Raw genomic sequence first — 57,671 nt, 5'->3', positions numbered from 1 at the left:
CTGCAGTCGCGGTGACCGGTGACCACACCCAAACCCCCGCACCGACAGTTATGACCGTGAGGAACCCCCACGCGAGGCCGCGTCGCGGCGACCGCGTCGCCAGGCGCGTCCCTCCGGCGTTCGCCGCAGATCGTTAGGACCGACAGATGCGGACCCGCGCCGGCAGGTTTCAGCGGTACGAGCCGCTGCACGCCGCCGTGTCGCCCCGGTCGCGGCGGGCCGTCCAGACGATGGAACCACCCGCGCCGGTCGACCCCGCTCCCCCGGCCCCGAGTCGCGGTCGACGGCTGCTGTCCTGGATCGCCACCGCGGCGCTGAGTCGGGCGGTCAGCGCTCTCGTACCACTCGTCCTGCTGCCCGTGACCCTGTCGTATCTGGGCACCGACCTGTACGGGCTCTGGGCCGCGGTGCTCGCCGTCACCGGGATGGTCGCCTTCGCGGACCTGGGCGTCGGTCTCGGGCTGATGACCAGACTCGCGCCGTGCCGGGTGGACGGCGACTCGGACACCGCCCGGCGGTACGTCTCCAGCGCCTACGCCGCGGTCTGCGGGGTGGCGCTCCCGACGTGCGGCCTGCTGTGGCTTGTCGGTGGGTTCGTCCCGTGGCCGCTGCTGTTCAACGCGACGGGGACGGCGGCGCGCGACGCCCACCTCGTCGCCCTGGTGTGCCTGACCGCGTTCCTGCTCAATATTCCGTTGTCGCTCGTCGCCCGCGTGCAGTACGCGTATCAACAGGTGGCGGCCAGCAATGTCTGGCAGGCGACGTCGAGCGCGCTCTCGTTACCCCTCGCGCTCGGCGCGGTGTACGCGAAGCTGCCCCCGATCGCGGTCATCGCCAGCATCGCCATCGGCCCGTTGCTCGTGAACATCGTCAACACGGTGTGGACATTCGGCTGGCGGCTGCCGCACCTGGCGCCCCGGCCGAGATTCGTCGACGGTCGAGGGGTCCGGGAACTGTTCGGCCTGGGCGGCCTCTTCTTCCTGGTCACGCTGATCATGGTCCTGGCGGACAACGCCGACCCCTTGCTCGTCGCGCACGTGCTGGGCCTCGCCAGCGTCACCGCGTACGCGGTGCCGGCCAGACTGTTCAACCAGCTCGGCGCGCTGGTGACGCTCGTCAACCAGCCGCTGTGGCCGCTGCACGGTGAGGCGCTGGCACGTGGTGACCTGGCCTGGATACGCCGCACCGTTCGTCGGATGACGATCGTGTCGACACTCATCGCCGTGCTGCCGTCGATCTTGCTGGTGGCGTACGGCGAGCAGTTCTTCGCGGCCTGGTTGCCGATCTCGATAGGAAACCGGTCACTCCTGCTGGGCCTCGCCTGCTGGTGGGTCGTGCTGGCCGCGATCTCACCACGGTTCATGGTGCAGAACGCGGCCGGAATCGTCCGCCCGCAACTGTGGGGATACCTCCTCTACCTACCACTGTCCATTGTCGGAAAACTGCTCGGCCTGCACTGGTGGGGGGTGGCCGCGACACCGTTCGTCGCCGTCGTCGTCTACAGCGCGACGGTCGTCCCAGCGGCCCTCTACGGCTACCGGCGGGCACTGCGAATACGGACCACATGAGAGAGGCGGATAGCAGATGATGTTCGACGAGGAATTTCCGCGGGTGCTGGTGGTGAGCCACACGCCCTTCAGCCGGGTCAGCGGGACGGCCCTGACCCTGTCGAACCTCTTCTCCGGCTGGCCCAGGGACCGTCTCGCGCAGGTGCACACCGGCAACATCACCCCGTCGACGGACGTGTGCGAGCACTTCTTCCACTTCCCGCCGCGAGACCACTACCTGCCCATCCAGTACTACGCCATGCGGATGTCGGGATGGAACGGCCGTACGCCGCTGCAACAGAGCCGACCGATCGCCGCCGTACACGCCGCGGCGGAGACCCGTCCCACCATGGCCAAGATCTACGCGCAACTGCGGGCCGGCGCCGATCTCAGCCCGATCCGGGTTCCCCCGGCGCTCGTCGAGTGGATGCGCGACTTCCGGCCCGACGTCGTCTACTCGATGCTCGGCAGCGTGCGGCTGACGAGGATCACGGCGCTCGCCGCGCGCACCTGCGGCGTTCCGGTGGTGCCGCACTTCACCGACGACTGGCCGGCGACCCTGTACGACAACGGCGAGCTCTTCGGTCGGGCCGACCGGTCCGTCCAGGAGACGATCGCGAGACTTCTGCGCCTGGCCCCGCTCGGCATGGTCATCAGTCAGCCGATGGCCGAGGAGTACACGCGGCGTTACCACATCCCGTTCAGCGCGTTCGCGAACTGCGTCGACGAGACCTTCTTCGCCCCACTCCGCGACGCGGGGCGGCAGCAGGGGACGACGGAGTTGGTCTACGTCGGCGCCCTGCACCTCAACCGCTGGGAGTCGCTGCGCGACATCGGCGCCGCACTGGACAGCCTGGCCGAGGCGGGCCTGCCCGTCCGGCTGACCATCCACGCACCGGAGAACGACCTCAGCCGGTACGCGCGGCACTTCGCCCCCCTGCCGCGGGTGCGGCTCGGGCCGTCGCTGGCCAGCGACGAGGTGCCCGCCGCCCTGCGCGACGCGGACATCCTCGTCCATATCGAGTCCTTCGACGAGGAGATCCGCCGCTACACCCGCTACTCGGTCTCGACGAAGATCCCCCAGTACCTCGCCTCGGGCCGTCCGATCCTCGGCTACGGGCCCGCCGAGGTGGCGTCCCTGCACCACATCCAGGAGGCCGACGCGGGCGTGATCGTCGGTACCGACGACACCGCGGCGCTGGTCCGTGGCCTGACCGACCTCTGCCGGGACGCGGCCCTGCGGGAGCGGCTCGCCCGCAACGGGGCTGCCTTCGCCCGGCAGGAGCACGCCAAGGAGAGCGTGGCCGCGCGGTTCGCCGCCACGCTCGGCGCGGCGGCACGCAGCGGGTCCGCCACCGCCGACGCCGCCCGTGGGCAACTGACCTGGAAGTGAGTGGAGGTGCTGCGATGAGACGTACCGGATGGGTCGCCTGTGTGGGTCCGTTCCTCTTCCCGTGGGGTGAGGCGGGGTCCCGGCGGGTCTACGGCCTGGTGGCGTCGTTGGCCGCCGCCGGCTACGACGTGGTGGTCGCCAGCGGCGGACCGGAACCACGCACCGTCACGCCGTTGCCGGGCGTCGACGGGCCGGGCTCGATCTCCCACCTCGGCCTGGCGGAGCGGCCGTCGCCGGAGGCCGGGCCGCTCGGCAGCTCCGTCCAGACGCTCGTGCGCTGGGGTCAGCGGACGGTCCGGTGGCTCGACGCCCAGCCGACCAGGCCCTCGCACGTCCTGGTGCACGGCGGTCAGGCCCAGTACATGTTCCACCTGCAACGCTGGTGTCGTCGGCACCGGGTGCCGCTGATCGTCGACGTCGTCGACTGGTTCAACGGACGCCACGTGCGGGGCGGCTACCTCGGCCCGCTGCACGCCAGCATGAAGCTGGCCCTGCGCCACTACTACCCACGGTGCGACGGCATCATCGCGATCAGCTCCCACCTGGAGGCCCACTACCGCCGCGCCGGCAAGCCCCTCCTGCGGGTGCCACCCACCCTCGACGTCAAGGGCCTGACGCTGGACGCCCGGCAGAGCGCGGGCGACTCGCCGCTGCTCACGCTCGCCTACGCGGGGAATCCGCACGGAAACAGGAAGGATCTCCTGGGCACCGTCATCGAGGCGGTGGGCAACGTCCAGCGCGACGGCGCGAGCGTCGAGTTGCGCGTCTACGGCCCGACGCTCGACGAGGTGCGCGGCCTCTTCGACGCCCGGCCGTTGCCCGACGGTGTGCGGTGCCTGGGTCGCCTGCCGCAGGCCGAGGTGTCCAACGCCCTACAGGGCGCGGATTTCACAGTCCTGGTCCGCAGGCCGGAGCGGGCGGCGGAGGCGGGCTTCTCGACGAAGTTCTGCGAGAGCCTCGCCAGCGGCACACCGGTGATCGCCAACCTCACCAGCGACATGGGCAGATACCTGCGCCCCAACCTGGAGGGCCTGGTCTGCCGGGACCACACGGTGGCCGAGGTCACCGAGGCGTTCCGCGCGGCGACGCGGCTGAGTTCCGCGCAGCGCAGCGTCATGCGCCAGGCCGCGCGCAGCCAGGCGCTCGAATCGTTCGACTACCGGGCGTACGCGGAACCGCTCGGCAGGTTCTTCCGGCAGTGGGGCTGACGGCGGGCCGGTGCGGGTCGGGCGGCCTATCTGCCGGCGGTCCGCGCGACGGGGGTCGGCCCGGCGGCGGGCTGCCGGCGTTCGCTGAAGAGCGACTGCATGAGGTGCAGCGCCAGTAGCGTGGCCATCCCGACTATCGATTCCGGCGCCATCCCGAGCTGGTTGTTCGCCGGCACGTAGATGATGAGAATGCAGAGCTGCGCGAAGATCAACGTCGGGACCACCCGTCGGGAGGACACCGCCGCGCGCCACGAGCCGGCGAAGAGCCACCCGACCAGGCCCATGAACAACGCCGCGCCCGGGAAGGTCAGGTCCGAGGCGAGCCAGGGATAGATGGTGGCCCAGTACATACGCGCCGGCCACCCCTTCTCGTGTTCGGTCCGGTCGGGGTAGGACGGGTGCTCGGTCAGGTCCACGTCGAGGGTCTGGTCGGCGAAGATCGCCGCGGACGGCGCGCTACCGAGACCATGGGACCACTCGAAGGGCACCTGGAGGTTGTAGGACAACCCGAGGTAGCCGTGCGTCGGATAGCCGATCATGGCAGCGATGCCCTCGGCCATCGGCTTACCCACGACACGTTGCACGGTGGGATTCACGTGCACCACGTCACCCGTGGTGCCGAACTCGGCCGCCCGGGTCGCATGATTGTGGATCATGTAGGTGGCCAGGAGCACGAACGCCCCGACGACCAGCAGGAGCGCCCGACGCCGCCGGGAGTAGACCCGCGGCCGGTGCCGGACCGACGCCCACGCGACCAACATCCCCGCCGCGAGCATGATGACGACGTCGCCGAGACCCTTCATCGTGCCGATGAAGAGGTAGAACGCGATGTGCGTCGCCGTGGCGACCACGCCGGCGAGTCTCAGCCAGCCGGAGAGACTGCGCCAGTGCACCACCAGCAGCGGTACGAGGGCCACGCTGAGGACGCCGAGCGGGAACAGGGCCGTCATCCACGGGCTCGTGCTGCCCAGCCCCTGCTGGTAGACGTCGAACTTGTTCACGTAGCCGGCGGCGGGCGCCTGGATGTTGGCCCACACACTGCCGGGACCGGTGGCACCGAACTGGGTCAGCCGCGTCAGGTTCACCACGACGTAGTAGACGGCGCTGGCCAGGACCAGTTGACGCACCAGCCGGATGCGGGCGACGGAGTGGCTGGCGGTGGCCACCGAGGGCGGACGGCGCGACATCTGCGCCACGTACCCACCGGCGAACAGAGCCGTCGCCACGAGCACGAAGGCGCAGAGCTGGTCGGGGTTTCCGACGTCGCGGGCCAGCCTCGTCAACCAGAACGCCCCGAACGTGCCGAGCATCCACACCAGCGCCAGCACCAGTGGCAGCCAGGTGGTCGTTCGACCTGCCGGTGCCGCGCGGTTCGTCACCGGCGGGTGTACGCGGCGCCCGGGTCGCGGCGCGGCGCCCGGCATCTGGAGGTCGCCGACCGGCGAGCGGTGCCGGCCGTGGCTGATCCGGTCGACGGCGGTCACCGGAGACCACTCCGTGCCGGACGGCCGGCCCTGGGCGGTCGCGAGTCGACCCGGACAGGATTCCGAGATTGCACTCGCCGACCCTCCACACTGTCGAGCGCCCGTCGACCGACGCGGTACGGCTGTCGTGCCCCGGCACGTTCCGGCGCTCCGCCACGTCGTGGGTCGATCGACTGACTGTCAGTAGTCACTGAACGAGCCAACGACCGGGTAGTCACACCGGTGATGGGCCCGGTCACGGGGAGACGGCTCCGCCGAGAAGGGGCACGCCGGCGCGGGCACCGACCGGTCCCGGCGGACGGGCCGGGTCAGCCGCCACCCGACGGCTGGCGGCCTGGACCGGCAGCATCGACAGCAGGGCGAGTGCCAGCCACGACCCCCGCTCGAACTCCCACACTCCGGTCAGCCAGAGCGGGAAGCCGCCCACCAGGAAGAGCCCAGCGACCCGGAGTCCGACCGGGCACCGGGCCGCCCGTCGGGCGAGCACCACCCCGAACAGGGCCGCGACGCCCAGCAGCCCGACCAGGCCCAGGTCCACGGCGATGGCGAGGACGGCGTTGTGCGGGCGGATGCCCAACGGGTTCCAGAGTTCGAAGGTTCCCGCGCCGCCGCCCACCCACAGAACGTCCCACCAGTAGGCGGACGCGTACCGCCACAACTCGATACGACTCAGCACGTCGCCGGTCGCCCTCGATCCGATGAGGTCGTCGGCCCACACCAGGGCGCTCTGCCCCAGGCCGAGCGGCACCGTCAGCAGCAGCGTCGGCACCACGGCGGCGGCCGTCACCCACATCGTGCGAGGGCCGAGTTCGCTGAGCAGCGCGTACACCACCACGAGCAGCAGGGCGACCAGGGCACCCTTGGTCCGGTTGAGGAAGACACCGGACGCCAGCACCGGCAACGCGGCGGTCAGTCCGATGGTGACGAGTCGCCGTTGACCGCGGATTCTCAACAGGCCCAGCGCCAGGACGAACGCGGTGACGCTCGAGTAGGCCGTGAAGTTGATGTTGGTGCCCTCGATGCCGAAGCGCACCGCCATGTCCATCGCGCTGGCCTGCCCGCCGACCCCGCGCGCCTCGATCACCAGACGCCACACGGCCATCGCGCACCCGAGGATGTACGCGCCCCCGACGGCAAGCAGGTGCCTCGGCGTCGTGGCGACGTGGCGGACCGCGACGAAGAGCAGACAGGCCGAGGTGTACGCGAGGGCCACACTGTGCGTCTGCGCCACGTCACTGGACCAGAGGGCGGTCAGCTGCGCCCAGCTCGCGACCGCGACCGCCAGCACGTCGGGCAGTCGAGGGCGGGGAAGACGGCAGCTGAGCAGGATCGCCGCGACGGATGCCTGTAGGACGATCAACCAGGCGTTCGCCGACGACGCCTGGAAGGCCGCGACACACAGCAGCCCGACGGCGAGCGTCGTCGCCCTCGTCCGCCAGCCGCCCCTGCTGGCCCCGGCCGCGCCGGCCGTGGCCCCACCGGTGGGGGCGAATCCGACACCGGCCCGAGCCGGCACCGGGGTACGAGATCCGGGCCGCACCCGGGTTTGCGATGTCACGTCCACTCCCCTTCGTCCGTGAGCGGCACCGGTGGCGTCGTCACTGAAGCGGCACCGGCGACGTTGGACACCCGACAGACCGACGACCCGCACCGACCGGCGCGCGTCAACCACATGACCGGAAAACATTCCCACGAACGCGCCAAATGCCCGATTTGATGGCAGTTGCAGCTTGCTATAGACGTCGTCCCGCTCGGGACCAAACGACGGAATCTCCGTGCCAACGTCCAAGGGGAAGGTCAAGGTGAAACCCGATCTCCGCGCGATCGCCGTGGACACGCGCGCTCTGGGCCTGTCGGCGCCACTGCGCGCGGCGTACGAGGCATCCAAGCGCAGCGGATTCCACGCCGTCCTGTTCCACGGGCGGGCGCACCGGCACCACCCGGCCGCGTTGGTGCCGCTGACCAGCGTGCTGCCGATCGGCGACGGTGCGCGGCAGCGTTGCCTGGACGACGCCGGCCACGTGCTCAACGACGGGCTCCGGGTCTTCGGCGCCCGGGTGGCGACGGGCGTGTCCGCACCGTGGGGCACCGACCCGCTGACCGGGCGGCAGTGGCCGGCGGGCGACCCGTGGTGGCGCATCGACATCCGCTCCGAGGCTCGGCTGTCGGACGTGAAGCACACCTGGGAGGCGGCACGCCACCGGGACCTGGTCGTCCTGGCCCGCGCGGCCCGCCTCGACCCGGCCGGCCCGTGGCAGGAGGGCCTCGACGAGCTACTCCGGGCCTGGTGTGCGCAGTCCCCGCCGGAGCGGGGCGTCAACTGGTATTCCAGCCTGGAACTGGCGCTGCGGGCGATCGCCTGGAACCAGATCCTCGCGTTGGTCGGTGACCGACTGCCCCGCGACGTCGGGACCGGCATGGAGCGACTGCTGCTGTCCAGCGCCCGGCACCTGATGGTCGAGCTGCCCTACACGTTGAGCAGCATGCGCAACAACCACCTGCTCGGCGACGCACTCGGGCTGCTGCTGCTCGCCCGGATGTTTCCCACCGCCCGGCGCGCGCGCTGGTGGGCGCGTACCGGCGAGCGGATGTTCGCGGCCCAGCAACGCCGACACTTCGGGCCCGACGGTCGCATGATCGAGGACTCGCTGTCCTACCACCGTTTCGTCCTCGAGATGCTCGTCGTGCGGGTGCTGCTCGGCGGTGCGCCGTCGCGCGTCCACCGGGACCTGCACGCCGCCAGCCTGCACCTGGCCCGGCTCGGCGTGTTCGACGGCGACGTCCCGCAGTACGGCGACTGGGACGAGGGGCGGGTGCTCGCGTCCTCCGGCGACCCGCTCGACGTGGCCGGCTCCGCCGCGCTCGGGCTCGCGTTGTGCGGCGAACGGCTACCGGCGCGGTGGTACGCCGACTTCGACGAACTGGCGTGGTACGCGCCCGCGCCCGGCCCCGAGGCCACGTCCGAGGAGTTCGTCACGCGGATGCGCACCCGGTCGACCGCGACGACCTCGGGCGGTATCGCGCTTGTCGAGCGAGGGCCGTGGCGCGTGTGGTTCAAGGTGGACGGCGGTCCCTCGCACGGCCACGCCGACCTGACCTCGGTCTGGGTCAAACACGGCGACCGGTGGGTGATCGCCGACCCGGGCACCGGCACCTACAACGGCCCGCTGGAGGTCCGCAACGGGTTGCGCACCTCGGCCGCCCATCCCGTGCGCCGCCCGGACGGGCAGGACCAGCTCCTCCCGCACCGGGCGTTCCGCTGGCTCAACTCCGGCCATGGCCACCTCGGGGCACCGCTCGTCCTGCCGGATCGCACGATCGTCTTCGGGTGGCACGACGCGTACGCGCGCGGCGAGCACCCGGTGCGCGTCGGCCGCGCGGTGGTGGTGGCCGAGCGGTACGTGGCGATCGTCGAGTTCGCCGACCCGCCGGTGGCCGCCCGGTCCTGGTCGCTCACCGTTCCGCTGCACCCCGACGTCGTCGTGGAGGACGACACCCTCATCGCTGGCGGGACCAAGCTGGACCTCGTCGGACTGGCCGGTCACGAGGCGGTGCGCGGGCGGTCGGCGCCCTTCGCGGGCTGGCACAGCCGGACGTACGGACGCTGGGAGCCGGCGACGTGGATCACGGCCGAGAGCCGGGCCGACACCACCGTGTGGGGGCTCGGCGCGATACCCGGGCCGCCGCCGGAGCCGGACGCGCTCGACGGTCTCCGGTTCCGGGTGACCTGGAACGACACCGGCGCCCTACTCACCGTCACCGACCTCACCGCAGGGAAAACCCACCACGTGCGAGCACCGCGATGACACCACGCAGAGTCCTCGTCCTCAACCACTTCGCCGTCCCCCCGGGTCATCCCGGCGGCACCCGGCACATCGAGTTGTTCAGCCGGCTGCCCGGCTGGACGCACGTGATCATCGCGGGCCGCCGAAACATGATCACCGGCCGGCCGCAGCGGTCACAGCCGGGGTTCCACCTGGTCGCGGTGACCCCGTACCGGGGCAACGGTCTGGGCCGGGTGGTCAACTGGGCCAGCTACGCGGTGACGGCCACGGTGGCCGGCCTGCGGCAACCCCGACCCGACGTGGTCTACGCCTCCTCGCCGCACCTCCTGGCCGGCCTCTCCGGCTGCGTCGTGGCGACACTGCGGCGTACGCCGTTCGTCCTGGAGGTCCGGGACCTGTGGCCGCGGGTGCTCGTCGAGATGGGAACGTTGTCGGAGACGTCGGTGGCCTACCGGGCGTTGGCGCGCCTCGAACGGTTCCTGTACGAGCGCGCCGACCGCGTGGTGATCATGGCGCCCGGCGTACGGGCGGCGATCGAGGGCACCGGCGTGGCGCCGGAGAAGATCGCCTTCATCCCGAACGCGGCGGACCCGGAGGACTTCGTACCCAGTACGGGCCGAGCGGAGCTGCGGCGCCGGTACGGGTTCACCCGCCGGACCGCCGTCTACGCGGGCGCACACGGCCCGGCCAACGGGCTCGACCTGCTGCTGGCCGCCGCCGAGGCGGTACCCGAGATCGACGTCGTGCTGGTGGGTGCCGGTGTGGAGAAGTCGCGCCTTCGGGCGTTGGCGCTCGGCAGGCCCAACGTCCGTTTCCTCGACCCGGTGCCGAAGTCGGAGATCCCCGACCTCCTGCACGCCGCGGACGTCGGCGTGCACGTGCTCGCCGACGTCGAGTTGTTCCGTGCCGGGGTCAGCCCCAACAAGGTGTTCGACTACATGGCCGCCGGGTTGCCGATCGTCACCAACAGCCCGGGGACCGTCGGTGACCTCGTGCTGGGTGCGGATTCCGGGTACGTGACGCCGCCGGGCCACCTCGCCCACGGTCTCGCCCAGATCACGCAGGCGAGCCCGGACGAGTTGACCAAGATGGGCGCGGCCGGTCGGAGTTGGATCCGGGCGAACCAGTCGCGTACCGCGATGGCCCACGCGCTCGGGCGGCTGCTCGCGCCGCTTGTCGACGACGCCCCGCGCTGACCCGGCACGCCTGCCGGCGCGGCGCGCGGACCCGGCGGGCGCGGTGCGCGGACCCGGCGGGCGCGGCGCGCGGACGCCGGCCGCCGGGGGCGGCGGGTCACGGGGTGGAGCCGGCCCGCACGCTCTCCAGGTCGGTCTGGGTGGGCAGCCGCGACGGGTGTTCCTGGATGCCCGTCAGGGCGGCGATCGCGGACAGCGCGGCCCTCGTCGTGCCGAAGGACGCGTCGAGGTCCCGCTCGTCGGGCACGTTCCCGCTGATCACCGCGCGGGTGCGGGCGAGCAGCTCCTGGTGCCCCTTGCCGCCGGGCACCCGCTTCACCTCCCGGCCGTCGATCTCCAGCCGCCGGAAGTCGTCGATCACCACGGTGTGCCCGCGACCGAGGACCTCCAGGCGCTCCTTCGGTGTGTGCCGGTGCCCCCGGGTGGAGTACGTGATCGTCGCCGTGGACCCGTCCGGGTATCCGAGCAGGACACTCACGTCCTCCTCCAGGCCCGGTTCGCCGCGACCGCTGCCGTACGCGTGCACGACCCGCGGCTGCTCGCCCACCAGCCACGACGCCAGGTCCATGAAGTGGCAGACCTCGCCCCGGATGCGGCCACCCTGGCGTCGGTCGTGGTACCAGTGCGCGGCGGGCAACTGCCCGGCGTTGATCCGGTAGGCGACGGTTATCGGCCCGGACCCGGCGGCCAGGGCCCTCTTCGCGTGCACGACCATCGGCGCGTGCCGGCGGTTGAACCCGACGAACAGGTGACCGGAGTTGCGGTCGTAGGCGGCTCTGACGTCGTCGAGTTCGTCCTGGGTCAGCGCGAGTGGCTTCTCCACGAAGACGTGTTTGCCGGCGTCGAGCGCCTGCACCACCAGACGGGCGTGCGAGTCGTGGCGGCTGAGGACGAACACCACGTCGACGTCGTCGCGGACCAGCAGATCCTCGGCCGTCGGTGCCACGACGGCGATGCCGTTGCGCTCGGCCACGTGCCGCGCGGACAGGCCCCGGGCCGACGTGATGGCGACGAGGTCGTCTGCCCAACCCGCCGCCTTGAGCGCGGGCAGGAACGTCGCCCTGGCGTAGATGCCGGCCCCGATCAGGCCGGCCCGCGGCGACGTCGAGGTCCGGCGCGGGCGGATCGTGATGGTCTGCCGGGACGGCTGCGCGGGGGCCGCGTAACTGAGCTGCACCGCGAGCGAGCGCGGGTCCGAGGCCAGCACCTCGTAGGCCGCCGTCGCGCGCTCGATCTCGAAGACGTGCGTCACCAGGTCGTCGACCGCGACGCGGCCACCGGCCACCAGGTCGAGATAGGACTCAATGTTGCGCCGTGCCGTCCAGCGCACGTGGCCGATCGGATAGTCGATGCCCCACTCCTCGTAGGACCGGTCGTGCCGGCCGGGCCCGTAGCTGCGCGCGAACCGGAGATCCAGTTCGCGCTCGTAGAAGCGTCGACGGTCGAGGTCCAGGCCGACGTCACCGACCACGACCAGTCGGGCCCGGTCACGGGCGATCTCGGTGCTGCGGGAGACCGGCTCCGACGAGGGCGTCGCCGCCGTGATCAGGACGGCGTCGACGCCTCGGCCACGGGTCAGTTCCATGATCTGGTCGGTGGTCGTCGCACCCGCCTCGACCAGGCCCACCGCACCGCACTCGCCGGCCAACTGAGCGGTCCAGTCGCGCAGGTCGATGCCGATGACGCGGAGCCCCGAGGCGAGCGCCAGTCGTACCGTCAGTTGCCCGACCAGGCCGAGACCCACGACCGCGACCGAACCGCCGAGCCCCACCTCGGCCTGCCGCAGGCCCTGCATGGCGATCGCCGCCACCGCGCCGAAGGCGGCAGCCTCGTCGGACACCGACTCCGGCACGGGTACGGCGAGCAGACCCGGCACCGACTGGTACTCGGCGTGCCCCACCGAGGCGGTGGCCACCCGCATCCCGGGTCGGATGCCCTCGGTGGCGGCACCGGCGGTGACGACGACACCCGCGGCGCTGTAGCCGAGCGGCATGTCCTCGTCGAGCCGGCTGCGCACCGCGGCGAGCGTGGAGCGGACTCCCCCGGTGCGTGCCCGGTTGACGACCTGGCGGACCAGATCCGGCCGGGCCCGTGCCTTGCGCAGCAGGCTCGCCGATGCCAGCTCGCGCACGGCGCGCTCGGTGCCCGCGGAGAGCAGGGACCTGCGCGTGGCGACGAGCACCTCGGTGGGACCGGGCTCTGGCTGGGGAACCTCGACAACTCGCAACTGTCCGCCGGACACCGATTGGACGATCTGCTTCACGCGGGTCTGCCTGCCTTCGGGAGGTAAGAACATCGTCGACGGCAGGCCGCCGCGCAGGCAACACACACCGTGACTCATCCGTCATTCGGCATTCTATGCCGATTAGATGCTCTAAACTGGATAACTTGTACTATTGGCGCGCCGTCGCTGATTCGTCCCGAAATCACGAGGAGATCCATGCCAGCCGACGCCGTTCTACACGTCGCGGGTGCCCGTCCCAACTTTCCCAAGGCAGCGCCGGTGATCCGCGCCCTGGAGCGGCACGGCGTGCCGCAGCGCCTCGTCCACACCGGACAGCACTACGACGAGCGGATGTCCGAGGTCTTCTTCCGGCAACTGGGCCTCCCCGAGCCGGACATCAACCTCGGGGTGGGTTCGGGCAGCCACGCACGTCAGACCGCGAGTGTCATGACCGGCCTGGAAGAGCTGATGATCGCCGACCGCCCGGCGCTCACCGTCGTCTACGGTGACGTCAACTCCGCACTCGCCGCGGCCCTCGTCGCGTCGAAGCTGGGCATCCCGGTCGCGCACGTGGAGGCCGGCCTGCGCAGCTTCGACAGGTCCATGCCCGAGGAGATCAACCGCATCGTCGTCGACCACGTGTCCGACCTGCTCTTCGCCACCAGCCCCGACGCCGTGTCGCACCTGGAGACCGAGGGCGTCGCGGCCGGGAAGATCCATCTGGTCGGCAACCCGATGATCGACACCCTGTTGGCCAATCTCGACCGCTTCGACGTCGCCGGCATCCGTGCGGCGCTCGCGCTCCCCGACCGCTACGTGGTGGCGACGCTGCACCGACCGGGCAACGTCGACGACGCGGCAGACGCGGTCGACCTGGTGAAGGCGATGCACGCGGTCGCCGACCAGCTCCCGGTCATCCTGCCGCTGCACCCACGCGGCCGGCGTCACCTCGAAAACGCGGGCCTGCTCTCGCATCGCGCGCTGCGCGTCGTCGCCCCGCTGGGCTACCTCGAGTTCGTCAGTCTGGTCCGGGGGGCGGCAGTCGTCGTCACCGACTCCGGCGGGGTGCAGGAGGAGACGACGATGCTCGGCGTGCCCTGCCTGACGCTGCGACCCAACACCGAGCGCCCGATCACGATCACACACGGCACCAACCGCCTCGTCACCCGGTCGACGCTCGCCGAGACCGTGGCGAGCACGGTGGCGGCGCAACGACTCGCCATCTGGCCCACACCGCCGATGTGGGACGGCGCGGCGGGTGCGCGCATCGCGGACGTCATCTCGACGACGCTCCGGTAGCCAGTACCACTCGATCACTGGCGGCACCCGCACCAACACGGTCAGCCACCTCGCGCCCATCGAACTATTGACATCGATTACGCCACACCGAAGGCTCGCGCCTACAGGTCCTTCACCCAAGGAGGCGCGATGAGACCGAGACGACTGGCGATCGCCAGCGTGGTCACCCTGCTCGGCGCACTGGCACTGACCCCACCCGCCAGCGCGCGGCCGTCGTCCGACCCGAACGCCCAGGACGGCCTGGAGGTGTACGTCGGCACTGTCGACGCGAAACAGCGGGATCAACTGCGCGCGGCGGGGGTCGACCTCGGCCACGACGCGAAACCGGACTCGGCCGGCCGCACGAGTGTCGAGACCGTGCTCAGCCGCCGGCAGGCCAAGCGGCTGACCGACAGGGGCGTTCCCCTGTCGGTGAAGAGGGTTCGCGGCAAGGACGCGTCCCAGGCGCTGCGGGAGCAGGCCGCGGCCGGCTGGACGGCCTTCCGCCCGTACGGCGAGCCGGGCGGCCTCCGCGACGAGCTGAACGCCACCGCCGCCCGGTTCCCCAGGCTGGCCAAGGTGGAGACGCTCGGTCGCAGCCAGCAGGGCCAGCCGATCCTCGCCGTCAAGGTCACCAAGAACGCGCGGACCGTCGCGGACGGCAAGCGACCGGCGGTGCTCTACGCCGGTGCGCAGCACGCCCGCGAGTGGATCACGCCGGAGATGACCCGCCGGCTGATGCACCACGTGCTCGACAGCTACGGCACCGACCGGGAGATCACCCGCCTGCTGGACACCACCGAGCTGTGGTTCCTGCCGGTCGCCAACCCCGACGGCTACGACCACACCTTCACGCCCGGCAACCGCCTGTGGCGCAAGAACCTGCGGGACAACAACGGCGACGGGCAGATCACCTCGGTCGACGGCGTCGACCTCAACCGCAACTTCAGCTACAAGTGGGGGTACGACAACGAGGGCTCGTCGCCGGAGCCGAACAGCGAGACCTACCGGGGCCCGAGCCCCAACTCGGAGCCGGAGACCAAGGCCCTGGACCGGCTGTTCAAGCGGGTCGGGTTCGAGTTCTTCGTCAACTACCACTCGGCGGCCCAGTTGCTGCTCTACGGCGTCGGCTGGCAGGTGAGCACGCCGACCCCGGACGACGTGATCTACGAGGCGATGGCCGGCGACGACGCGCACCCGGCGGTGCCCGGCTACGACCCGGACATCTCCGCCGAGCTGTACACCACGAACGGTGACACCGACAGCCACGCCACCGTCAAGTACGGCACGTTGGGCTTCACCCCGGAGATGTCCACGTGCGAGGCCGCGTCGGCGGTCGACCCGGACGACCAGTGGCGCCCGGAAGACTGCGTCAGCGAGTTCATCTTCCCCGACGACGAGGCCCTCATCGCCGGTGAGGTCGACAAGAACCTGCCGTTCGCGTTGGCCGTGGCCCGGTCCGCGGCGGACCCGGACGACCCGGTGTCGGTGGTCGGCCGGAGCACCCCGGACTTCGTGGTGGACACGTTCGACACCTCGTACGGGCGTACCCAGCAGGTCGCCTCGATCACCCGGCGGGCGCTGAAGAACGTCCGGATGCACTACACGGTCAACGGCGGACGGCCGAAGACCGTCGCGGTCCGCGAGTGGCGCGGCGGCGAGCGGTACGGCGACACGCACGACGACTACTACGCCGAGCTGCGCGGCACGGTCACCGGCGCAAAACCGGGTGACCGGGTGGAGGTCTGGTTCACCGGGAACAAGCCCCGGGCCGGAGTGGTCGCCAGTACCCACTTCACCTACCGGGTGCACGGCGACATCGGCGGGGACGTGCTGGTCCTCGCGATGGAGGACGTCACCGGCCTCAGCCCGACGCAGACCGGCACCACCGCGAAGTACGCCGACGAGGTCGCGGCGTCGCTGGGCGCCGCCGGGCGCAGCAGCGACGTGTACGACTTCGACACGATGGGACGCAAGGCGCCACACCCGCTGGGCGTGCTGTCGCACTACAGGACCGTGGTCTGGGAAACCGGTGACGACGTCATCCTGCGGGCTCCCGGCCAGGTGCCCGGCACCACGGCCAAGGCGGCGCTGGACACCGAGCTGGCCGTCCGCGACTACCTCAACGAGGGCGGCAAGCTGCTGATCAGCGGCCAGTACGCGCTGTACGCGCAGGGCGCCAACGGCTCGTACGTCTATCACCCGGACGCGCCGCCCGAGTGCACCGACGCCGAGTCGGACGCTTGCCTGCCGTTGTTGAACGACTTCCAGCAGTACTGGCTGGGCGCGTACACCTACGTCAGCGACGGCGGCACCGCCCCGGAGGGGGGACCGTACCCGGTCGCCGGCACCGACGGGGCGTTCGCCGGCTTCAGCGGGCAGCTCAACGCGCCCGGTTCGGCGCAGAACCAGGAGCACGGCGCGTCGTTCCTCACCACGTCGGGCTTCCTGCCGCCGGACGAGTTCCCCCAGTTCGCCAGCTCCGCGCCGGTGGGCTGGACCCGTCCGACCGGCGCGCCGTTCGATCCGCGTACCGGTGAGTGGTATCTGCACAGCGGGCAGAGCGACGAGTCGTACAAGCGGCTCACCCGGACGGTGGACCTGACCGGGGCGAGCAGTGGTGAGTTGCGCTTCTTCACCTCGTACGACATCGAGCAGGACTGGGACTTCCTCTTCGTCGAGGCCCACGAGGTGGGCAGCGACAACTGGACGACCCTGCCGGACGCCAACGGCAAGACCAGCACGGCCACCGGGGAGAGCTGCCTCGGCAACTGGGACGAGCTGCACCCGTTCGTCGCCCACTATCAGGGTGCGGACTGCTCGCCCACCGGGACCACCGGCAACTGGAACGCGGCGTCCGGTGCCTCCGGCGGCTGGAAGGAGTGGGTGGCGGACCTGTCCGGTTACGCCGGTAAGCAGGTCGAGGTGTCGATCACGTACGCCTCGGACTGGGCCACGCAGGGTCTCGGCGTCTTCCTGGACGACGCCCGGGTGCTTGTCGGCGGGGCGACCGTGGCGGAGACCTCGTTCGAGTCGGCCGACCTGGGCGGCTGGACGGTGGCCGGGCCACCCGCCGGATCCGGTGGCAACGCCACCGACTGGTCGCGCAGCCAGCGGGCGTTCGAGGAGGGCTCGGTGGTGGTCACCGGCGACACGGTCTACCTGGGCTTCGGGCTGGAGGGTCTGCCCTCGGCGGCCCGCGATGACCTGGTCGCCCGCTCGCTGGGACACCTCACCGGTCGACCCCGACCCTGACGGCGGCGAGGTGCGCCGGTCGGTCTCCGGACCGCCGGCGCACCTTCGGTGTACGCCGGGTGCGGCCACCGCGAATGTGGTGAGCTGTACGAGTGTCGGGGCTGGGACTTGTGCTGCACCCCACCCGGGATGTCACCGAGGTGGTCGGAATCATCGAACGGTGGGCCACTCGTCATCGCAAGACGCTGATGGTCCGCGCGGAGGACCAGCACCGCGTACCGGGATGTGTCGAGCCGGTCCCGGCCGACGAGTTGGTCACCCGCTCCAACGCGTTGATCAGCATCGGTGGTGACGGCACCATGCTGGGCGCGCTGCGCTCCGCCGTCGCGGACCCGAAGCCGGTGCTCGGCGTACACCTGGGTCGTCTGGGTTTCCTCGTCGAGATCGAGCCGCCGGAGCTGCCCGACGCGCTGAGCCGGCTGCTGTCGAAGGACTTCACCGTCGAGTCGCACGCCTGCCTCGCGTGCGACGTGTGCGGTGACGACGTCGTGGCGTTCAACGACATCGCGTTGGTCCGCCAGCCCGGTTCGGGTTTCGTCAGCGTCACCCTCGGCATCGACGGCCAGCAGTACGGCTACTACCGCAGCGACGCCGTGGTGGTCAGCACCCCGATCGGCTCGACGGCGTACAGCTACGCGGCCGGGGGTCCACTGATCTCCCCCGCCGCGGACTCGGTGGTGATCACGCCGTCGGCCCCGATGGCCGGCATCTCCCGGTCGGTGGTGCTCTCCCCGGACGAGAAGATCCGGTTGGAACTCCGGCCCGACTCGTCGCCGGTCGTGGTGGAGATGGACGGGCTGGTGTTCCGTGACGCGGCCACGGAGGGGGCCGTGGACATCACGTACCGCCGCAACGCCGGCCTGGTGGTCCGCTTCGACCCGCTGCGTTACCAGGAACGCAACCAGTTGAAGATGACACTGCTCGACCTGCCGTTCCTGCCGGAGCAGCTCCGCGAGCTACTCCCCGAAGAACTACGAAGAAGAGCCCAACAACAAATCCCCCCACCCTGCTAACCCCCACCCACCCCACCCCCACCCACCCCACCCCACCCCACCCCCGCAGGCGTTGATCATGAGGTTGACGGGACGATTGGAGATCAACGAGCCCGTCAACCTCATGATCACCGCGAGCAGGGGGGGTGGGGGTGGGGGTGGGGGTTAGGGCTGGGTTAGGGCTTGGTCTACCAGGTTTTTGGCTTCTTCTTGGATCTGCTTGAGGTGGTCGGGGCCCTGGAAGGACTCGGCGTAGATCTTGTAGACGTCCTCCGTGCCGGAGGGCCTCGCGGCGAACCAACCGGACTTCGTGCTCACCTTCAGGCCGCCGATCGGGGCGTTGTTGCCCGGCGCGGTGGTCAGCGTCGCGGTGATCGGCTCACCGGCCAGCTCGGTGGCGGTCACCTGCTCCGGGGAGAGCTTGGCGAGCACGGCCTTCTGCTCCCGGGTGGCCGGGGCGTCGATCCGGGCGTACGCGGGCGCGCCGAACCTCTCGGCCAGCTCGGCCCAGTGCTCGCTCGGGCTACGCCCGGTGGTGGCGAGGATCTCGGCGGCAAGCAGGCAGAGCAGCAGCCCGTCCTTGTCGGTCGTCCAGGTGGAGCCGTCCCGGCGCAGGAAAGACGCCCCGGCGCTCTCCTCACCGCCGAAGCCGACCGCGCCGTCCAGCAGGCCGGGCACGAACCACTTGAAGCCGACCGGCACCTCCAGCAGCGGCCGACCCAGGTCGGCGGCGACCCGATCGATCATCGACGAGGAGACGAGCGTCTTGCCCACCGCGGCGTCCGGCCCCCACTGGGTACGCGTCCGGAACAGGTGCCCGATCGCCACCGCCAGGTAGTGGTTGGGGTTCATCAGGCCGGCGTCCGGGGTGACGATGCCGTGCCGGTCGGCGTCCGCGTCGTTGCCGGTGGAGATCTGGAAGTCGGCGCGGGCGGCGATCAGCGACGCCATCGCGTTGGGCGAGGAGCAGTCCATCCGGATCTTGCCGTCGCCGTCGAGGGTCATGAACCGCCAGGTCGGGTCGACGTTCGGGTTGACCACGGTCAGGTCCAGTCGGTGCCGTTCGGCGATCTCCCCCCAGTACGCCACGCTCGCACCGCCAAGCGGGTCCGCGCCGATCCGGATCCCGGCGTCGCGGATGGCGTCGATGTCGATCGCCGCGGGCAGGTCGTCGACGTAGTGCGCGAGGAAGTCGTACTCCCCGGTGGTGTCCGCGGCCCGGGCCCGCGCGTAGGTGATCCGGCGGACCTCCTTGAGCCCGGCGGTGAGGATCGCGTTGGCGCGGTCCTGGATCCACCGGGTGACGTCGGTGTCGGCCGGCCCGCCGTTGGTGGGGTTGTACTTGAAGCCGCCGTCGTCCGGGGGGTTGTGCGACGGGGTGATGACGATGCCGTCGGCGAGCCCGCTGGTCCGCCCCCGGTTGTGGGTGAGGATCGCGTGCGACAGCGCCGGGGTCGGGGTGTAGCCGTCGCGGCTGTCGACGAGCACGGTGACGCCGTTGGCGGCGAGCACCTCCAGGGCGTCCACGGCGGCCGGGGCGGACAGCGCGTGGGTGTCCCGGGCGAGGAACAGCGGCCCGTCCAGGCCCTGCTCGCGTCGGTAGTCGCAGAGCGCCTGGGTGACCGCCAGGATGTGATCGGAGTTGAACGCGTTGCGCAGGCTGGAGCCGCGGTGGCCGGAGGTGCCGAAGGAGACCTGCTGGGCCGGGTCCGCTGGGTCCGGATGCTCGGCGTAGTAGGCGGTCACCAGGCGCGGCACGTCGACCAGGTCGGCGGGCTCGGCGGGCTGGCCGGCACGGGGGTGGGTCACTGCGGGAACCTCCTCGGGGAGTGCGGCTCGGTCACGGTACGACCTTCTGGCCCTTGCCGATCACGACGATGCCATTGTCGGAAACGGTGTAGCGCTGCCGGTCCTTCTCCAGGTCGACGCCGATCTCGACGCCCTCCGGGACGAACACGTTCTTGTCCAGGATGGCCCGCCGGACCACCGCGTGCCGGCCGATCTCCACACCCTCCATCAGCACCGAGCCCTCGACGTGCGCCCAGGAGTGCACCCGCACCTTCGGCGAGACGATCGAGTTCTCGACGAGTGAGCCGGAGATGACCACGCCCGGGGAGACCATCGAGCCGACCGCGCGGCCGACCCGCTCACCCCACTGGTGGACGAACTTCGCCGGCGGCCACGGCAGTTGCTCGGTGTAGATCGGCCAGTCGAAGTTGTACATGTTGAAGACGGGGTGCACGTTGATCAGATCCATGTGCGCGTCGTAGAACGAGTCGAGCGTTCCGACGTCGCGCCAGTAGCCGCGGTCCCGGTCGGTGCTGCCCGGCACCTCGTTGTCGCGGAAGTCGTAGACGTTCGCCTCGCCCCGCTCGACGAGCATCGGGATGATGCTGCCGCCCATGTCGTGCTTGCTGGTCTTGTCCTCCGCGTCGCGCTCGACCGCCTCGCAGAGCGCCCGGGTGGTGAAGACGTAGTTGCCCATCGAGGCGTAGATCTCGTCCGGCGCGTCCGCCAGACCGACCGCGTCGGTCGGCTTCTCCCGGAACGCGCGGATCCGCTTGCCGTCCTCGCCGACCTCGATGACGCCGAACTGGTCGGCCATCGACAGCGGCTGGCGGATGCCGGCGACGGTGACCGCGGCGCCGGAGGCGATGTGGTCCTCCACCATCTGCCGCGGGTCCATCCGGTAGATGTGGTCGGCGCCGAAGACGATCACGTAGTCGGGCTGCTCGTCGTGGATCAGGTTGAAGCTCTGGTAGATGGCGTCGGCCGAGCCGGCGAACCACCACGGCCCACGACGCTGCTGCGCGGGCACCGGGGTGACGTAGTTGCCGAGCAGCGTGGACATCCGCCAGGTCTTGGTGATGTGTCGGTCGAGGGAGTGGGACTTGTACTGGGTCAGCACGACGATCTTGAGATAGCCGGCGTTGGCCAGGTTGGAGAGGACGAAGTCGACCATGCGGTACATCCCGCCGAACGGGACGGCCGGCTTGGCCCGGTCCGTGGTGAGTGGCATCAGGCGCTTGCCCTCCCCACCCGCCAGGACGATCGCGAGCACCTTGGCAGCCATGCCCCGACGCTATCCACCCGCGTCGCACTTCACCACTCGTACGGGGACTCTTCTGCATTAGGGTGCGGGGTCATGACGGAACCCACCCCGCTGCGCGTCGATCTGCTCACCCGCGAGTACCCGCCGGAGGTCTACGGCGGCGCCGGGGTGCACGTCGAGTACCTGGCCCGGGAGTTGCGCCGCCGCGCCGACGTCCGGGTGCACTGCTTCGGCCTGCCGCGCACCGAGCCGGGCGTCACCGCGTACCCCGAACCGCCCGGCCTGACCGGCGCGAACGCCGCGCTGCGCACGATGGGTGTGGACCTGGAGATGGCCGCCGGCACGGCCGGCGCCGACGTGGTGCACAGCCACACCTGGTACGCGAACCTGGCCGGGCACACCGCGAAGCTGCTGCACGGGGTGCCGCACGTGGTGACCGCGCACAGCCTGGAGCCGCTGCGGCCGTGGAAGGCCGAGCAGCTCGGCGGCGGGTACGCGCTCTCCTCCTGGATCGAGCGCACCGCGATGGAGGCCGCCGACGCGGTGATCGCGGTCAGTGGCGGGATGCGCAACGACGTGCTCACCGCCTACCCGCAGATCGACCCGTCGAAGGTCCGGGTGGTCTACAACGGCATCGACACCGTGCAGTACGCCCCGGACTCCGGCACCGACGTGCTGGACCGGCTGGGCATCGACCCGTCCCGCCCCAGCGTGGTCTACGTGGGCAGGATCACCCGGCAGAAGGGGCTGCCCTATTTGTTGCGGGCCGGGCGGGAACTGCCGGCCGACACCCAGCTCGTGCTCCTCGCCGGAGCGCCGGACACTCCGGAGATCGCCGCCGAGGTGGCGGAGTTGGTCGCCGAGTTGCGGGCCAGTCGCTCCGGCGTGGTCTGGGTCGCCGAGATGCTGCCCAAGCCCGAGGTGATCCAGGTGCTCACCCACGCCACAGTCTTCGCCTGCCCGTCGATCTACGAGCCGATGGGCATCGTCAACCTGGAGGCGATGGCCTGCGAGACAGCGGTGGTGGCGACCGCGACCGGCGGCATTCCCGAGGTGGTGGCCGACGACGAGACGGGCCTGCTGGTGCCGATCCAGCAGGTCACCGACGGGTCCGGGACGCCGTTGCAGCCGGAGAAGTTCGTCGCCGACCTGGCGGCGGCGCTCAACACGCTGCTCGCCGACCCGGCGCGCACCGAGCGGTTCGGCCTGGCCGGCCGCCAGCGCGCGGTGCGGCACTTCTCCTGGGACGCCATCGCCGGTCAGACGCTGGACGTCTACCGCTCCGTGGGCGCGGCCTGACGGAGCCGGACGTCAGATCGCCGTACCCGGCGGCGACTTGAGCAACGACGTCGCCTCAGCAGCATGACCACCACGCCCGTTCCGTAGCGCGCTGGCCGCGATGCGGATGAGGTCGATGTTGACGCCGGCGGCACCGCTCGGGTCGTGCACCTTCAGCTTCACGTCGAGGCTCACCGCCGTCCCACCCCAACCCTGCGCCTCGATGTTGAGGTGAGCCACCTTCTGCGACGCGAGATGTGGCAGGTACCCGAGCGGGGCGACCTCGACGCTGTCCGCCTCCGAGAGGGCGTTGAGCTTGGACCGCTTCTTGGTGTCGGGGTTCTCGACCAGGTTGCGGAAGTCCTCGGTGCCGCCCAGATTGACCTGGTAGGAGCTGACCAGCGTCAGGCCCCGCTCCCTCAACAGCCGCAGCAGCGCGTTGTGCAACACCGAGGTGCCGAACTGGCTCGCCAGGTCGTCGCCGAGCAACGGCAGACCGGCAGCCTCGAAGCTGTCCAGCAGCCGGGGATCGCGGGCGACCGGGTCGGCGGTGGTGTTGATGAAGGCGACACCCGCGGTGCGAGCTGCCGCGGCGTACGCCTGGGCGGTTCCCGGCCGGCCACTCGGCGCCGAGTAGAGCAGCACCTCCGCCCCTGCCAGCGCCGCGGCCACCCGCTGCACCTCGCCCGCATCGACGAGGCCCTTCGTGACCGGCACACCCGCTCTGGGCAGGTCGCAGTCCAGCCGGGGGTAGTTGTTGGGCGCCAGGAAGATCGCCTCGGTCAGGTCCCGACCGATCTTCTCCTCGGAGGTGGCGAAGGCCGCCACGATGTCGATGTCCCCCACCCCGAACCCGTCGATCATCGGCCTGCGGATTCCGACCAGGCTGCCGCTCTGGCGGTAGAGAGCAAGCCCCTGCACCAGCGCCGACGTGTTGTTACCGACACCGACGACCGCGACCCTCACCCGTTCGATCATGGCCGGAGGCTACGTCACCTCCGCTGCGTGATCTGCCCCGGCGGGACCACCGGACCCGGTGCCGGCCGCGCGGCGTAGCCGTCCGACACCGCGTCGACGGCCAGCGAATCTGAACGGCGGCGACCTCGCCCAGGTCGTCGTCACCGCCGCAACCACCACCACCGGCGGGAGTTGGGCAGCCGACCGAGCGTCAGCCAGGACGGTCGCCGCGCAGGCGGTCCCGGCAGAAGTCCCGGAAGGATCGTGGCGTACGACCGGTCACGTCTACGACGGTCGAGGTCGTCCGGTCCTCCGCGCCCGCCGCGATCGCCGTGTCCAGGCTGGCGAGGAAGCGGGCGTAGTCCGGCGGCATGCCGTTCGCGCTGTGGCGGGCGGCCAGTTCCGCCGCGTCGATCGGACGGTGCCGGACCGTACGACCACCGACCTCGGTGAGGACGGCGGCGACAGTGTCGTAGCTCAGCGCCTCCGGTCCGGTGATGACGTGGTCGGTGTTGTGCGGCGTCGGGTCCGTGAGGGCCCGCACCGCCACCTCGGCGATGTCGGCCGGGTCGACGAAACCGACCCGTGCGGTGCCGGTGGCGCTGACGATCTCGCCATGCTCGCGGGCGCTCACGGCGTACGGCTGCTCACCCACGAAGTTCTCCATGAACCAGGACGGCCGCAGTACCGCCCATTCCTCGAACAGCTCACCCAGCCGTGCGTGCACCAGGCCAAGTCCGTGCGCGGCGGGAGGGACGGCCGAGGAGCTGAGCAGAACCACCCGGCGGACACCGGCGCTGCGTGCCCGCTCAAGGAAGGGCAGCATGACCGGTGCCGGATCGACCTCGCCGGTCGGAGGGATGGCGTAGATCGCACGCACGCCAGCCAGCGCGTCCGGGTGGGTGGTCGGGTCGCGCCAGTCGAAGCGGACTCCGGCGGTGGAGGGGCGTCGGCTGGCGATCCGGGTGGGGTGACCGCGTTCGGCAAGCGTGGCGGCGACGATACGGCCGGTGGTCCCGGTGCCACCGATGACCAGGATCATGAGCGCACCAGGCCGCCACCGAGCAGTTCCTGCGCGGCGATCGGATCCCAGAAGTCGCGATAGTGCACGAGCTGCCCGGCCCTGATGGTCAGGACGGCGATGTAGCGCAGCTCGTACGGCCGGCCCGTGGCGACGACGAGACCGGAGGCGACGAACTCGACGACGATGACCTCGGGATCCCTGGTCTCGTGCACGGTCCGGTCGCGGATTTCGCGGACGTCGAGCAGGGCCGGGTAGTTGATCAGGTACTCGTGCAGCTCGGCGCGTCCGGCTACCCGGCGCGGCTGGCCGGGCGGCGCGAACGGGAGTTCCAGCACCGCGTCCTCGGCGAACAGCGCGATGAATCCGGCCATGTCCTTGGCGAGCAGCAGCTCCATGCCTCGGTGGAACACCGCGGTGGGGTCGTCCGACATGATCGTCCTTTCGTCGTCCGGGACGGTCGCGATAAGATTCGGACCGCCGGTCCGCTTAACTATACGGACCGCCAGTCCGTTTGGCGAGAGGGGTGTCCGGTGCGGGCCGACGCGCTACGCAACAGGGAGTCGGTGCTGGCCGCCGCCGGGCGTCTCTTCGACGCCGCAACCGACCCCGATCAGGTGTCGATGGACGACGTCGCCACCGCCGCCGGCGTCGGCAAGGGCACCCTGTTCCGGCGCTTCGGCGACCGCATCGGGCTCATCCGCGCCCTCTACGAGCAACGGGGACTGCGGTTGCGGGATGCGCTCGCGTTGTCACCCACCCGACCGGCGGCGGAGCAGGCCGTCGAACTGCTGCGGGCCATGCTGCGCTTCAAGCTCGACAACCGGGTGCTCACGCTGGCGCTGGAGAGCGCCGGGGGCGGCAGCCCGTACCGCAATGAGGCGTACGACCACTGGCACGCCCTGCTCGCCGGCCTCGTCGCGGAAGCACGCGGCCCGCAGACGGCGGATTATCTGGCCCACGCCCTGCTCGCCGCCGTCCGCAGCGACCTGGTCGAGCACCTGCGCGACTGGCCCGAAGCGCGGTGGCAGGAGGGACTGAACGCACTGGTCGGGTCCGTGTTCAGGGACGACGGCAACCGCGCTGACTGATTCCCCCGCACCGGCCCGCCACCGTCGGCCAGGGAGACCGGGCGTCCGGCAGACACTCGCCCACCTGTGCCATCGCGGAACTCGGCGAGCAGCACCGAACCAGCGCCTCCACTCGGGTTTCAGGAAACCGCCGCATCCTGGTCGCCTCGACACCGCGCCTTCAAGGAAGCCGTGTGGATCGTCGCGACTGGGCGGGGCGGGGCACCTGGGGTGCTTGGCCGCGCGCGAACTGATCTCGCGCAGTAGGTTGGCGGGGTGACTGGACGGTTCCCGATCGAAGACGTCTCCCCCGTCGTCTCGTGCGGGCGGTACCCGGCCAAGGCGGTGGTCGACGAGCCGGTTCCGGTGTCGGCCCGCGCCTACCGGGAGGGGCACGACGCGCTGGGCTGCACCGTGGTCTGGCAGGGTCCGGACGGCGTCACCAGGCCGTTCACCCGGATGCGCCCCGGCGAGCCCGGCCAGGACCGCTGGCACGCCACCATCGCACCGGACGCGGTGGGCGAGTGGACCTTCGCCGTCGAGGCGTTTCAGGACCCGTACCTGACCTGGCAGAACGCGGTGACCAAGAAGATCGCCGCCGGGCAGGGGCCGGAGGATCTGGCCAACGACCTGGCCGAGGGCGTCCGGGTGCTGACCGCCGCCCGGGGCCTCGTCCCGACCGCCGACCGGCCCCGGGTCGCCACGGCGCTCACCGCGCTCGTCGACACCGACCTGCCGCTGCCGCAGCGGGTCGAGGAGGCGCTGGCCCTGGCCGACCTGCTCTGGGAGCACCCGGTGCGGGAGCTGGTCACGGCCGGTGACACGTACTCGATCTGGGTGGACCGCAAGCGGGCCCTCTACTCGGCCTGGTACGAGTTCTTCCCGCGCTCGGAGGGGGCCGCGGGAGGCCGATCCGGCACCTTCGCCACCGCCACGGAACGGCTGCCGGGCGTCGCGGCGATGGGCTTCGACGTGCTCTACCTGCCGCCGATCCACCCGATCGGCCGGATCAACCGCAAGGGCCGCAACAACGCGCTCACCGCCGGGCCGACAGACGTGGGCTCGCCGTGGGCGATCGGCGCCGCCGAGGGCGGCCACGACACCATCCACCCCGATCTGGGTACGCCGGCGGACTTCCGGGCCTTCATCCAGGCGGCTGCCGCGCAGGGCCTGGAGGTGGCGATGGACCTGGCGTTGCAGTGCGCGCCGGACCACCCCTGGGTGACCGAGCACCCGGAGTGGTTCACCACCCGGGCCGACGGCAGCATCGCGTACGCGGAGAACCCGCCGAAGAAGTACCAGGACATCTACCCGGTCAACTTCGACAACGACCCGGAGGGCATCCGGGCCGAGGTGCTGCGGGTGGTGCTGCACTGGGTGGGCGAGGGCATCCGGATCTTCCGGGTGGACAACCCGCACACCAAGCCGTTCGACTTCTGGCACTGGCTGATCGCCGAGGTGAAGTCCGTCGACCCAGACGTGCTGTTCCTGGCCGAGGCGTTCACCCGGCCGGCCATCATGCACGGGCTCGGCAAGATCGGCTTCACGCAGTCGTACACCTATTTCACCTGGCGCACGACGGCGGCGCAGATGCGGGAGTACTGCGAGGAGTTGGTTGCCTCGGCCGATCACATGCGGCCGAACTTCTGGCCGAACACACCGGACATCCTGCACGAGTCGTTGCAGCACGGCGGCCCGCCGATGTTCAAGATCCGGGCGGTGCTGGCCGCGCTGCTCTCCCCGTCCTGGGGCCTGTACGCGGGCTACGAGCTGTTCGAGCACGTGGCCCGCCCGGGGGCCGAGGAATACCTGGACAACGAGAAGTACGAGCTGCGCCCGCGCGACTGGGCCGGCGCCGAGGCGCAGGGCCGCTCGCTGGCGCCGTTCCTGACCACCCTCAACCGGGTACGCCGCGACAACCCCGCCCTGCACCAGCTCCGCAACCTGCGCTTCCACGAGATCGACAACCCGGCGCTGCTCTGCTGGTCCAAGCACGACCCGGAGACCGGCAACACGGTCATCGTGATCTGCTCGTTCGACCCGCGGGTCGTGCAGTGGGGCAACACCACCCTCGACATGCCGGCGCTCGGCTTCGACTGGCACGATCGGTTCACCGTCCACGACGAGCTGACCGGCACCAGTTACGACTGGGGTCAGCGCAACGCGGTGCGGCTCGACCCGTACCTGCAACCGGCACACGTGCTGACCGTGCGCCGCCCGACCCCGCCGACCGAGCCGCAGCCGGCCGGCACCGAGCCAGCCGACCTCACCGTGGCCGAGGTGCCGGACGACCTGTCCGGCGGCACCGCGCCGACGACCCCGGCGACCCCGGCCACGCTGGCGTCCCGCTCTGCCGCTGCCCGTTCGTCCGCCGCCCGCTCGTCCCGTTCCGCGCCGACCGCTACCGCCCCGAAGGACGCCCGATGGACCAGCTGATCACCGGCGCGACGCACGACCCGCACGCGCTGCTCGGCGCGCACCCCGCCGACTCCTCGACGACGATCCGCACGATGCGCCGGGGTGCCGGTGACGTGGTGCTGCTCGTCGACGACGAGCGGCACCCGATGAAGCGGGTGCACGACGTGGGCGTCTTCGAGGCGCAGGTCGACGGCACCGTGCTCGACTACCGGGTGGAGGTCGACGGCACCGCGTACGACGACCCGTACCGCTACCCCCCGACCCTCGGCGAGTTGGACCTGCACCTGATCCGTGAGGGCCGGCACGAGCGCCTCTGGGACGCGCTGGGCGCCCGGGTCTTCGACGAGGGCGTCGCGTTCAGCGTCTGGGCGCCGAACGCCCAGGGCGTGCGGGTGGTCGGCGACTTCACCGGCTGGGCCCCGGACGACGGCTGGCCGATGCGGTCACTCGGTTCCAGTGGCGTGTGGGAGCTGTTCGTCCCCAACGCCCGGGTCGGTGCCCGCTACAAGTACCGGGTGCTGGGTGCCGACGGGCAGTGGCGGGACAAGGCCGACCCCCTGGCCGCGTACGCCGAGGTGCCGCCGGCCACCGCCTCGGTGGTGCACCACTCGACGTACCGGTGGGACGACGCGGACTGGCTGGCCCGGCGGGCCGAGCGGCGGCCGCACCAGGAGCCGATGAGCGTCTACGAGGTGCACCTCGGCTCGTGGCGGCCCGGGTTGGGCTACCGCGAGTTGGCCGAGCAACTCACCGCGTACGTCACCGAGTTGGGCTTCACGCACGTGGAGTTCCTGCCGGTGATGGAGCACCCGTTCGGCGGCTCCTGGGGCTACCAGGTCACCGGCTACTACGCGCCGACGTCCCGCTTCGGTGACCCGGACGACTTCCGTTACCTCGTCGACCGGCTGCACGCCGCCGGCATCGGCGTGCTCCTCGACTGGGTGCCCGCGCACTTCCCGAAGGACGAGTGGGCCCTCGCGCGCTTCGACGGCACCCCGCTCTACGAGCACCCCGACCCGCGTCGCGGCGAGCACCCCGACTGGGGTACGTACGTGTTCGACTTCGGCCGCAACGAGGTGCGTAACTTCCTGGTCGCCAACGCGCTCTACTGGTGCGACCAGTTCCACGTCGACGGGCTGCGGGTGGACGCCGTCGCCTCGATGCTCTACCTGGACTACTCCCGGGAGCACGGGCAGTGGGCCCCGAACCAGTACGGCGGTCGGGAGAACCTGGAGGCCATCGCGCTCATGCAGGAGGTGAACGCGACGGTCTACAAGCACCACGCCGGGGTCGTCATGATCGCCGAGGAGTCCACCGCCTGGCCCGGCGTCACCCGGTCGACGGCCGAGGGCGGGCTGGGCTTCGGGTTCAAGTGGAACATGGGCTGGATGCACGACACCCTGCTCTACACCTCGAAGGACCCGATCTACCGCCAGCACCACCACCACCAGCTCACCTTCTCCCTGGCGTACGCGTGGAGCGAGAACTACGTGTTGCCGATCAGCCACGACGAGGTGGTGCACGGCAAGGGCTCACTGGCCGGCAAGATGCCCGGCGACACCTGGCAGCGGCTGGCGAACGTGCGCGCGCTGCTGGCGTACATGTGGGCACACCCGGGCAAGCAGTTGCTCTTCATGGGCTCCGAGCTGGCCGACGACCGGGAGTGGAGCGAGGAGCGCGGCCTCGACTGGTACCTGCTACACGACCCGGCCCGCGCCGGCGTGCAGCGCCTCGTCGCCGACCTCAACCGGGTCTACCGGGACACCCCGGCGCTCTGGGCGCAGGACACCGAACCGGCCGGTTTCCGGTGGATCGCCGGCGACGACGTCGCCAACAACACCGTGTCGTTCGTCCGGATCGCCCCGGACGGCTCGACGCTGGTGTGCGTGGCGAACTTCTCCGCCGAGCCCCTGCACGACTACCGGATCGGCCTGCCGGCCGGCGGCACGTGGACGGAGGTGCTCAACACCGACGCCCACCACTACGGCGGCTCCGGGGTGGGCAACCTGGGCCAGGTACGCGCCGAGGACGTGCCGTGGCACGGGATGGTCGCCTCGGCCGCCCTCCAGGTGCCGCCGTTGGGCGCCGTCTGGCTGCGCCAGGGCTGACCGCCCGAGGGCTGCGCGGGGTCAGACCAGGTTGGCGTCGCGCAGCAGTTGCCACAGGCCGGCGCCGTCCGGCGCGGAGAGCCACTTCTGCCCCACCGGCCCCGACGACGGGCGGCCGGCCGGGGCGGGCAGGGTGCCGGCCAGCACGGACTGGGTCGGGGAGAGCCGGCGGATCGCCACCCCGGCGACGTTCTCCGGGTGGGCGGCGGCGAACTCCCGGTAGATCTCCTGGTCGTGCTGGCCGTCGTCGCCGACCAGCAGCCAGCGCACGTCGGGGAACTCCCGGGCCAGCCGGGCCAGGGTGACCCGCTTGTGTTCCATTCCGCTGCGGAACCAGCGGTCGGCGGTCGGGCCCCAGTCGGTGAGCAGCAGCGGCCCGGCCGGGTAGAGGTGTCGGGACAGGAAGCGGGTCAGCGTGGGCGCCACGTTCCACGCGCCGGTGGAGAGGTAGAAGACCGGGGCGCCGGGGTGCGCGGTGACCAGCCGCTCGTAGAGCACGGCCATGCCGGGCACGGCCGCCCGGGCGTGTTCGTCGAGCACGAACGTGTTCCACGCCGCGAGCAGGGGCCGGGGCAGTGCGGTCACCATCACCGTGTCGTCGATGTCGGAGATGATGCCGAACTTGACCTCCGGGTCGAGGATGCGCACCGGTGCGTCGACCGGCTCGGCATCCGGGACGCTGAGCCGGACCGTGCCCCAACCGGGCGGCAGGTCGGCCTCGACCAGCGTGTCGACGAAGCCGCTGCGGTCGGCCTGCGTCTCGTGCCGCACCCCGCCGGCCTCGATGGTCACCGTGACGTGCTTGTTGGGCAGGGTGGTGAAGCTGCGCCAGCCACGGACCTTGTCCAGCCGGCCCCGCTGCCGGGTGTCCGGTCGGCCCAGCAACACCCGGCACATCACCCGCACCCAACCCGGGGCGCCATAACCGGTGTACGCGACGATGTTGACCCGCCAGCCGGTGCGCCGCAGCCGGCGCTGGACGAGCTGGTGCACGGCGTCCTCGATCCGCGCAGCCCGGTGCAGGTTCGGAACGGCCAGCTGGCCGGCGGGAGTGGGTGGCACGCGCCAACCCTGCCACACCTCGACAGCCACGGCCACGCGAGCCGATCCCGGCCGCGTCGAACCGGCCCAGCCCGGCGAGCCGACTCGGTCGCGCCGAACCGGCACCCAGCCCCGGCGAGCCGGTCCCGGCTGCGCCGAACCGGCCCAGCCCGGCGAGCCGGTCCCGGCTGCGCCGAACCGGCCCGGCCCGCCCGTCGTCCGTGAAACACTCCGGTCGGGACGACGACGGGGGCGTTGGTCGTGTCGCATCCAGAGCAGCACCGTGGGCGACGGCGCCCACGACTCGACCGGCCGGCGCTCGTCGCGCTGCTGTTCGGGCTGGCCGGCGTCGGTTATCGGCTGGTCCTGACGCTGTTCACGGTGCCGGTCTCGAACAGTGACGAGGCGACCTTCGGCCTGGCCGCGCTGCACATCGGGCAGGGCCGGGAACGCCCGGTCTTCCTGTACGGCCAGCACTACATGGGGATGTTGGAGTCGTACCTGGCCGCGCCCCTGGTGGCGGTCGCCGGGCCGAGCTGGCCGGTGCTGCGGCTGCCGATGCTCGTGCTGTACGCGCTGTTCCTCTATCTGATCCACCGGCTGACCCGCCGGCTCTGCACACCCTGGTTCGCCACAGCCGTCGTCGGCCTGCTCGCGCTCGGCGGTGAACGGGTGGTCCGCGACCAGCTCACCGTCGTCGGAGGCCGACCGGAGGTGAAGCCGGCGGTGCTGCTGATGCTGCTGATCACGGTGGGGTTGGCGGCCGGCACCGTGCGCCGCCGGCGGCTCGCCGTCGCCCTGTTCGGCCTGCTCGTCGGGCTGGCCGCCTGGTCGGACTGGCTGATCCTGCCGTACCTGGTGGTGGCCGGGCTCGCCCTGGTGTGGGCGGTGCGGCGGGAACTGCTCGGCTGGTCCGGCCTGCTGCTGGTGGTGGGGGTCGCGGTCGGGATCGCGCCGATGGTCCTCGACAACCTGCGCGCCGGGCCGGGAGAGGACTCGCTGACCGTGTTCCGGGAGGTCAGCACCAAGGCGGGGCCGATGCCGCCGTGGTCCGAGCGGATCCGCGGCGGCCTGCTGGAGGGGGTGCCGCTGGCGCACGGGCTCTGCCCGGTCGACGGTTGCGGACGCTGGCAACAGTGGTCCGGGGTGCTGTACCCGGTGCTGCTGGTGGTCGGCGCGGCGCTCGCGGTGCTCGCGTACCGCCGCGCCGCCGATTCGCGCGGGGAGCGGGTCGGGCCGGTCGTGCAGCTCGCGCTGATCGCCGGTGCCGCGTTGACCCTGTTGTCGTACGTGCGCAGCCCGCTCGCCGCGACCAGCCCGCTGGACAACGCCCGCTACCTGTCGGTGCTGCAACTGTCGCTGCCGGCGGTGCTCTGGCCGCTCTGGGTGGCGGCGCTGACCGCCTGGCGGGGCACCAGCAGCGTGCTCGGCCGGGTCACCGGCGCGCTGTCCGCAGCCGTGCTGGTCGCCCTGGCCGCGACCACGCTGGTGATCACCGTGCTCTTCGCGACCGCCGGCACCGCCGCGTCGCGCACCGAGGAACGCCAGGCCCGGGAGTTGGCCGCCGCGCTGCGCGCCAATGGTCCCCACCAGGTGTACGGGGACTACTGGACCTGCAACCGACTGATCTTCAACACCGACGAGACGGTGGTCTGCGCGGTGCTCGACGGTGACCTGTCCCCCGGGCAGAACCGCTACCGCCCGTACTGGCGGCAGGTGGGGCGGGCCGAACGGCCGGGCTACGTGGTGGAGGTCGACTCCCCGATGGACCGGCGGCTGCGCCGACTGCTCGCCGACCGGGCCGACGCCACGCCGGTCCGCGAGGTCGGCGGCTATCGCGTGTACCACCCCGACACCCCGGTGCGGCCCTGGCGGTAACGGCGGGTCGTACGCTGGCCGGACCGCCGTCCCGTCCGTCGAGGAGAACCGATGCTCATCCTGCTGCCGCCCTCGGAGGGGAAGGCCGACGCCGGCACCGGGCGGCGCTGGTCCCCGCAGCGGCTCTCGCTGCCCGAGCTGAACCCGGCCCGCGAACGGGTGGTGGACGCGTTGGTGGCGCTGAGCGCCGGGCCGGACGAGGCGGCGGCGCGGGCGGCGCTCGGCCTCAGCGAGGGCCAGCGGGGTGAGCTGCGCCGCAACGCCCGGCTGCGGGAGGCGGCCACCGCGCCGGCCGAGCGGCTCTACACCGGGGTGCTCTACGAGGCGCTGGAACTGGCGTCGTTGCCGGTCGCGGCGCAACGGGCGGCCCGCCGGTCGATCCTGATCAGCTCCGGGCTGTGGGGAGCGGTGCGGCTGGCGGACCGGATCCCCCCGTACCGCTGCCCGATCGGCGCCCGCCTGCCGGGTGTCGGGGCGTTGTCGGCGTACTGGCGCGGCGAGCTGGCGCCGGCGGTGGACGCCGCCGCCGGCCGGGGCCCGGTGCTGGACCTGCGCTCCGGCGCGTACGCGGCCACCTGGACGCCGCGTGGGGAGCTGGCCGAGCGGACCGTCACCGTGCGGGTGCTGCACGAGCGGGAGGTCGACGGCGTGCCGGTCCGCTCGGTGGTCAGCCACTTCAACAAGGCGACCAAGGGCCGGTTGGTCCGGGACCTGCTCGTCGCCGGTGCCCGACCGCGCTCCGCCGCGGAGTTGGTCGGCACGCTGCGGGAGTTGAAGCACACCGTCGAGGAGCAGGCCACCGCGCCCGGCCGGGTGCGGCAGGTGGACCTGGTGGTCGCCGACCTGTAGCTGCTCGGCAGCCGCAAGATTTGCTCAAGGCTGGGCCGGAGGAGTTCCGTAACGGCGGCGCAGAGGCCACGGTGGGGGAACCCAGACTCCGACGAGGGAGCCTTCGTTGACCCGCGAACCCGCCCTGCTCGACCGTCCGCGCTCGGCGGTGCCGCCACCCCCGCTGGACTGGCTGACGCTGGGCGACGCGTTCGAGGCCGCCTGCCTGCTGCGCTGCACACCGTCGCCGACCGCCGCCCGGCCGCACGCGGCGCTCCCCGCGCGCCTGCCGGGGGTGGAGTTCAACCGGGAGGACGCCGCGCAACGGATGCGGCAGTTGCTCGCCCGGTTGGACATCCCGGTCACCCACGAGGTCGCCGTCGGGGGCCTGCGCCGCCGCTACGAGCTGCACCGGCTCTGGGTGCCCCCGGAGCAGCGCGGCGCATACGCCCGAATGTTGGACGCGGGCTGGTGGCAGGGGCGGCGTGAGCTGCTCGGTGGGCCGCTGCCCGGGGCCTCGCCGGCACGCCGCGGGTTGGTGACCCGCCTCGCGGCGGCGGCCTGGCGTTCCGCGCTGCTGGCGGCCGGCCGACACGTCCGCCGGCACATCCTCGGTGTGCGGCTCGCCGACCGGGAGTTGTCGGCGGTGCTGATCCGCGGTGCCACCGTGCTCGGCGTTCCGGCCCGGCTGAGCGCGGGCACCGGCTGTTTCCTGGTCAGCGTGGCCGACGGCCCGGACCGGGCGCGGATCCTGAGCAACGCGAAGCTGGAGCCGGCCCGCCCGGCCTGCTGACCGGCGCGCGGGTCACACCCGTCCGGCCCACCGCCGGCAAGGCGGTTGCGCGCACCGGTCCGACGGCGCACAGTGCATCGCGTGAGACGTACCTCATCCCGCCGGCCCCGGCGTCACGGGGCGATGCTGGCGGCCCTGTTGACGGTGCTGCTGACCGCGACCGCAAGCACCGCCGGCTGCCAGGACGCCCCCACCGAACAGACGCTGATCCGGATCGCCACGGGCAGCCCCACCGCCGTCTACTACGCGTTCGGGCAGTCGCTGGCGGCCATCCTCAATCGGGAACTGCCCGACGTCGACGCCCGCGTGGTGATCACCGCCGCCTCCGCGGAGAACGTCCAACTTGTCGAGTCCGGCCGGGCGGAGCTGGGTTTCACCCAGGCCGACGTCCTGCCCACCAGCAGCGCGGGAAGCTCCTCGGTCGAGGCGATCGCCCGGGTCTACGACGACCAGCTGCACCTGGTCACCACGAGCGGTGGGCCGGTGCGCACGCTCGACGACCTGCGCGGCCGGCGGGTCTCCGTCGGCGCACCCCGATCGGGCACCGAGATCACCGCGACCCGGCTGCTGGAGGTGGCCCGCCTCGGTGGCGACGCGGTACGCCGTACACGGCTCGGGCTGGACGACTCGGTGGAGGCGCTGCGCTCGGGGCAGATCGACGCCTTCTTCTTCTCCGGTGGGCTGCCGGTGTGGGGTATCGAGAACCTGGCCCGGCAGCGTGCCACCCGGATCGTGGACCTCAGCGAATGGACCGAGCGGCTGAGCGCGTGCTACGGCCAGGTGTACGTCTCCCGGGACATCCCCCACTCCGTGTACGGGGTCGACGCGGTGACCACGGTGGCCGACCCGAACTATCTGATCGTCAACGTCAGCCTGCCGGAACCGTTGGTCCGGGAGGTGACCCGCCTGCTGATGGACGGGCGGGCCGAGCTGGCCGCCGCGCATCCCGCGGCGGGGCGGATGAGCCCCCGCTCGGCGATCGTCACCGCGCCGCTGACGCTGCACCCCGGCGCCGCCGCGTGGTACCGGGAGGCCAAGCCCTGACGCCTGGTGCTACCGCGTCAGGGTGGGCCGCCAGTCGGTGGCCGGCACGTCGTCCACCGGCTCCGCCGACGGCTCCCGGTCCGGCTCCGGATCCGGTACGGGCTCCGGCGCGGGAAACCACAGGGCGGCCACCAGCCCCCGCGTCTGCCCCGGGCGCATGGTGAGCCGACCGTCGGACGCGTCCACCAGTACGGCGGCGATGGTCAGGCCGAGCCCCGCGCCGTCCACGTTCTGCGCGTCCGGCGCCCGCCAGAACCGCTCCGTCGCCTGGCCGAGCTGACTCCCGGTCATGCCCGGACCGGAGTCGCGCACCTCCAGGGCCACGCCGTCGTCGCGGCGGGCCACGCTCACCGTCACCGCCCCGCCGGCCCCGCTGAACTTCACCGCGTTGTCGATGAGCGCGTCCAGCGCCTGGTCGACGGCCGTCGGCACGGTCTGGGCGTACGCCGGGGCGTCGGTGGTGGTCAGCCGCAACGCGACCGAACGGTGCCGGGCCAGCGGCGCCCACGCGGCCACCCGGGACGCGGCCACCGCGGCGGCGTCCACGGTGACCCGCTCATTCTCCTCCCGCTCGGCACGGGCGAGGGTCAGCAGCGCGTCGAGCACCAACGCCAGCCGGTCGGTCTCCTCCAGCGCCAGCCGGTGCTCGGCACGGCCCTCCGGGTCGGTGAGGCTGGGGCCCAGTTCCTCCACCCGCAGCCGCAGCGCGGTGAGCGGGTTGCGCAGTTGGTGGCTGGCGTGCGCGACGAAGGCACGCTGCCGGTCCATCACGTCGGAGACCACGTCGGCCATGTGGTTGAAGCTGGCCGCCAGACGACGTAGCTCCGGCGGCCCCGGACGCTGCTGCACCCGGGCGCCCCGGTCGCCCTCGGCGATCTCGTGGGTGACCGCGTCCAGCTCGGTGACCGGGCGCAGCACCCAACCGGCCAACCCGAACGCGGTGAGCACGCAGGCCAGCACGGCGAGCAGGCCGGCCAGGGCGAGCAGCGACCACCAGACGGTGACCGCCCGGCGGATCGGGTCGGCGGGGGTCACGATCACCACCGCGCCGAGCACCTCACCACCGTCGTTGATCGGCACCGCCACCACCACCGGGCCGGTCGTCCACGGCCACACCAACTCGGGGGCGCTGGTCTGCTGCCCGGACAGCGCCATGTCCAGCACCGACGCGACCCCCACACCGGGCCGCCAGCTCGGCGACGCGACGGATGTGCTCCCGTCCCGGTCGACGATCGCCGCGCCGATCGCGTAGAGGTTGTCGTAGCTGGTCAGCTCCGACTCGATCGGGCCCGGCCCACCGTCGCGCAGCGCCGGCCCGGCCAGCGAGGCGAACCGGGTCGCGTCGGCGAGCCGGTCGGCACGGACCTGTTCGGTTTCGCGACTGGCCATGGTGACCGCCAGCGGCGTCTCCAACGCGATGAGGACGAGCACCATCAGCAGCAGGTAGCTGATCACCAGTCGACGACGCATGTCCGCCCCTCACGCATCGCGCAGCCGGTAGCCGACGCCACGGACGGTCTCCACCAGCCGGGCGTCGCCGAGCTTGCCGCGCAGGGACCCGACGTGCACCTCGACGGTGTGCCGGTCGGCCCAGGTGGTGCCCCAGGCGTCCAGCAGGATGCGGTCGCGGGGCACCGCCACCCCCGGCTGGCGGGCCAGCGAGAGCAACACGTCGAACTCCTTGCGGGTCAACGTGACGGCCCGGCCGTCCACGGTCACCGTCCGCGCGGCCACGTCGATGTGCACCGAACCGGCCTGGATGAGGTGCCGCTGCGGTGCGGCGTTCGCGGCCCGGCGCAGCACCGCCTCGATCCGGGCCTGCAACTCCACCATCGAGAACGGCTTGACGACGTAGTCGTCCGCGCCGAGACGCAGGCCCAGCACCCGATCGCGTTCCTCACCCCGCGCGGTCACCGCGATGATGCCGAGCTGGCTGCTGCGCCGGCGCAGCTCCCGGCACAGGTCGGTGCCGTCGCCGTCGGGCAGGGTCAGGTCGAGCAGCACCAGGTCGCACGGGGCGGCGGAGAGCGCGGCGGCGACGGTGGCGGCGTGCTCGACCTCGTACCCCCGGCGGGTGAGGGCGGAGGAGAGCGCGGCGGCCACCCGGCGGTCGTCCTCCACCAGCAGGATCCGCACCCGTGCCCCCGTCCGTCGCAGCGCTGTTCTGCGAATGGTGGCAGAAACGCGCACCCGGCGGAAAGCCGCGTGTGGGAACGGCCCTACAGGCCGAAGACGTCGTCGGCGGTGGCGTCCCGGACGCCGTCGGTGAAACCGCGGAAACCCGGGTCCTCGTGGCTGGCCGGCACGCTGGTGACGGTGACCCCGCTCGCCTGGGTGACCGCGTCGACCAGGGGCGGAAAGTCGATCTCGGCGTCGGTGAAGGCGTCGTCGTCCGCCTCGGCCAGGTTGATCACGTGCTGTACGTCATCGGACGGGGTGTCCGGGTCCTCGGCCCACTCGCCACCGGCCCGGTAGCACTCGTCGTACAGTGCGCGCTGGCTGTCGGTCCAGTCGTCGTCGTAGCTCTGCATCGCCCATCCCTCCGCGGCCCTTGACCTGAGCATGCCCGGATCGGGGTGACGGGCGCGGCGGTACCGGGGAAACCGGGCGAGTGTGCCGGCCGCACCCCCGTAGGCTGCGGCGGTGATCTACAAACTGTTGTCGAGCGCGGAATGGGACGACGCCCTCGCCGCCGGTGTCTTCTCCGGCTCCGCCGTTGACCGGCAGGACGGCTTCATCCACCTCTCCGGCGCCGACCAGGTGGTCGAGACGGCGCGGCGGCACTTCGCCGGGGCGACCGGGTTGACCCTGCTGAGCGTGGCGGAGGACCGGTTGGGTGCCACGCTGCGCTGGGAGCCGTCGCGCGGCGGGCAGCTCTTCCCGCACGTGTACGGCCCGCTGCCGGTCGCGGTGGTCGTCGCGGCGCAGGCGTTGCCGGCGGACACCCCGGCCGCCGACGCGGTGGCCGCGCTGCTGGGCTGAAACGAAAGCGCCCGGCCCGAGGGGTGTCGGGGCCGGGCGCTTCCGCGCGGCAGGTACGCCCCGCTCAGCGGCAGAGGCGGTCGATCTCCTCCTGGAACCGGTCCATCGGGTTCGCCTCGGCCGGGCCGAGCAGGTAGGTCTTCAGCTCGCGGCGGGCCTCGGTCATCGGGTCGTCACCGGCCCGGGTCAGCGCCACGATCTTCTCCAACTCGCCGCAGTCCTTGGAGAGCAGGTACGCGGCCCGAGCCGTCGGGTACTCCCGGCGGAAGTCGTCGTCCGACAGGCCGGACGGGTTCGCCACCACGTACGGCCGCTGACTCTGCACGAAGTCGGAGACCACACTGGACACGTCACTGATCAGCAGGTCGGTCTGGTTGAAGCAGTCGAACAGCGCCGGCGTACGGCCGGTGACCACCAGGTGGGCGGTGCCGTCCAGGGAGGACGCGTTCGGGTCGCCACCGGCGGCGCGGACGGCCGTCACGATCCGGTCGTGCACCGCCCTGGCCGCCCTGGACCGCGAGCCGGTCAGCGGGTGCGGCTTGTAGATCAGACGCAGCCGGGGCGTCGCGGCGAGCAGCCCCTTGACGATCCGCTCGCCCATCAGCACCAGGGAGGTGTGGTACGGGTCGTCGTCGAGCCAGCCCTCCCAGGTGGGGGCGTAGAGCACGGTGAACGGCCGGTCCACGAACTCGGCGCCGAAGGTGTGCACGCCGGCGAGCTGCGGGCGACCGATCTCGACGATGTCCGAGTCGAGCACCCCCACGCCGGCGCGGGCGTAGCGCTCCCGGCCGGCCAGGCCGGCGACCCAGACCTCGTCGTACACCTTGCTGTAGGGGTTGACGCTCGCCTGCTTGTCGCTGTCGCCGTGCCCGACGAAGACGTGCTTCGTGCTCGGCTCACGGAGCATGTGGATGTTCGCGCCGACGTTCGCCGAGTAGAGCGCGGCGCGGATGCCGGTGAGGTCGAGGTTCATGAAGTCGACACCGGCCGGCACGCAGATCACCGGCAGCCGGGTGTCGGCCAACTCCAGGAACGCGTCCCGGTTGCGCAGCAGCACCACCGCGCGCTGCTGGAGCGCCTCGGTCGGGGCGAGCCACATGTTGGCCTGGTAGACGTCCTTGGCCGGCCCGGCGAAGTAAAGCGCCACCTCGGGCCGGTAGGTGTCCAGCCAGCGCTGCACGGCCGGAAGCAGCGGCCCCTCCCCCGTGCTCCGACCCCGGCCGCGCAGCCAGGTCAGCGCGGTGATGGCACCCACCAGGCCGGTCGCCACGACGGCCACCGCGGCGGCGCCGAAGAACGGCGTCAGGTCGTGCCGCACCGCGGCGGCCACGGCGGCCGGCACCAGCAGCAGGTTGAGCAGGGGCATCCGGTCACCGGTGACCGCCGCCACCCAGGCCGGCAGTTGCGGGGCGGAGCGCAGCTCACCCAGCTCGATGTTGCGCACCATGGCGGAGAGCGGGTTACGACGCTCGATCATGATGGAGAGCGCCCCGGCGAAGACCGACACGACCCACACCGCGGCCGGCAGCGCCAGCAGCAGGGTCAGCTCACCGCCGCCGAGCCGCACCTCGGCGGCGACCAGCAGCACGGCCGCGAGGTCCCGGGCCAGCTGCCGGTACGACCAGTGCAGACCCACCTTCTCCAACAGCAGCAGCGATGGGGGTGACCAGCGGGCGACGGCGAACTCGCCGATGATGGCGGCCAGTCCGGCGACGGCGAACAGGCCCACCCAGCCGAAGACACCCGCGACGAGCATGACCAGGTAGGCCAGCACCAGCAGGGCGGCGCTGGCGGCCACTCCGATGCGACCTGAGAACGTGCCGAACAACGAGTTCGCTCCCTACGATTTCCGTACCGGGCTGGGCTCGGTCTGCGCAGACCAGGAGCCGGGACCGCAGCGCCTGGTGGACGCGCGTCACGTCACGGCAGCCCCCGGCTGACGAACGTGACTGCGACCCTAACGCGAGACTGCGTGAGGGTATCGAGCGGGTATCCGTACGGAAACCCGACCAAACCGACCACCGGCCCGACCCGCCTCAGGATCCGCCGGTGATCGAGCCGGGGCGATAGCAGACCATGGCGCCCGGCGCCTTCCGCGACGCGAAGGGTGCCAGCCCGAGGGCGGGGGTCGCCGCCGCGCTGACGGTGTTGCCCTTCCACAGGCACACCATGCCCACGCCAACCCTGGCCATAGCCTCGGCGACCGCGGGAACGGCGACGGGCTCCGTGCCGTCGGCGAACCTCGCGAGCAGCAGCCTGTCCTGCGCGAACGGCGTCTCGGGTCCGTAGTCGGTGAGATACAGGTCGCGGGGCAGCACCACGCGGACCTCCGAGGTGACCTGCGGGAGCGACCGCATCACCGACGACGGTGCGAGGACCAGGCCGGCGGGGTGGTCCAGCGTCTTGATCCAGAAGGAGGCGGCCTTGCGGTTCTCCGGCATCCGCCAGGTCGGCTTCGTCTGGATCACCTGCCCCTCCCACATCGGCTTTCCCTGCGTGAAGAAGAGGAACACCAGGACGACGGGGAGGGCGAAGGCGAGGACCCGGCTCGTCCGGGCCAGCCCGGGCAGGCGGATGACCGCGAGGACACCGACGAGCGCCGGCACGGGCAGGATCCACGGCACCCGCCAGAGCACGGCCGTCAGCCCGCTGAGGTCACCGCCGAACTTCAACAGGCCGGGGACCATCAGCACCGTGACCGCCAGCGCGGCGCCGACGGCCAGTTGCTGCGGCACACCACGACGGAGCAGGAGGGGCGACCACCAGACGGCGAGCCCACCGATGACGCCGAGGACGCCGAGCCACAGCGTCAGCTCGTAGATGGTCCGCAGCGGCAACAGCGGAGAGTACGTCGCGGCGGCCTCCTCCACCCCACCGCGCAGCACCTGGACGAGCACGCCGGACAGCAGGGGATAGACCGAGAGCACCGCGAAGCACACGATGGCCTCCCGCGTGCGCCGGGTGACGAGCAGCACCGCGCCGGCCGCCGCGGCGAGCAGCGGCAGCAGGAAGACCGCGGTGGTGGTGTAGCCGACAGCAGCGACCGAGAGCAGGGTGAGCAGGAGCAGGGCCCGCCGCGAGCGGTGCTCCAGGTAGTCGGTGAGGTACACCCAGGCGAGGGGGATCAGCGCGTGGACGAAGACGCTCTTGCCCTGGGTCAGCCGGGGCAGGTGGTAGGTGTTCAGGGCGTCGGCGTAGTACGCCACGAGCAGGATGTAGGCCGCCGCGACGCCGAACGCGACGAGCGGGCGTCGCGGGGCCCAGCGCAGCACGAGCCGCCACAGCGCGAAGACCGCGAAGACGGCCAGCACCGGCAGCAGCAAATACCACAGCACCGACGCCGTGTGCACATGCAGGGCGCGGGCGAGCGCCCCGATGAACACCTCGAAGGAGGGCAGCGGCGGGTTCGCCGAACCGCCCGGCAGCACGCCCTCGGTGAACAGGAAGTCCTTGAACGGGATGTTGTCCCGGTCGGCGACCCAGACCGACTTGCCGACGTAGAAGACGTCGTCGAGCGACACCCGGTCGATCAACGTGGCGAAGTAGGCGGCGGCCAGGGACACGACGAGGACCACGTACCCCTGCACGGGGGTGGTCCGCTGGCCGGCGGGCGCGGCGACCGCGTCGGTCGCCCCGCCGCGGCGGGGCAGGGCCAGCCAGGCGGAGACGACCGAGACGAGGCCGAGGCCGGCGGCCAACCACCAGCTCACCGCGCCACGACCGAGGGCGGCGAACAACGCCGCGCCGAATGCGGCACCGACCGGCAGCGCGTACCGACGCAGCAGCGACGCGCGGTCGGCGGGCCGCTCGCTCGGGGCGGGGGCGGTCTCGTCGTCGGTCTGCCGCACCACCGGGTCGTGACGGCGCAGTCGCCAGGCCGCGTACGCCGCGACCGGTTGTAGGACGACCCAGATGAGGAAGACGACGGACGGGCGCAGGTCGAGGCCGAGGTTGAGGTGGTAGAGCAGCGTCCAGATGGCGAAGCTCACCACCGCCGCGTCGGTGCACACCACGGGTGCGGCCGCCACCGCGGCGTTGAACCGCCCGATCAGACCGGGGCCCCGTCCGGGTCGAGCACCCGCGCTCGGGGTGTCCTTCTGGCTGCCTGCCGCTGAGGCCACAACAGCGTCTTCGACTTGCGTCACGGGGCGTCCTTGTCGTCCGGCGGCGGGTTGAGGGGCGAGAGGCGGATGTCTGACCGGTGACCGGCCGGGGGTCAGGGGGCAGCGTAGCGGAATCGGACAGCGGGACCGCCGCTGCGGGCGGCGGAGTGTCGGAGGCTGGTCAACCCGATATCGGGGCTGTTCGGGGACGGGGTAGGGGGCTGTCGGCGCCGAGCCCGGCGGCCACGGATTCGACCAGGTTGTCGAGGTAGCTGTCGGTGAGTGGGAGACGGGCGATGGCCAGCCGCCAGTAGAGCGGGCCCACGATGAGGTCGACCGCCGCGTCCGGGTCGGTGTCGGTGGGCAGTTCGCCGCGCCGCACGGCGCGGGCGACCAGGCGACCGCCGATCTCCTGCTGACGGGCGTGCAACACCTGACGCAGGGTCGCGTCGATGCTGGGGTTGCGGGCCGCCTCGGCCAACAGGTCCGGGATGATCTGCGACGCCAGCGGGTGGCGCAGCGCGTGCGCCACCGCCTGGAACAGCAGCGCGAGGTCACCGCGCAGGGTGCCGGTGTCCAGCACCGGCAGCTTGCCGTGTGCCGCCGCGGCGACGATCTCCAGCACCAGGTCGAGCTTGGAGTTCCACCGTCGGTAGATCGCCGTCTTGCTGACGCCGGCACGACGAGCCACCGCCTCGATGGAGAGCCGGCCGTAGCCGACCGCGGCCAACTCCTGCGTCAGCGCGCGCCGGATGGCCGTGGTGATCTCGCCACGGAGCACTGCCGCGCCGGCCGGGGCACGCCTCTTCTCGGTCGTCACCAGGGACTCTTATCGCAGCTCACGGTGCCCAGAGTAGCGCAACGACGATACGGTTGCGTCCCGACGTGTTTCGGACTACTGTCCTCGCAGCGACGAGGCGGCGCCCCGCGCACATCTCCCACTAGGATTCCATCGTCGTGAGCCACCCGTCTGCACGAAAGATCGGAGCGCCATTCCCATGGCCACCACCGCGCTGGTCGACCCCGACACGGGCCTGACCCAGGCGCAGCTGGCCGCTCGGCACGGGCTACGGGTCGCCGGTGAGCGACCGACCCTCGTCGAGTACAGCCGCCAATTGTGGGCCTACCGGCACTTCATCGCCGCGTACGCCAACGCCAAGCTGGTCGCCTCGTACAGCAACGCCAAGCTGGGCCAGCTCTGGCAGGTGCTCACCCCGCTGACCAACGCGGCGGTCTACTACCTGATCTTCGGGGTGGTGCTGGCACAGAACGACATGCCGAACTACATCGCCTACCTCACCACCGGGCTGTTCATCTTCAACTTCACCCAGAGCGCGGTCCTGGCCGGCACCCAGTCGATCAGCAGCAACCTGGGGCTGATCCGGGCACTGCACTTCCCCCGGGCCAGCCTGCCGCTGTCCACGACGTTGACGCAGTTCCAGCAACTGCTGGCGTCGATGGTGGTGTTGGTCGGCATCGTGCTCGTCACCGGGGAACCGATCACGCTGGAGTGGCTGCTGCTGGTGCCGGCCCTGTTCCTCCAGGCGGTGTTCAACGCCGGCGTCGTGCTCGTGGTGGCCCGGCTGGGCAGCAAGTCGAGCGACCTGAAGCAGGTCATGCCGTTCGTCATGCGCACCTGGATGTACGGCTCCGGCGTCCTCTACAGTGTCAGCCTCTTCGAGCGGCTGCCGAGCTGGGCGACGACGCTCGTGCAGTACAACCCGCTGCTCGTCTACATCGAGCTTGCCCGGTACACGCTGCTGGAGGAAGCACCACTGCTCAACGAGTCGCTGGCCCAGCTCTGGCTGGTCGGCGGCGGGTGGGCACTGCTCGCCGGCCTGGGCGGGTTCATCTACTTCTGGCGCGGCGAACAGGAGTACGGCCGTGGTTGAGCGGTTCGACGCCCCCATCGGGGCGAGCGCGACGATGACGTCGACGCAGGAGCGCATCCCGACAGTGGTCGTGGACGACGCGCACATCATCTACCGGGTGCACAAGGGTGCCGCCGGCGGCACCACACCGGTGGCCGCGCTGCGCCGGCTGGTCAAGCGCACCCACGCCCCGAACATCCGGGAGGTGCACGCGGTCAAGGGTGTCTCGTTCACCGCGTACCGGGGCGAGGCGATCGGGTTGATCGGCAGCAACGGCTCCGGCAAGTCCACGATCCTGCGGGCCATCGCCGGCCTGCTGCCGGTCAACCGGGGCGCGATCCACACCCAGGGGCAACCGTCGCTGCTGGGCGTGAACGCCGCCCTGCTCAACGACCTCTCCGGGGAACGCAACGTCACCCTCGGTTGCCTGGCCATGGGCATGCACCCGGACGAGGTGGCCAAGCAGGCCGCGGGCATCATCGAGTTCTCCGGGATCAACGAGCGGGGTGACTTCGCCAGCCTGCCGATGCGGACGTACTCGTCGGGCATGGCGGCCCGGCTGCGGTTCTCCATCGCCGCCGCGAAGAAGCACGACGTGCTGCTCATCGACGAGGCGCTCGCCACCGGCGACAAGGGCTTCCGCAAGCGCAGCGAGCAGCGGGTCCGCGAGCTGCGCGAGGGCGCCGGCACGGTGTTCCTCGTCAGCCACCAGCTCTCCTCGGTACGGGACACCTGCGAGCGGACGATCTGGCTCGAATCGGGCGTCCTGCGGATGGACGGGCCCACCGACGAGGTCATCCGGGCCTACGAGGCGTACGCGAACAGCAAGTAGGTCGCCGGCGGACCGCCGGCATCGACACGGCACCACGGACCGCGTCGCCCGCGTTGGGGCGGCGCGGTCCGCGCGTTAAGGTTCATCCCGTCGCCGCTCGGGCGGAACCTTCCGTTAACGCATCCGAAGAGAGTGAGGATCCGGCAATGACGCAGGACCAGACCACTGGCCCGGACGCCGTGGCGGAGACCCCGACGCCGTGGCGACCCTCGCGGACGGTGGCCGTGGTTCTGGCCGGAGGCACCGGGACGCGGCTGGGCCTCGGCATCCCGAAGCAACTGCTGAAGATCGCCGGCAAGCCGATCATCGAGCACACCCTGGCGGTCTTCGAGGCGGCACCGGAGATCGACGAGATCATCGTGTTGATGGCGACCGGTCACGTCGACGACGCCCGGCAGATCGTCGAGAAGGCCGGCCTGCGCAAGGTCACCAAGGTGATCGAGGGTGGTGACACCCGCAACGCCACCACCCGGATCGCACTGGACGCGGTCGGCCCGGCGGACTGCAACATCCTCTTCCACGACGCGGTACGCCCGCTGCTCAGTGGCCGGATCGTGCGCGAGTGCGTCAACGCGCTGTGGACCTACGACGCCGTGGACGTGGCCATCCCGTCCGCCGACACGATCATCCAGGTGGACGACGACGACTGCATCACCGACATCCCGGTGCGCTCCCGGCTGCGCCGCGGGCAGACGCCGCAGGCGTTCCGCTCCCCGACCATCCGCGAGGCGTACCGGATCGCCGAGGACGACCCGGACTTCGCCGCCACCGACGACTGCGGCGTGGTCCTGCGGTACCTGCCCGGCACCCCGATCAAGGTGATCGACGGCTCCGACGAGAACATCAAGGTCACCCACCCGGTCGACGTGCACCTGGCGGACAAGCTCTTCCAACTCGCCGCGGCGCAGGCACCCCGGCTGACCGACCACCGTAGCTACTCGGAGGAGCTGACCGGCCGCACCATCGTGGTGTTCGGCGGCAGCTACGGCATCGGCCACGAGCTGGCCGAGCTGGCCCGCCGCTACGGCGCCCAGGTCTTCCCGTTCAGCCGCTCCAGCACCGGCACCCACGTGGAGCGGGCCGCGGACGTCGAGGCCGCGCTGACCACCGCCTTCGAGGCCACCGGCCGGATCGACCACGTGGTGGTCACCGCCGGGGTCCTGGAGAAGGGCGCCCTCGCCGAGATGGACGAGGAGACGATGGACCGGGTGCTCCAGGTCAACTTCGTCGGCCCGGTGACCATCGCCCGGCAGGCCCTGCCCTACCTCCAGCAGACCAAGGGCCAGCTCCTGCTCTACACGTCCAGCTCCTACACCCGGGGGCGGGCCCGCTACGCGCTGTACTCGGCCACCAAGGCCGCGCTTGTCAACCTGACCCAGGCGCTCGCCGACGAGTGGGCCGACGTCGGCGTCCGCGTCAACTGCATCAACCCGGAGCGGACCGCGACGCCGATGCGTACGCGGGCCTTCGGCGAGGAGCCGGAGCACACCCTGCTCGCCGCGGAGGCCGTCGCCCAGTCGTCCCTGGACGTGCTGATCTCCGACCTGACCGGCCAGGTCATCGACGTACGCCGGGCACCCGGCGACGGGTCCGCGCCGAGCGTGCCGGCCCAGACCGGGAGTCAGGTCGAGGCGCCGGCCGGCGCGGCGTCGACGAGCTGACACCGACCGGCGGCGGAACCACGAACGGAGCGACATGCGCGGCGACCTGGTCCGAAAGCTGGCCGCCCGGTGCCTGAGCACCGGGTTGGCGGTGCTGGCCTTTGTCGTGCTGGCGCTCACCGGCGCCACCGGCTGGGGGCTGGCGTTGGCCGTCGCCGCGCTGGCCGCCTCGGCCGCCGAGCAGCGGATCCGACCCACCGCCGACCTCGTCGCGGAGACGACGCTCGTCGCCGCCGCGATCCTGGTCGGCTACTCCCGACGGCTGGACGACGGGCTCAGCCTCACGCTTGTCGCCACCGCCCTGGTCCTGCTGGGGCTGGTGCTGCTGGTGGGGCCCCTGCGTACCGCCGGCAACCTGGAGATCCGCACGGCCAACCTGCCGGTTCGCGCCTGGACGCCGCTGGTCGCCGACCGGCTCGGCACCATCCTGCTCGGACTGCTCGCCGTCCTGGCGCTGGCCGCCGCGCTCACCCTGCCGCCCGGCGTGGCGTTGGCCGCGAGCCTGCTGGTCGGCGTCGGCACCGGTGTGGTCGCCCTGGACCTGGCTCGGCGGCGCTTGCGGCCGGGAGCCGGTGGCGGCCCGGTGGCTCGGGCGCTGCGGCGGCACCAGCCGGAGTTCCTGCTCTACTTCTCCGCGCCGCCCGGCTCGGAATACCAGGTCACCATGTGGCTGCCGTACCTGCAGCGGATCGGCCGGCCGTTCCTGGTCGTGCTGCGCGAGCCGGAGTTCCTGGCCCCCATCGCCGCGGCCACCGACGCGCCGGTGGTCTACTGCCCCACCCTGCGGGCGATGGACGAGGCGCTGGTGCCGAGCCTGCGGGCGGCGTTCTACGTCAACCACGGCGCGAAGAACAGCCACTGCATCCGCTTCACCCAGCTCACCCACGTGCAACTGCACCACGGCGACAGCGACAAGGCGCCGAGCGCCAACCCGGTGTCCGGGATCTTCGACCGGATCTTCGTGGCCGGCCCGGCGGCGATCGACAGGTACGCCCGTGCCGGCGTGCGGATCCCGGCGGACAAGTTCGTGGTGGTGGGCCGCCCGCAGGTCGAGTCGATCCAGGTGCGCCCGGAGCCGGCGCGGGGGTTGGCGCATCCGACGGTGCTGTACACGCCGACGTGGACCGGGCACCACGCCGACGCCGACTACTGCTCGCTGCCGGTGGCCGAGGGGCTGCTGCGCCGACTGGTGGAGCGCGGCGCGACAGTGATCCTGCGGGCCCACCCGTACACGGCACAGAACCCGGCCTCGGCCCGCCAGTTGGGTCGGCTGACCGAGCTGCTCGTCGCCGATCGGGCCAGCAGCGGTCGCCCGCACGTGGTCGGTGCGGCGGCCCGCGAGCTGAGCCTGACCGAGTGCGTGAACTCCTCGGACGCGCTGGTCTCCGACGTGTCCGGGGTGATCTCGGACTACCTCTACTCCAGCAAGCCGTACGCGGTCATCGACATGGGCGACGAGGGCGACCGGTTCACCGAGCGGTTCCCGCTCGCCGCGTCGGGTTACGTGCTGCGTCGGGATCTGTCCAACCTGGACGGTGTGCTGACCGCACTGCTGGACACCGACCCGCTGGCCGCCGAACGCTGGGCCACCCGCCGACGCTACCTGGGTGACTTCCCCGCCGAGTCGTACGCGGAGGCGTTCCTGGCCGCCGCCCGCCGGGAGTTGGCGGCGACGGAGGCCCCCGCGGCCGAGCGTTCGCCGCAGCTCTCCCCCCTCGTCTGATCCCCGAGACGCGCCCTAGCCCTTTCCACCCGAAACGCCACCAACGCCGCCCTCGCCACACCTGCGAATCGGACCGTTCCGTGCGCTTCTCCGTGCTGGCGCGATTCCCCGTCCTACGGCGCAAAATCTTCGGCCCGTCGATCTAACCAACCGGACACGGTCCTGTCTCTGCGGCAGGCGTCCCTCGCGGATCGCCGTACGTAGTACGTCGGCAATGCGGTCACGCAACGGACGCTGCCCGAGCCGCCCGGAACCAGCAGCAATTCATCCGACCTACATCGGCCTTGTCGCTGCGGAGAGTCGCCTTGCCCGGGGAAGAACTTCCCCGCCCCGCCCCGGTCCGCCGGCCCCAGCACCAACGCGGTCAGGTGAAGTGACGTGGGTCAATGTGGTCTTTGGCGGATTGTTCGCCCCCTTCGCCTACCTATCGTCCAGCCCACCGATGGCCGCCATGTCACACCGCCCAAGGCAACCCAGAGTGACGTCGTAGCAACAATCGGTCAACTTATGTAGGGTGTGTGGCGATCGTCCACGGTTGACATCACCTACGGGGGTGGGGCATTGACACCGGTCTTTCGCTTTTTAGGCCCGTTGGAGATTTCCACTCCCCAATCAGCCGTGAGCCTTACTGCGCCGCGCCAGCAGATCGTTCTCGCCAAGTTGTTGCTGGACGTCAACCATGTCGTACCGATCGACGACCTGGTCCGGGCGGTCTGGGACGCGGTGCCGCCGTCCACCGCGCGCACACAGATCCAAATCTGCATCTCGCGCATCCGACGCGCCTTCAGCGACGCCGGCCTGGAGGCGCAGATCGCGAGCCATCGGCCCGGCTATCTCCTGCAGGCGGCCGAGGAAACGCTTGATGTATTCCATTTCAACCGGGCGATAGCGGACGGGCGGGCCGCCGCCGCCGACAACCGGCTGGACATCGCGGTGGAAAAACTTCGCGCGGGTTTGGGCATGTGGCGCGGCGAGCCGTTCAGCGGCATCGACAGCTTGGCCATCAAGGCTGCGGCGGTCCGCCTGTCGGAGCGTCAACTCAATGCTCTGGAGGAATGCCATACGCTGGAGCTCAAACTGGGGCGCCACCACGATCTGATTGACGAATTTATGCACCTTGTGCAGAGGCACCCGCTGCACGAGCAGGCTCGTAGCAACTTGGTTCTGGCGCTGTACCGCTGTGGACGACAGGCAGAAGCGCTTGAGGCGTACCGGGAGGCGCGGCATACCTTCGTCACTGAGCTGGGGATCGAGCCGGGTGAGGATCTGCGCCGCCTGGAACAGGCGATCCTGCTCGCCGACCCGGAGCTCGACGTGCCGGGGGCCTCGGAACAGACAAAGGCGTGGGCTCTTGCCTGTCCCCCCGAACGGCCGGCAGTCGTGGAAAGTGTTCGGGTACCGCGCATGCTACCTGCGGATGATCCCGCCTTCACCGGGCACGACGACACCGTGGTCGAGATGATGCGGCACCTCGGGGGCGATTCCGGGCAGGCACGTTCGCTCACCGTTAGCGTCATCACGGGGCGTGCGGGGGTGGGCAAGACCGCCCTTGCCGTCCGCGTCGCACACCGGCTGGCGACGGAGTTTCCAGATGGCCAGATCTACCTGCGGCTCGACAAGGCGGAGGGCCAGCAGGCCGGCGTGCGGGAAACGCTCAACCGCATGTTGCGGATGTTGGGTGTGTCGGGCTGCTGGGGCGTCGACGACACCGAAGAAGTCGCGTCGCTGTACCGCAGCGCGGTGAACGGGCGCAGGCTCCTCATCGTGCTCGACGAGGTGCGCGACGAGGCTCAGATCACCCCCCTGCTACCCGGATCGTCGACCTGTGCGGTCATCATCACGAGTCGACAGCGGATGGTCCGGATCCCCGGGGCCCAGTTGCTTGAGATCAACGACCTGAGTTTCCAGCACGCCACCGAACTGCTCACCGTGCTCGTCGGCGGGGCGCGGGCCTCCGCCGAACCTGCCGCGGTCCTGGAGTTGATCGACATGTGTGGCGGTCTGCCGTTGGCACTGCGAATCGCCGGCGCGCGACTCGCCGCTCGGCCACACTGGGCGATAGCACAGCTCAACGAGCGGATGGCCGACGAACGGCACCGGCTGGACGAGCTTGTCCATGGCGGCGTCGGGGTGCGGGAAGGCATGGCGGCCGCCTACGCCAGCGTCCCACCCTCGGCGCAGAAGCTCTTCCGCCTTCTGTCGCTGTTCGACGTCCCGGACCTTCCCGGCTGGATCGCAGGACCGGTGCTGGGGACGGACTCGGCCGGCGAGGATCTGGAGCACCTCGTGGATGCTCGCTTGATAGAGGCCCGGCAGGACCACGGCGTCATGGCCAGATACCACCTCCACAAGCTGATTCAGGTCTACGCCCGCGAGCTACTTGCCGACCAGGAGAGCGATCGGTCGCGTGCCCTGGCCATCGAGCGCGCCACTGGTGCCTGGCAGTTCTTGGCCGACGAGGCGCATCGACGCCTGCACGGCGGCGACTACATCGTTCTCCACGGCGCCGCGGCCCGGTGGTCTCTGCCGCCCGAGGTGGTCAACCGGCTACTCAGGGATCCGTTGGAGTGGATGGAGAGCGAGCGGACGGCCCTCGTCGACAGTGTTCGTCAGACGGCCGAGCTTGGCTTGTCCGAAAGTTGCTGGGACTTGGCTATCACGCTTGTGGCGCTGTTCGAGGCGCGCGGCTACTTCGACGATTGGCGTGACACGCATGCTGTCGCACTGGCCGCCTGTCGCCAGACAAATAATCAGCGCGGTGAGGCGGTGATGCTCTACTCGCAGGGAACCCTGAGCATGTTCGAGCAACGCTACGACGAGGCAGCTGCACGTTTCTCCCTGGCCAGGCGGGTCTTCGAGAAGGTGGGTGAGGTGCACGGGCTGGCGCTGTGTCTGCGAAACATGGCTTTCCTGGACCGAGTCGGTGGCCGATCGAAGCTCGCCGAGCAGCGCTACCAGCGGGCGCTCGAGTTGATGCGCAAGGTGCAGGACCCGGTCGGCGAGGCGCATATCCTCAGCAACGTGGCGCAACTTCGAATGGACTCCGACGATTTGGATGCCGCCGAAGAGATGCTGGACAAGGCCATGGCGATAGCCGTGGGTATAGGTAACCGGCGCGTGCAGGCGCAGGTGCATCATTCTTACGGTGACATTTGTCTGTCTCGCGGCCAGGCGGCAGCGGCCGAGAAGGAATTCCGGCAGGCGCTGGACATGGTGCGCGAGGTGCGGGATCAGGCAGAGGAATCGTATGTGCTATGTGGCTTGGGGCTGGCGCAGGTACGCCTGCGTCATTTCGAGGACGCCTCGAGGACACTGCGTCATGGCTACGCTCTCGCTGAGGCGGGCACCGACCTGACTCTGGTCGGACGATTTTATGTCGCCTACGCCGAAATGGACAGCATGCTGGGTGACTACGACGGAGCAACCTACTGGGCTGATCGGGCAGTGAAGAATTTCAGCGAGAAGAGCGCGGCGGCCTGGCGTGCCATTGCCTTCCGGCTCATCGATGAGATCCGGCAGGTCCGGTCAAGTGTGAACCGTGCTGGGTACAGCCGGCCGACCGACCTGGCGGCCCCGCCTGATCCGCCATGCCAGCAGTAGCCCCGCGCCCACGAGCAGCTCGGCCACGATCACACAGGCGCGGCTGGCCACGGCAGCTACCACCGCCGCGGGAACTGGCAGGGCGACCGTCAAGGCGCCCACGATCAGCAGGTCCTTCGCCCCGGCCCCGTCGGGCAGCACCAGGATCAGGGCAGCCGCCGCAGACGCGAAGGCGTAGGCGCCGACCGCTACGGACAGCGTCTTCAGCGGCGGGCCACCGAGCGCTACGGCGAGCAGCCACAGGTGCACCCCGCCCACCATCCACGCGCAGATCTGACACAGCATGGCGAGCCGGAGTGCCCGAGGTTCCACCAGTTGGGTGACGGGTTCACGCCGTAGCAGGCGCGCGGCCCAGGCGGTCGCCTGGATGACACCCCGAGGGTGCCACACCACCGTGCAGCTGAGCACCACCGGAACCACCAGCCAGGCCCAGTGGCCCTGCAGGACCAGCGGGGCGGCGAGCAGACCCACGGACGCGGCGGACAGGAGGTTCACCACCGCCACGAGTAGGTATGCCACCACCATCCGGCGTGGCTCAACCCCGATGCGTCGTCCGACGTGTACGGCGGCCAGAGCCTGGAACCAGGGCCCCGGCAGGTAGGTACCGACAATCGCGGCAAAGCACACGCGAGCGCCGTCGAACAGGTTGAGCTGGGAGCCCAGGGCCGCCAGGACGTAGCGCCATGCCTGGATCCCGAGCAGCAACCAGCAACTACTCGCGGCCACCGCCGTCAAGAGGTACCACCGCACCTCTGATCGGCCGAGCAAGTGCAGGGCCTGCATGTCCTCACCGGTCACCGCGCGCACCACGCCCACGCCGGCAGCGATCAGGAAGGTGGCCACGAGCCCTCTTCGGATCCAGGTGCGAGCTGAACCAGTCATGAGGCGGCCCGCTCTCGTGCTGCCGGTTGGCACCGTACCGACGCGGTCATGTCCTGAGCCAGATGGTCGGACAGACGCGGGCTCTGGCGCAGCCGGTAGTCGGAGAGCTGGACCGGGCCGCGGGTGAAGGTCCAGTCCAGGCGCCAGAGCTTGGGCAGGGACCATCCGGTGTCCGCGGCCGGGAAGGTGACCGGAAGTCCTCGGACGTTGCCTGGATTCCACCGTCGCAGATCGTCGCCGACCTGCACGAGGCTGCCCATCCACGGCGAGTTGAAGTCGCCGGCCACCAGCAGTGGGTTGGCGTTGCCGTCTATGTCGTCCCGTAGCGCCTCCAGCTCCCGCTGCTGCCGGTTGTACTGACGGTGGGCGAACGAGTAGTACTTCGCAGTCAGCGGATTGAGCCGAGGGTCGATGGGTTGCGGAATGTGGACGTTGTACACCGAGAGGATGCAGCCGCCCACCCGCAGGTCGGTCCGCTGGGCCTTGTTGCCACGCCAGTACCAGTCGTCCGAATTTTCTCCCACGGCTCGGGGATGGGTGGCCGCGACGGGTACACGGGAGAGGGTGACGAGTTCCCCCTCCACATTCACCTCATAATCCGGGAATTGACTCTGAATCTCGTTGTGGTCGTCGAGAGCGATCGGCCCCCCGCGCCAGAACAGATGCTCGCTGAGCAGGTAGACGTCGGCGTTCTGCTGATGCAGGTACGCGTAGAATGCCTGGGGGCTGTCGATGTCGCCCCCGTAATCCAGGTACCCCGTTCCGGAGTGCCAGTACCCCGTGTTCCACGCAAAGACCTTGACGGATTGCCCTCCGGTCGCGGCCTGCGCCGGCTGGGTGGCCGCTGTTGCCGGGAAGCCGGCCAGCGGGACGCCGATCGCCAACGTGGCCACGAGCAGCAGGGCAACCGGTTTGGCGACAGCGCGGGCGAAGGGGACGAGGAGAAGCAGTGCGGCCGGAACGGCCACCAACAGGAACGGCGGCATGGGCTCGATGAACATCCACAGCCACCAGCGTCCGGTGAGAACAAGGTGAGCCAGCAGAAACAGTGCCCAACCGAACGCCGCAGCCAGCACCAGTCGTTGACGCAGGCGGCGGAACCTGGCTCCGCGCAGCCAGCGCCGCCGGTTGCCGCCTGGGCCAGCTCCTTCCGGATGCCCGGCATTGGATGATGTGGTGGTGGTCATGAATCCCCCAATCAGGCCGACGGGTCAGGACAGCACGAAGCTCGCACTCGCGGCGGCCAGCATGAACAGGCCGGCGCCAATGACGAGAGCCCGGTCGCGGAGCAGCGAATGCACCGGGTCGGCGCTACCACCCTTCACCCCGACGACGTGCAGGTAGCGGAACAGGCCAAACAGCAGCAGGGGCAACAGGAGCACCGACGCCAAATCGGCGTGCGAGCTCATGCGTTCGTTGATGTAGAACAGGAAGGTAACCGTGGTGAGCCCGGCGCACAGAACCAGGAGCTGATCGATGAACTCCGCGGAGTACACACCGATCACCGGGCGGCGGGCCTCCTCCGGGAGGGAGAACTCCCGTCGCCGTTTCGCCAGGATGGGCAGCAGGCACAGCAGGAAGATCGACTGGAGCAGCCAACCTGAGGGTCGCACGTCGACGGCCAGGTAACCGGCGAGGATGCGGAGTTCGAAGCCGGCGGCAACGACGATCATATCGACCATCGGTACGTGCTTCAGCCAGCGACTGTAGGCGATGTTGAGGACGAGGTATCCGGCCAGCGGCCACATGAGCACGGGCATGACCGTGACGAGCAGCACCACCAGCAGCGCCAGCAGCCCTACCCAGTATCCGGCGGCCACCGCCACGGAGACCCGCCCGGATGCGATGGGACGTTGTCGTTTGGTCGGGTGTCGCCGATCCCGCTCACGGTCGGCGATATCGTTTCCCACGTACACCACTGCGGAAGCCAGGATGAACATCATGATGGCGCCCAACAGATGTACCAGTCCGTCGAGGGTCCAGGCACCGCGTTCGAGCAGGGGCAGCGGCACCACGAGTAGGCTCTTGACCCATTGCACTGGCCGGATCAAGGTCACGAGGTCGCGCAGCCTCGTTCTCTGTCGCACGACCAACGCGACCTCATCCCGGTCGAGGTACACCTGAGACATGCAGATCACCTCCACTGAGCCGGTACGAATCAGAAAAAGACCTTGGCGAGCTTGAGGGCGCCCTGGCTCCATGGCTCGCTGCTCGTGACACCGCGCCGCGCCGGCCGGGCAGTGCGATTGGCGCGCCACCAGTCGAAGGCCCGCAACAAGGCGTCCTCATTCGACAGGCGAGGTTCGAAGTTGAGCCTGTGACGGGCGTGCTCGGTGCTGACGTACGAGTCGGCAAGCAGCTTGTGCAACAACCGGCCGTACACCGGCGAGAGCTTCCAACGTTCGAGATACTCAAGGACGGCCACCGCGGGGCGCGCCGGGACGGAAATCACCCGCTTGCCGTGGCCCACGTGATCGAGTACGGATTGAAAATCCTCGCGCAACGTTCCGAAACTGCTCGCGGCAATGTTGTAGGTGTCGTTCGCTGCCGTCTCCGAGGCGCGCAGCGAGGTGCACACCGCTTCGACCAGGTCGTCGAGGCCCAACATCTGGATGCGGACGTCGCCTCGACCGAGAACCGGGAAGTGCCGCCCCTCGTCGGCCCACTCGAACAGCATCGCGAACAGTCCCATGCGACCGACACCCAGGAAGGTCTTGGGACGCAGGATAGTGACACAGGCGCCGTCCTGCCGGTGCTGCTCGGCGAGTTCCTCCGCTTCGGCCTTGGCGCGGCCGTAGACGTCCACCGGGGCCCGTGGATGGCTCTCCGGCGTCGGCACCACCTGGGGTAGGCCGTAGACCGACGTCGACGAGACGTGCACGATCCGAGAGACCCGCGCCGCCCGCGCCGAGCTGAGCACATTCGCCGTGCCGTCGGCGATGACGGACCGGATTTCGCCCTCGGGATAGCTCGGCAGTGCGGCCGCGCAGTGCACGACGGCGTCGACACCGTCGAAGGCCTCAGCGACCACCCGGCTGTCCCGCACGTCCCCGACGTGCGGGACCAGTCCGGGAACGGCCGGCACGGCGCGGAGGTCGACCGCGTGCACGCGAACCCCGTCACTGAGGAGCCGGCGGGTGAGTTCGGAACCCAACACGCCGGCGGCTCCGGTTACTGCGACAGTTGTCATGTGTCCTCCGCTCACCACAGCCGACTCACCTGCTCCCGCACGAAGCGCGTCAACAATTTCGGTATCCCGACCTCCAACACCTGCTCGAAGGCGCTGAGGAAGTACTCAATCTCGGTGTCCCCGGCGACCAGGGGTGGGCTGATCGCCAGCGGACTCAGCCCATTGAGCGTGTAGTACGTGTAGATGCCGTGCTCCCGGTGCAGAGCGTCGATCACTGCGGAGGTGATGACCTTGGTCCGGAACAGGGGGTCGCGGGCGACCGACACCGGCAACAGTTTTCCGGCAAGGTCGAGGAGTCGCGGCCCGCCACACAGGAACACTCCGAAGAGCGCGCCGGCCCCGCGTACGTCGGCGATCGCTTCCGGGTGCGCCTTCTGGATCCTGGCCAACCCCGGGGCCAGCAGGCGCTCGATCTGCCGAGCGCGCCCTGGATAGTCGTCCTCCACAGCTATGGAGATCGCTTCGATGGCGGTGGCGGTCTCCTCACCAAAGCCGTAATAGGTCGTACTGGTGCTCTGCAGGAGAGCGTCCTTCATGTTGTCGTAGGCTTTGCGGAACACCGCTTCACGCGCCACGAAGGCGGAGATCGACGACTTGCCACCGCCGAAAGACTTCGAGGTGGTGAGGATGTCGGGCACCAGATCCTGGTGCCGCATAAAGTAGAACATCGTGCCCGTCTTGCCCCAGCCGGTGTAGATCTCATCGAAGATGAGGATGATTTTTTCGGCGGTGCAAAGCTCACGCAACCCAGACAGGAACTCGGGCGAACACCACTGCATGGTGGAGGCACTGAACGGCTCGATGAGGAGCGCGTAGACGTCGCAGCTTCCGTCCGTTCGCCGCGACGACGCCACCGCTTCGCGGACAGACTCCAGGTCGCCGTAGGTGAACGTGCGAATTCCCGGGATCGTCGGGAAGGCGAAGTGGGCCTGCGCACTGCCGGTGAGACCGCCGGAGCCGAGCAGTTTGCCGTGGAA

At 70.8% G+C, this 57,671-nt stretch carries 43 protein-coding genes (2 of these 43 cut by a window edge); 23 read left to right on the top strand and 20 right to left on the bottom strand.

Annotated elements, in window-relative coordinates:
- From ACGFIW_RS05480 to ACGFIW_RS05465, 4 genes are all read left to right on the top strand, one after another.
- Positions 1–15, top strand: the end of a protein-coding gene (locus ACGFIW_RS05480; protein WP_393311067.1) for a polysaccharide biosynthesis protein. Its footprint begins 1,860 nt before the window's first position; only the last 15 of its 1,875 coding nucleotides appear in the window; the start codon falls outside the window, past its left edge; the stop codon is at positions 13–15.
- A gap of 131 nt (positions 16–146) precedes the next feature.
- Positions 147–1,568: a lipopolysaccharide biosynthesis protein gene (locus tag ACGFIW_RS05475; RefSeq protein WP_393311066.1), complete on the top strand. Its 1,422-nt coding sequence runs from the start codon at positions 147–149 to the stop codon at positions 1,566–1,568.
- 16 nt (positions 1,569–1,584) lie between these two features.
- Positions 1,585–2,940: a glycosyl transferase family 1 gene (locus tag ACGFIW_RS05470; protein ID WP_393311065.1), complete on the top strand. Its 1,356-nt coding sequence runs from the start codon at positions 1,585–1,587 to the stop codon at positions 2,938–2,940.
- Positions 2,941–2,954: 14 nt separating this feature from the next.
- The gene (locus tag ACGFIW_RS05465) at positions 2,955–4,148 is read left to right on the top strand and encodes a glycosyltransferase (protein ID WP_393311064.1); all 1,194 of its coding nucleotides are present in this window, start codon (positions 2,955–2,957) and stop codon (positions 4,146–4,148) included.
- 26 nt (positions 4,149–4,174) lie between these two features.
- Here ACGFIW_RS05465 and ACGFIW_RS05460 read toward each other — a convergent pair whose 3' ends face one another.
- Both ACGFIW_RS05460 and ACGFIW_RS05455 read right to left on the bottom strand, forming a co-directional pair.
- Positions 4,175–5,632, bottom strand: a complete 1,458-nt coding sequence (locus ACGFIW_RS05460; RefSeq protein ID WP_393311063.1) for a hypothetical protein — start codon at positions 5,630–5,632, stop codon at positions 4,175–4,177.
- A gap of 235 nt (positions 5,633–5,867) precedes the next feature.
- The gene (locus tag ACGFIW_RS05455) at positions 5,868–7,190 is read right to left on the bottom strand and encodes an O-antigen ligase family protein (RefSeq protein WP_393311062.1); all 1,323 of its coding nucleotides are present in this window, start codon (positions 7,188–7,190) and stop codon (positions 5,868–5,870) included.
- A gap of 217 nt (positions 7,191–7,407) precedes the next feature.
- Between ACGFIW_RS05455 and ACGFIW_RS05450 the strand changes: the two genes are divergently transcribed.
- Positions 7,408–9,438, top strand: coding sequence for a heparinase II/III family protein (locus ACGFIW_RS05450; RefSeq protein WP_393311061.1), 2,031 nt, complete (start codon positions 7,408–7,410; stop codon positions 9,436–9,438).
- Positions 9,435–10,613, top strand: a complete 1,179-nt coding sequence (locus ACGFIW_RS05445) for a glycosyltransferase family 4 protein (RefSeq protein ID WP_393311060.1) — start codon at positions 9,435–9,437, stop codon at positions 10,611–10,613. The genes ACGFIW_RS05450 and ACGFIW_RS05445 overlap by 4 nt, the downstream gene beginning before the upstream one ends.
- A gap of 97 nt (positions 10,614–10,710) precedes the next feature.
- Here the strand turns inward: ACGFIW_RS05445 and ACGFIW_RS05440 are convergent, their stop codons facing one another.
- Positions 10,711–12,876 carry a bi-domain-containing oxidoreductase gene (locus ACGFIW_RS05440; RefSeq protein ID WP_393311059.1) on the bottom strand — a complete coding sequence of 722 codons (2,166 nt, stop codon included), beginning with the start codon at positions 12,874–12,876 and terminating at the stop codon, positions 10,711–10,713.
- A 177-nt stretch (positions 12,877–13,053) separates the two neighbouring features.
- On the opposite strand from ACGFIW_RS05440, the gene wecB reads away from it, so the two are divergent.
- From wecB to ACGFIW_RS05425, 3 genes are all read left to right on the top strand, one after another.
- The gene (gene wecB, locus ACGFIW_RS05435) at positions 13,054–14,136 is read left to right on the top strand and encodes a non-hydrolyzing UDP-N-acetylglucosamine 2-epimerase (protein ID WP_393311058.1); all 1,083 of its coding nucleotides are present in this window, start codon (positions 13,054–13,056) and stop codon (positions 14,134–14,136) included.
- A gap of 129 nt (positions 14,137–14,265) precedes the next feature.
- Positions 14,266–17,370 (top strand): M14 family zinc carboxypeptidase, encoded by a 3,105-nt coding sequence (locus ACGFIW_RS05430; RefSeq protein WP_393311057.1) that lies wholly within the window; start codon positions 14,266–14,268, stop codon positions 17,368–17,370.
- Between the two features lie 101 nt (positions 17,371–17,471).
- The gene (locus ACGFIW_RS05425; protein WP_393311266.1) at positions 17,472–18,383 is read left to right on the top strand and encodes an NAD(+)/NADH kinase; all 912 of its coding nucleotides are present in this window, start codon (positions 17,472–17,474) and stop codon (positions 18,381–18,383) included.
- A 144-nt stretch (positions 18,384–18,527) separates the two neighbouring features.
- Here ACGFIW_RS05425 and pgm read toward each other — a convergent pair whose 3' ends face one another.
- Both pgm and glgC read right to left on the bottom strand, forming a co-directional pair.
- Positions 18,528–20,171: a phosphoglucomutase (alpha-D-glucose-1,6-bisphosphate-dependent) gene (gene pgm, locus ACGFIW_RS05420; RefSeq protein ID WP_393311056.1), complete on the bottom strand. Its 1,644-nt coding sequence runs from the start codon at positions 20,169–20,171 to the stop codon at positions 18,528–18,530.
- A 31-nt stretch (positions 20,172–20,202) separates the two neighbouring features.
- Positions 20,203–21,435 (bottom strand): glucose-1-phosphate adenylyltransferase, encoded by a 1,233-nt coding sequence (gene glgC / locus ACGFIW_RS05415; protein ID WP_393311055.1) that lies wholly within the window; start codon positions 21,433–21,435, stop codon positions 20,203–20,205.
- Positions 21,436–21,507: 72 nt separating this feature from the next.
- On the opposite strand from glgC, the gene glgA reads away from it, so the two are divergent.
- Positions 21,508–22,713 (top strand): glycogen synthase, encoded by a 1,206-nt coding sequence (gene glgA / locus ACGFIW_RS05410; protein ID WP_393311054.1) that lies wholly within the window; start codon positions 21,508–21,510, stop codon positions 22,711–22,713.
- A gap of 12 nt (positions 22,714–22,725) precedes the next feature.
- On the opposite strand, the gene ACGFIW_RS05405 is transcribed toward glgA, so the two are convergent.
- From ACGFIW_RS05405 to ACGFIW_RS05395, 3 genes are all read right to left on the bottom strand, one after another.
- On the bottom strand, positions 22,726–23,670 hold the full coding sequence (locus tag ACGFIW_RS05405) for an inositol-3-phosphate synthase (protein ID WP_393311053.1): 945 nt from the start codon (positions 23,668–23,670) through the stop codon (positions 22,726–22,728).
- Between the two features lie 190 nt (positions 23,671–23,860).
- On the bottom strand, positions 23,861–24,691 hold the full coding sequence (locus ACGFIW_RS05400) for an NAD(P)H-binding protein (protein ID WP_393311052.1): 831 nt from the start codon (positions 24,689–24,691) through the stop codon (positions 23,861–23,863).
- Entirely contained in the window at positions 24,688–25,104 is a 417-nt protein-coding gene (locus ACGFIW_RS05395) for a nuclear transport factor 2 family protein (RefSeq protein WP_393311051.1), read from the bottom strand. The genes ACGFIW_RS05400 and ACGFIW_RS05395 overlap by 4 nt, the downstream gene beginning before the upstream one ends.
- Positions 25,105–25,203: 99 nt before the next feature.
- On the opposite strand from ACGFIW_RS05395, the gene ACGFIW_RS05390 reads away from it, so the two are divergent.
- From ACGFIW_RS05390 to glgB, 3 genes are all read left to right on the top strand, one after another.
- A complete protein-coding gene (locus tag ACGFIW_RS05390) occupies positions 25,204–25,761 on the top strand; it encodes a TetR/AcrR family transcriptional regulator (RefSeq protein ID WP_393311050.1) in 558 nt (185 codons plus the stop codon).
- Between the two features lie 255 nt (positions 25,762–26,016).
- Positions 26,017–28,176: a maltotransferase domain-containing protein gene (locus ACGFIW_RS05385; RefSeq protein WP_393311049.1), complete on the top strand. Its 2,160-nt coding sequence runs from the start codon at positions 26,017–26,019 to the stop codon at positions 28,174–28,176.
- A complete protein-coding gene (glgB, locus tag ACGFIW_RS05380; RefSeq protein ID WP_393311048.1) occupies positions 28,164–30,266 on the top strand; it encodes a 1,4-alpha-glucan branching protein GlgB in 2,103 nt (700 codons plus the stop codon). The genes ACGFIW_RS05385 and glgB overlap by 13 nt, the downstream gene beginning before the upstream one ends.
- Positions 30,267–30,287: 21 nt before the next feature.
- Here the strand turns inward: glgB and ACGFIW_RS05375 are convergent, their stop codons facing one another.
- Positions 30,288–31,328 carry an App1 family protein gene (locus ACGFIW_RS05375; protein ID WP_393249520.1) on the bottom strand — a complete coding sequence of 347 codons (1,041 nt, stop codon included), beginning with the start codon at positions 31,326–31,328 and terminating at the stop codon, positions 30,288–30,290.
- Positions 31,329–31,568: 240 nt separating this feature from the next.
- Here ACGFIW_RS05375 and ACGFIW_RS05370 point away from each other — a divergent pair, with 240 nt between their 5' ends.
- From ACGFIW_RS05370 to ACGFIW_RS05355, 4 genes are all read left to right on the top strand, one after another.
- Positions 31,569–33,185: a hypothetical protein gene (locus ACGFIW_RS05370; RefSeq protein WP_393311047.1), complete on the top strand. Its 1,617-nt coding sequence runs from the start codon at positions 31,569–31,571 to the stop codon at positions 33,183–33,185.
- Between the two features lie 51 nt (positions 33,186–33,236).
- Positions 33,237–34,034, top strand: coding sequence for a peroxide stress protein YaaA (gene yaaA / locus ACGFIW_RS05365; RefSeq protein ID WP_393311046.1), 798 nt, complete (start codon positions 33,237–33,239; stop codon positions 34,032–34,034).
- A 106-nt stretch (positions 34,035–34,140) separates the two neighbouring features.
- Positions 34,141–34,806: a hypothetical protein gene (locus tag ACGFIW_RS05360; RefSeq protein WP_393311045.1), complete on the top strand. Its 666-nt coding sequence runs from the start codon at positions 34,141–34,143 to the stop codon at positions 34,804–34,806.
- A 123-nt stretch (positions 34,807–34,929) separates the two neighbouring features.
- Positions 34,930–35,850, top strand: coding sequence for a TAXI family TRAP transporter solute-binding subunit (locus tag ACGFIW_RS05355; RefSeq protein ID WP_393311264.1), 921 nt, complete (start codon positions 34,930–34,932; stop codon positions 35,848–35,850).
- A gap of 9 nt (positions 35,851–35,859) precedes the next feature.
- Here ACGFIW_RS05355 and ACGFIW_RS05350 read toward each other — a convergent pair whose 3' ends face one another.
- From ACGFIW_RS05350 to ACGFIW_RS05340, 3 genes are all read right to left on the bottom strand, one after another.
- Positions 35,860–37,320, bottom strand: coding sequence for an ATP-binding protein (locus ACGFIW_RS05350; protein WP_393311044.1), 1,461 nt, complete (start codon positions 37,318–37,320; stop codon positions 35,860–35,862).
- Between the two features lie 9 nt (positions 37,321–37,329).
- A complete protein-coding gene (locus ACGFIW_RS05345) occupies positions 37,330–37,986 on the bottom strand; it encodes a response regulator transcription factor (protein WP_357065524.1) in 657 nt (218 codons plus the stop codon).
- Between the two features lie 83 nt (positions 37,987–38,069).
- Positions 38,070–38,381, bottom strand: coding sequence for a hypothetical protein (locus tag ACGFIW_RS05340; RefSeq protein ID WP_393311043.1), 312 nt, complete (start codon positions 38,379–38,381; stop codon positions 38,070–38,072).
- A gap of 112 nt (positions 38,382–38,493) precedes the next feature.
- On the opposite strand from ACGFIW_RS05340, the gene ACGFIW_RS05335 reads away from it, so the two are divergent.
- Positions 38,494–38,832: a DUF952 domain-containing protein gene (locus ACGFIW_RS05335; protein WP_393311042.1), complete on the top strand. Its 339-nt coding sequence runs from the start codon at positions 38,494–38,496 to the stop codon at positions 38,830–38,832.
- 64 nt (positions 38,833–38,896) lie between these two features.
- Here the strand turns inward: ACGFIW_RS05335 and ACGFIW_RS05330 are convergent, their stop codons facing one another.
- From ACGFIW_RS05330 to ACGFIW_RS05320, 3 genes are all read right to left on the bottom strand, one after another.
- Positions 38,897–40,660, bottom strand: a complete 1,764-nt coding sequence (locus tag ACGFIW_RS05330; protein ID WP_393311041.1) for a CDP-glycerol glycerophosphotransferase family protein — start codon at positions 40,658–40,660, stop codon at positions 38,897–38,899.
- Between the two features lie 208 nt (positions 40,661–40,868).
- A complete protein-coding gene (locus ACGFIW_RS05325; protein ID WP_393311040.1) occupies positions 40,869–42,977 on the bottom strand; it encodes a DUF6077 domain-containing protein in 2,109 nt (702 codons plus the stop codon).
- A 139-nt stretch (positions 42,978–43,116) separates the two neighbouring features.
- Positions 43,117–43,755 (bottom strand): TetR/AcrR family transcriptional regulator, encoded by a 639-nt coding sequence (locus ACGFIW_RS05320; protein ID WP_393311039.1) that lies wholly within the window; start codon positions 43,753–43,755, stop codon positions 43,117–43,119.
- A gap of 178 nt (positions 43,756–43,933) precedes the next feature.
- Between ACGFIW_RS05320 and ACGFIW_RS05315 the strand changes: the two genes are divergently transcribed.
- From ACGFIW_RS05315 to ACGFIW_RS05295, 5 genes are all read left to right on the top strand, one after another.
- Positions 43,934–44,827 (top strand): ABC transporter permease, encoded by an 894-nt coding sequence (locus tag ACGFIW_RS05315; protein WP_393311038.1) that lies wholly within the window; start codon positions 43,934–43,936, stop codon positions 44,825–44,827.
- A 34-nt stretch (positions 44,828–44,861) separates the two neighbouring features.
- Entirely contained in the window at positions 44,862–45,638 is a 777-nt protein-coding gene (locus ACGFIW_RS05310; protein ID WP_393311262.1) for an ABC transporter ATP-binding protein, read from the top strand.
- Between the two features lie 146 nt (positions 45,639–45,784).
- A complete protein-coding gene (locus ACGFIW_RS05305; protein ID WP_393311037.1) occupies positions 45,785–47,299 on the top strand; it encodes a D-ribitol-5-phosphate cytidylyltransferase in 1,515 nt (504 codons plus the stop codon).
- 34 nt (positions 47,300–47,333) lie between these two features.
- Complete coding sequence (locus ACGFIW_RS05300; protein ID WP_393311036.1) at positions 47,334–49,022, top strand: CDP-glycerol glycerophosphotransferase family protein; 1,689 nt, start codon at positions 47,334–47,336, stop codon at positions 49,020–49,022.
- 618 nt (positions 49,023–49,640) lie between these two features.
- A complete protein-coding gene (locus ACGFIW_RS05295; RefSeq protein WP_393311035.1) occupies positions 49,641–52,622 on the top strand; it encodes a BTAD domain-containing putative transcriptional regulator in 2,982 nt (993 codons plus the stop codon).
- Here the strand turns inward: ACGFIW_RS05295 and ACGFIW_RS05290 are convergent.
- The 5 genes in view from ACGFIW_RS05290 to ACGFIW_RS05270 are tightly spaced (at most 35 nt apart) and all read right to left on the bottom strand, a layout consistent with a single transcriptional unit that may run on beyond the window.
- Positions 52,548–53,465: a lysylphosphatidylglycerol synthase domain-containing protein gene (locus ACGFIW_RS05290; RefSeq protein WP_393311034.1), complete on the bottom strand. Its 918-nt coding sequence runs from the start codon at positions 53,463–53,465 to the stop codon at positions 52,548–52,550. The two genes, ACGFIW_RS05295 and ACGFIW_RS05290, sit on opposite strands and share 75 nt — an antisense overlap.
- A 35-nt stretch (positions 53,466–53,500) precedes the next feature.
- The gene (locus ACGFIW_RS05285) at positions 53,501–54,691 is read right to left on the bottom strand and encodes an endonuclease/exonuclease/phosphatase family protein (protein ID WP_393311033.1); all 1,191 of its coding nucleotides are present in this window, start codon (positions 54,689–54,691) and stop codon (positions 53,501–53,503) included.
- A 24-nt stretch (positions 54,692–54,715) separates the two neighbouring features.
- Positions 54,716–55,633: a UbiA prenyltransferase family protein gene (locus tag ACGFIW_RS05280; protein ID WP_393311032.1), complete on the bottom strand. Its 918-nt coding sequence runs from the start codon at positions 55,631–55,633 to the stop codon at positions 54,716–54,718.
- Positions 55,634–55,662: 29 nt separating this feature from the next.
- The gene (locus tag ACGFIW_RS05275) at positions 55,663–56,694 is read right to left on the bottom strand and encodes an NAD-dependent epimerase/dehydratase family protein (protein WP_393311031.1); all 1,032 of its coding nucleotides are present in this window, start codon (positions 56,692–56,694) and stop codon (positions 55,663–55,665) included.
- A gap of 11 nt (positions 56,695–56,705) precedes the next feature.
- A protein-coding gene (locus ACGFIW_RS05270; RefSeq protein WP_393311260.1) for an aspartate aminotransferase family protein crosses the window boundary here: on the bottom strand, positions 56,706–57,671 show its 3' portion. The gene runs 366 nt beyond the window's last position; only the last 966 of its 1,332 coding nucleotides appear in the window; the start codon falls outside the window, past its right edge; its stop codon occupies positions 56,706–56,708.

It is taken from the genome of Micromonospora sp. NPDC048935, assembly GCF_043197875.1.
Lineage (GTDB): Bacteria > Actinomycetota > Actinomycetes > Mycobacteriales > Micromonosporaceae > Micromonospora.
Note: the sequence above shows the minus strand (reverse complement) of the source record. Positions and strands in the feature narration are given on the sequence as shown.

Excerpts from the sequence above, each read along its gene's own strand:
- ACGFIW_RS05475 (WP_393311066.1), top strand. The coding sequence starts at position 147 with ATGCGGACCCGCGCCGGCAGGTTTCAGCGGTACGAGCCGCTGCACGCC.
- ACGFIW_RS05470 (WP_393311065.1), top strand. The coding sequence starts at position 1,585 with ATGATGTTCGACGAGGAATTTCCGCGGGTGCTGGTGGTGAGCCACACG.
- ACGFIW_RS05465 (WP_393311064.1), top strand. The coding sequence starts at position 2,955 with ATGAGACGTACCGGATGGGTCGCCTGTGTGGGTCCGTTCCTCTTCCCG.
- ACGFIW_RS05445 (WP_393311060.1), top strand. The coding sequence starts at position 9,435 with ATGACACCACGCAGAGTCCTCGTCCTCAACCACTTCGCCGTCCCCCCG.
- wecB (WP_393311058.1), top strand. The coding sequence starts at position 13,054 with ATGCCAGCCGACGCCGTTCTACACGTCGCGGGTGCCCGTCCCAACTTT.
- ACGFIW_RS05430 (WP_393311057.1), top strand. The coding sequence starts at position 14,266 with ATGAGACCGAGACGACTGGCGATCGCCAGCGTGGTCACCCTGCTCGGC.
- glgC (WP_393311055.1), bottom strand. The coding sequence starts at position 21,435 with ATGGCTGCCAAGGTGCTCGCGATCGTCCTGGCGGGTGGGGAGGGCAAG.
- glgA (WP_393311054.1), top strand. The coding sequence starts at position 21,508 with ATGACGGAACCCACCCCGCTGCGCGTCGATCTGCTCACCCGCGAGTAC.
- ACGFIW_RS05405 (WP_393311053.1), bottom strand. The coding sequence starts at position 23,670 with ATGATCGAACGGGTGAGGGTCGCGGTCGTCGGTGTCGGTAACAACACG.
- ACGFIW_RS05400 (WP_393311052.1), bottom strand. The coding sequence starts at position 24,691 with ATGATCCTGGTCATCGGTGGCACCGGGACCACCGGCCGTATCGTCGCC.
- ACGFIW_RS05395 (WP_393311051.1), bottom strand. The coding sequence starts at position 25,104 with ATGTCGGACGACCCCACCGCGGTGTTCCACCGAGGCATGGAGCTGCTG.
- glgB (WP_393311048.1), top strand. The coding sequence starts at position 28,164 with ATGGACCAGCTGATCACCGGCGCGACGCACGACCCGCACGCGCTGCTC.
- yaaA (WP_393311046.1), top strand. The coding sequence starts at position 33,237 with ATGCTCATCCTGCTGCCGCCCTCGGAGGGGAAGGCCGACGCCGGCACC.
- ACGFIW_RS05355 (WP_393311264.1), top strand. The coding sequence starts at position 34,930 with ATGCTGGCGGCCCTGTTGACGGTGCTGCTGACCGCGACCGCAAGCACC.
- ACGFIW_RS05350 (WP_393311044.1), bottom strand. The coding sequence starts at position 37,320 with ATGCGTCGTCGACTGGTGATCAGCTACCTGCTGCTGATGGTGCTCGTC.
- ACGFIW_RS05340 (WP_393311043.1), bottom strand. The coding sequence starts at position 38,381 with ATGCAGAGCTACGACGACGACTGGACCGACAGCCAGCGCGCACTGTAC.
- ACGFIW_RS05315 (WP_393311038.1), top strand. The coding sequence starts at position 43,934 with ATGGCCACCACCGCGCTGGTCGACCCCGACACGGGCCTGACCCAGGCG.
- ACGFIW_RS05310 (WP_393311262.1), top strand. The coding sequence starts at position 44,862 with ATGACGTCGACGCAGGAGCGCATCCCGACAGTGGTCGTGGACGACGCG.
- ACGFIW_RS05305 (WP_393311037.1), top strand. The coding sequence starts at position 45,785 with ATGACGCAGGACCAGACCACTGGCCCGGACGCCGTGGCGGAGACCCCG.
- ACGFIW_RS05300 (WP_393311036.1), top strand. The coding sequence starts at position 47,334 with ATGCGCGGCGACCTGGTCCGAAAGCTGGCCGCCCGGTGCCTGAGCACC.
- ACGFIW_RS05285 (WP_393311033.1), bottom strand. The coding sequence starts at position 54,691 with ATGACCACCACCACATCATCCAATGCCGGGCATCCGGAAGGAGCTGGC.
- ACGFIW_RS05280 (WP_393311032.1), bottom strand. The coding sequence starts at position 55,633 with ATGTCTCAGGTGTACCTCGACCGGGATGAGGTCGCGTTGGTCGTGCGA.
- ACGFIW_RS05275 (WP_393311031.1), bottom strand. The coding sequence starts at position 56,694 with ATGACAACTGTCGCAGTAACCGGAGCCGCCGGCGTGTTGGGTTCCGAA.